At 71.3% G+C, this 55469-nt stretch carries 53 protein-coding genes and 7 tRNA genes (2 of these 60 cut by a window edge); 39 read left to right on the top strand and 21 right to left on the bottom strand.

The annotated features are described in order from the left end of the window. The 5 genes from IOD14_RS30445 to IOD14_RS30425 all read right to left on the bottom strand — a co-directional run. Window positions 1-456, bottom strand: partial view of an FAD:protein FMN transferase gene (locus IOD14_RS30445; protein ID WP_249126104.1) — the 5' portion only. Its footprint begins 345 nt before the window's first position; the window shows 456 of its 801 coding nt (coding positions 1-456); the start codon lies at window positions 454-456; its stop codon lies off the left edge, out of view. Continuing rightward, on the bottom strand, window positions 449-1240 hold the full coding sequence (locus tag IOD14_RS30440; protein ID WP_212672061.1) for an FMN-binding protein: 792 nt from the start codon (window positions 1238-1240) through the stop codon (window positions 449-451). The genes IOD14_RS30445 and IOD14_RS30440 overlap by 8 nt, the downstream gene beginning before the upstream one ends. 29 nt (window positions 1241-1269) lie before the next feature. Then, entirely contained in the window at window positions 1270-2652 is a 1383-nt protein-coding gene (locus IOD14_RS30435) for a ferredoxin reductase family protein (protein ID WP_174269071.1), read from the bottom strand. Between the two features lie 77 nt (window positions 2653-2729). Next, the gene (locus IOD14_RS30430; protein WP_212672060.1) at window positions 2730-3194 is read right to left on the bottom strand and encodes an FMN-binding protein; all 465 of its coding nucleotides are present in this window, start codon (window positions 3192-3194) and stop codon (window positions 2730-2732) included. Between the two features lie 19 nt (window positions 3195-3213). Beyond that, a complete protein-coding gene (locus IOD14_RS30425) occupies window positions 3214-4566 on the bottom strand; it encodes a ferredoxin reductase family protein (RefSeq protein ID WP_212672059.1) in 1353 nt (450 codons plus the stop codon). Window positions 4567-4715: 149 nt separating this feature from the next. Between IOD14_RS30425 and IOD14_RS30420 the strand changes: the two genes are divergently transcribed. Continuing rightward, window positions 4716-5456 carry a response regulator transcription factor gene (locus tag IOD14_RS30420; protein WP_123988009.1) on the top strand — a complete coding sequence of 247 codons (741 nt, stop codon included), beginning with the start codon at window positions 4716-4718 and terminating at the stop codon, window positions 5454-5456. Beyond that, window positions 5453-6895 (top strand): HAMP domain-containing sensor histidine kinase, encoded by a 1443-nt coding sequence (locus IOD14_RS30415; protein ID WP_123988008.1) that lies wholly within the window; start codon window positions 5453-5455, stop codon window positions 6893-6895. The genes IOD14_RS30420 and IOD14_RS30415 overlap by 4 nt, the downstream gene beginning before the upstream one ends. Window position 6896: 1 nt before the next feature. Here the strand turns inward: IOD14_RS30415 and IOD14_RS30410 are convergent, their stop codons facing one another. Beyond that, complete coding sequence (locus IOD14_RS30410) at window positions 6897-7484, bottom strand: pyridoxamine 5'-phosphate oxidase family protein (protein WP_123988007.1); 588 nt, start codon at window positions 7482-7484, stop codon at window positions 6897-6899. A 121-nt stretch (window positions 7485-7605) separates the two neighbouring features. Next, a complete protein-coding gene (locus IOD14_RS30405) occupies window positions 7606-8544 on the bottom strand; it encodes a hypothetical protein (RefSeq protein ID WP_123988006.1) in 939 nt (312 codons plus the stop codon). Window positions 8545-8743: 199 nt separating this feature from the next. Between IOD14_RS30405 and argH the strand changes: the two genes are divergently transcribed. From argH to IOD14_RS30385, 4 genes are all read left to right on the top strand, one after another. Further along, window positions 8744-10168 (top strand): argininosuccinate lyase, encoded by a 1425-nt coding sequence (argH, locus tag IOD14_RS30400; RefSeq protein ID WP_212672058.1) that lies wholly within the window; start codon window positions 8744-8746, stop codon window positions 10166-10168. 103 nt (window positions 10169-10271) lie between these two features. Continuing rightward, complete coding sequence (locus tag IOD14_RS30395) at window positions 10272-11243, top strand: aldo/keto reductase (protein ID WP_123988004.1); 972 nt, start codon at window positions 10272-10274, stop codon at window positions 11241-11243. An 83-nt stretch (window positions 11244-11326) separates the two neighbouring features. Continuing rightward, on the top strand, window positions 11327-11875 hold the full coding sequence (locus IOD14_RS30390) for a TetR/AcrR family transcriptional regulator (protein WP_212672057.1): 549 nt from the start codon (window positions 11327-11329) through the stop codon (window positions 11873-11875). Continuing rightward, window positions 11872-13395, top strand: coding sequence for an MFS transporter (locus IOD14_RS30385; RefSeq protein WP_212672056.1), 1524 nt, complete (start codon window positions 11872-11874; stop codon window positions 13393-13395). The genes IOD14_RS30390 and IOD14_RS30385 overlap by 4 nt, the downstream gene beginning before the upstream one ends. A gap of 55 nt (window positions 13396-13450) precedes the next feature. On the opposite strand, the gene IOD14_RS30380 is transcribed toward IOD14_RS30385, so the two are convergent. Beyond that, window positions 13451-14122 carry a lysophospholipid acyltransferase family protein gene (locus IOD14_RS30380; RefSeq protein ID WP_031056138.1) on the bottom strand — a complete coding sequence of 224 codons (672 nt, stop codon included), beginning with the start codon at window positions 14120-14122 and terminating at the stop codon, window positions 13451-13453. A gap of 371 nt (window positions 14123-14493) precedes the next feature. Between IOD14_RS30380 and IOD14_RS30375 the strand changes: the two genes are divergently transcribed. The 3 genes from IOD14_RS30375 to IOD14_RS30365 all read left to right on the top strand — a co-directional run bounded on the left by IOD14_RS30375 (window position 14494) and on the right by IOD14_RS30365 (window position 16785). After that, window positions 14494-15660 carry a glycerophosphodiester phosphodiesterase gene (locus IOD14_RS30375; protein WP_212672055.1) on the top strand — a complete coding sequence of 389 codons (1167 nt, stop codon included), beginning with the start codon at window positions 14494-14496 and terminating at the stop codon, window positions 15658-15660. Between the two features lie 75 nt (window positions 15661-15735). Next, the gene (locus IOD14_RS30370) at window positions 15736-16242 is read left to right on the top strand and encodes a sigma-70 family RNA polymerase sigma factor (RefSeq protein WP_212672054.1); all 507 of its coding nucleotides are present in this window, start codon (window positions 15736-15738) and stop codon (window positions 16240-16242) included. Window positions 16243-16287: 45 nt separating this feature from the next. After that, the gene (locus IOD14_RS30365) at window positions 16288-16785 is read left to right on the top strand and encodes a GNAT family N-acetyltransferase (protein ID WP_123987999.1); all 498 of its coding nucleotides are present in this window, start codon (window positions 16288-16290) and stop codon (window positions 16783-16785) included. A 63-nt stretch (window positions 16786-16848) separates the two neighbouring features. Here IOD14_RS30365 and IOD14_RS30360 read toward each other — a convergent pair whose 3' ends face one another. Together IOD14_RS30360 and IOD14_RS30355 are read right to left on the bottom strand one after the other, a co-directional pair. After that, entirely contained in the window at window positions 16849-17277 is a 429-nt protein-coding gene (locus IOD14_RS30360; protein WP_123987998.1) for a hypothetical protein, read from the bottom strand. Next, window positions 17258-17617: a hypothetical protein gene (locus IOD14_RS30355; RefSeq protein ID WP_123987997.1), complete on the bottom strand. Its 360-nt coding sequence runs from the start codon at window positions 17615-17617 to the stop codon at window positions 17258-17260. Before IOD14_RS30355 ends, IOD14_RS30360 begins: the two co-directional genes overlap by 20 nt. A gap of 69 nt (window positions 17618-17686) precedes the next feature. Between IOD14_RS30355 and IOD14_RS30350 the strand changes: the two genes are divergently transcribed. The 9 genes from IOD14_RS30350 (at window position 17687) to IOD14_RS30310 (ending at window position 30093) form a co-directional block, all read left to right on the top strand. Continuing rightward, complete coding sequence (locus IOD14_RS30350) at window positions 17687-18337, top strand: HAD family hydrolase (RefSeq protein ID WP_123987996.1); 651 nt, start codon at window positions 17687-17689, stop codon at window positions 18335-18337. Between the two features lie 321 nt (window positions 18338-18658). Then, window positions 18659-19690 carry an ATP-binding cassette domain-containing protein gene (locus IOD14_RS30345; protein ID WP_123987995.1) on the top strand — a complete coding sequence of 344 codons (1032 nt, stop codon included), beginning with the start codon at window positions 18659-18661 and terminating at the stop codon, window positions 19688-19690. Then, the gene (locus tag IOD14_RS30340; RefSeq protein WP_123987994.1) at window positions 19687-20412 is read left to right on the top strand and encodes a methionine ABC transporter permease; all 726 of its coding nucleotides are present in this window, start codon (window positions 19687-19689) and stop codon (window positions 20410-20412) included. The genes IOD14_RS30345 and IOD14_RS30340 overlap by 4 nt, the downstream gene beginning before the upstream one ends. 67 nt (window positions 20413-20479) lie before the next feature. Continuing rightward, on the top strand, window positions 20480-21310 hold the full coding sequence (locus tag IOD14_RS30335; RefSeq protein WP_212672053.1) for a MetQ/NlpA family ABC transporter substrate-binding protein: 831 nt from the start codon (window positions 20480-20482) through the stop codon (window positions 21308-21310). A 157-nt stretch (window positions 21311-21467) separates the two neighbouring features. Beyond that, the gene (locus tag IOD14_RS30330) at window positions 21468-22106 is read left to right on the top strand and encodes a GNAT family N-acetyltransferase (RefSeq protein WP_212672052.1); all 639 of its coding nucleotides are present in this window, start codon (window positions 21468-21470) and stop codon (window positions 22104-22106) included. A 118-nt stretch (window positions 22107-22224) separates the two neighbouring features. After that, window positions 22225-23457 (top strand): precorrin-6y C5,15-methyltransferase (decarboxylating) subunit CbiE, encoded by a 1233-nt coding sequence (cbiE, locus tag IOD14_RS30325; RefSeq protein ID WP_123987992.1) that lies wholly within the window; start codon window positions 22225-22227, stop codon window positions 23455-23457. 345 nt (window positions 23458-23802) lie between these two features. Beyond that, entirely contained in the window at window positions 23803-27828 is a 4026-nt protein-coding gene (gene cobT / locus IOD14_RS30320; RefSeq protein WP_212672051.1) for a nicotinate-nucleotide--dimethylbenzimidazole phosphoribosyltransferase, read from the top strand. A gap of 140 nt (window positions 27829-27968) precedes the next feature. Next, window positions 27969-29210: a uroporphyrinogen-III C-methyltransferase gene (cobA, locus tag IOD14_RS30315; RefSeq protein WP_212672050.1), complete on the top strand. Its 1242-nt coding sequence runs from the start codon at window positions 27969-27971 to the stop codon at window positions 29208-29210. A 64-nt stretch (window positions 29211-29274) separates the two neighbouring features. After that, the gene (locus IOD14_RS30310) at window positions 29275-30093 is read left to right on the top strand and encodes an RNA methyltransferase (protein WP_123987989.1); all 819 of its coding nucleotides are present in this window, start codon (window positions 29275-29277) and stop codon (window positions 30091-30093) included. A 383-nt stretch (window positions 30094-30476) separates the two neighbouring features. Here the strand turns inward: IOD14_RS30310 and IOD14_RS30305 are convergent, their stop codons facing one another. Continuing rightward, window positions 30477-31874 (bottom strand): serine/threonine-protein kinase, encoded by a 1398-nt coding sequence (locus IOD14_RS30305; protein WP_123987988.1) that lies wholly within the window; start codon window positions 31872-31874, stop codon window positions 30477-30479. A gap of 196 nt (window positions 31875-32070) precedes the next feature. Here IOD14_RS30305 and IOD14_RS30300 point away from each other — a divergent pair, with 196 nt between their 5' ends. The 4 genes from IOD14_RS30300 (at window position 32071) to IOD14_RS30285 (ending at window position 34699) form a co-directional block, all read left to right on the top strand. Next, window positions 32071-32346, top strand: coding sequence for a hypothetical protein (locus IOD14_RS30300; RefSeq protein ID WP_123987987.1), 276 nt, complete (start codon window positions 32071-32073; stop codon window positions 32344-32346). 196 nt (window positions 32347-32542) lie between these two features. Beyond that, window positions 32543-32725 (top strand): hypothetical protein, encoded by a 183-nt coding sequence (locus IOD14_RS30295; RefSeq protein ID WP_028807692.1) that lies wholly within the window; start codon window positions 32543-32545, stop codon window positions 32723-32725. A gap of 634 nt (window positions 32726-33359) precedes the next feature. After that, the gene (locus tag IOD14_RS30290) at window positions 33360-34307 is read left to right on the top strand and encodes an aminoglycoside phosphotransferase family protein (protein ID WP_212672049.1); all 948 of its coding nucleotides are present in this window, start codon (window positions 33360-33362) and stop codon (window positions 34305-34307) included. An 80-nt stretch (window positions 34308-34387) separates the two neighbouring features. Then, complete coding sequence (locus tag IOD14_RS30285; RefSeq protein WP_123987985.1) at window positions 34388-34699, top strand: zf-TFIIB domain-containing protein; 312 nt, start codon at window positions 34388-34390, stop codon at window positions 34697-34699. A gap of 47 nt (window positions 34700-34746) precedes the next feature. Here the strand turns inward: IOD14_RS30285 and IOD14_RS30280 are convergent. The 5 genes from IOD14_RS30280 to IOD14_RS30260 form a co-directional block, all read right to left on the bottom strand. Continuing rightward, window positions 34747-34818, bottom strand: a tRNA-Val gene (locus tag IOD14_RS30280). Window positions 34819-34849: 31 nt separating this feature from the next. Beyond that, window positions 34850-34921 (bottom strand) — tRNA-Val (locus IOD14_RS30275). Window positions 34922-34955: 34 nt separating this feature from the next. Continuing rightward, window positions 34956-35027: transfer RNA gene (locus tag IOD14_RS30270), tRNA-Val, on the bottom strand. 1 nt (window position 35028) lies between these two features. Further along, window positions 35029-35102: transfer RNA gene (locus IOD14_RS30265), tRNA-Cys, on the bottom strand. A gap of 39 nt (window positions 35103-35141) precedes the next feature. Then, window positions 35142-35214, bottom strand: a tRNA-Gly gene (locus IOD14_RS30260). Window positions 35215-35392: 178 nt separating this feature from the next. On the opposite strand from IOD14_RS30260, the gene IOD14_RS30255 reads away from it, so the two are divergent. From IOD14_RS30255 to IOD14_RS30245, 3 genes are read left to right on the top strand one after another with little or no spacing between them, the layout of a single operon-like run. Beyond that, a complete protein-coding gene (locus IOD14_RS30255) occupies window positions 35393-36436 on the top strand; it encodes a chorismate-binding protein (RefSeq protein WP_123987984.1) in 1044 nt (347 codons plus the stop codon). Further along, entirely contained in the window at window positions 36433-37254 is an 822-nt protein-coding gene (locus tag IOD14_RS30250) for an aminodeoxychorismate lyase (RefSeq protein WP_123987983.1), read from the top strand. Before IOD14_RS30255 ends, IOD14_RS30250 begins: the two co-directional genes overlap by 4 nt. Before the next feature lie 50 nt (window positions 37255-37304). Continuing rightward, complete coding sequence (locus IOD14_RS30245; RefSeq protein WP_123987982.1) at window positions 37305-38132, top strand: GNAT family N-acetyltransferase; 828 nt, start codon at window positions 37305-37307, stop codon at window positions 38130-38132. A 7-nt stretch (window positions 38133-38139) separates the two neighbouring features. Here IOD14_RS30245 and IOD14_RS30240 read toward each other — a convergent pair whose 3' ends face one another. Beyond that, the gene (locus IOD14_RS30240) at window positions 38140-38661 is read right to left on the bottom strand and encodes a DsbA family protein (RefSeq protein ID WP_174269070.1); all 522 of its coding nucleotides are present in this window, start codon (window positions 38659-38661) and stop codon (window positions 38140-38142) included. 224 nt (window positions 38662-38885) lie between these two features. Here IOD14_RS30240 and IOD14_RS30235 point away from each other — a divergent pair, with 224 nt between their 5' ends. Further along, window positions 38886-39344, top strand: a complete 459-nt coding sequence (locus IOD14_RS30235; protein ID WP_123987981.1) for a hypothetical protein — start codon at window positions 38886-38888, stop codon at window positions 39342-39344. Between the two features lie 156 nt (window positions 39345-39500). Beyond that, complete coding sequence (locus IOD14_RS30230; protein ID WP_020117509.1) at window positions 39501-39653, top strand: hypothetical protein; 153 nt, start codon at window positions 39501-39503, stop codon at window positions 39651-39653. A gap of 188 nt (window positions 39654-39841) precedes the next feature. Here the strand turns inward: IOD14_RS30230 and IOD14_RS30225 are convergent, their stop codons facing one another. Beyond that, window positions 39842-40405 carry a CGNR zinc finger domain-containing protein gene (locus IOD14_RS30225; protein WP_123987980.1) on the bottom strand — a complete coding sequence of 188 codons (564 nt, stop codon included), beginning with the start codon at window positions 40403-40405 and terminating at the stop codon, window positions 39842-39844. Between the two features lie 209 nt (window positions 40406-40614). Continuing rightward, complete coding sequence (locus tag IOD14_RS30220) at window positions 40615-41028, bottom strand: SsgA family sporulation/cell division regulator (protein ID WP_004002642.1); 414 nt, start codon at window positions 41026-41028, stop codon at window positions 40615-40617. A 191-nt stretch (window positions 41029-41219) separates the two neighbouring features. On the opposite strand from IOD14_RS30220, the gene IOD14_RS30215 reads away from it, so the two are divergent. The 7 genes from IOD14_RS30215 (at window position 41220) to IOD14_RS30185 (ending at window position 48776) form a co-directional block, all read left to right on the top strand. Then, a complete protein-coding gene (locus IOD14_RS30215; protein ID WP_123987979.1) occupies window positions 41220-41681 on the top strand; it encodes a TIGR02611 family protein in 462 nt (153 codons plus the stop codon). 76 nt (window positions 41682-41757) lie between these two features. Continuing rightward, window positions 41758-41829: transfer RNA gene (locus IOD14_RS30210), tRNA-Val, on the top strand. A 383-nt stretch (window positions 41830-42212) separates the two neighbouring features. After that, complete coding sequence (locus tag IOD14_RS30205) at window positions 42213-43502, top strand: extracellular solute-binding protein (protein WP_212672048.1); 1290 nt, start codon at window positions 42213-42215, stop codon at window positions 43500-43502. 14 nt (window positions 43503-43516) lie between these two features. After that, window positions 43517-44473, top strand: coding sequence for a sugar ABC transporter permease (locus IOD14_RS30200; protein ID WP_123987977.1), 957 nt, complete (start codon window positions 43517-43519; stop codon window positions 44471-44473). Further along, window positions 44470-45342 (top strand): carbohydrate ABC transporter permease, encoded by an 873-nt coding sequence (locus IOD14_RS30195; RefSeq protein WP_123987976.1) that lies wholly within the window; start codon window positions 44470-44472, stop codon window positions 45340-45342. Before IOD14_RS30200 ends, IOD14_RS30195 begins: the two co-directional genes overlap by 4 nt. A gap of 10 nt (window positions 45343-45352) precedes the next feature. Next, window positions 45353-45946 carry a hypothetical protein gene (locus IOD14_RS30190; RefSeq protein WP_174269069.1) on the top strand — a complete coding sequence of 198 codons (594 nt, stop codon included), beginning with the start codon at window positions 45353-45355 and terminating at the stop codon, window positions 45944-45946. A gap of 91 nt (window positions 45947-46037) precedes the next feature. Next, entirely contained in the window at window positions 46038-48776 is a 2739-nt protein-coding gene (locus IOD14_RS30185) for a Tat pathway signal sequence domain protein (RefSeq protein ID WP_212672047.1), read from the top strand. Window positions 48777-48846: 70 nt separating this feature from the next. On the opposite strand, the gene IOD14_RS30180 is transcribed toward IOD14_RS30185, so the two are convergent. Beyond that, window positions 48847-51252: a hypothetical protein gene (locus IOD14_RS30180; protein WP_249126103.1), complete on the bottom strand. Its 2406-nt coding sequence runs from the start codon at window positions 51250-51252 to the stop codon at window positions 48847-48849. Window positions 51253-51336: 84 nt separating this feature from the next. Between IOD14_RS30180 and IOD14_RS30175 the strand changes: the two genes are divergently transcribed. Together IOD14_RS30175 and IOD14_RS30170 are read left to right on the top strand one after the other, a co-directional pair. Next, a complete protein-coding gene (locus tag IOD14_RS30175) occupies window positions 51337-51783 on the top strand; it encodes an SRPBCC family protein (RefSeq protein WP_123987973.1) in 447 nt (148 codons plus the stop codon). Between the two features lie 39 nt (window positions 51784-51822). Then, a tRNA-Val gene (locus IOD14_RS30170) sits at window positions 51823-51894 on the top strand. A gap of 48 nt (window positions 51895-51942) precedes the next feature. Here the strand turns inward: IOD14_RS30170 and IOD14_RS30165 are convergent. Next, window positions 51943-52668: an exonuclease domain-containing protein gene (locus tag IOD14_RS30165; protein WP_212672045.1), complete on the bottom strand. Its 726-nt coding sequence runs from the start codon at window positions 52666-52668 to the stop codon at window positions 51943-51945. A 191-nt stretch (window positions 52669-52859) separates the two neighbouring features. Between IOD14_RS30165 and IOD14_RS30160 the strand changes: the two genes are divergently transcribed. The 3 genes from IOD14_RS30160 to thrS all read left to right on the top strand — a co-directional run. Beyond that, on the top strand, window positions 52860-53426 hold the full coding sequence (locus tag IOD14_RS30160; RefSeq protein WP_123759543.1) for a DUF4365 domain-containing protein: 567 nt from the start codon (window positions 52860-52862) through the stop codon (window positions 53424-53426). After that, window positions 53423-54649, top strand: coding sequence for a hypothetical protein (locus IOD14_RS30155; protein ID WP_123987971.1), 1227 nt, complete (start codon window positions 53423-53425; stop codon window positions 54647-54649). Before IOD14_RS30160 ends, IOD14_RS30155 begins: the two co-directional genes overlap by 4 nt. 90 nt (window positions 54650-54739) lie before the next feature. Beyond that, on the top strand, window positions 54740-55469 hold the 5' portion of the coding sequence (gene thrS, locus IOD14_RS30150; RefSeq protein WP_212672044.1) for a threonine--tRNA ligase. 1247 nt of this gene lie beyond the right edge of the window; the window shows 730 of its 1977 coding nt (coding positions 1-730); it begins with the start codon at window positions 54740-54742; its stop codon lies beyond the right edge, outside the window.

Below are 55469 nucleotides of genomic sequence, written 5' to 3'. Positions count from 1 at the left end.
GCGGTCGGGGCCCGGAACGCCCAACAGCTGCACGTCTCCGCCGCCGTTGACGCTGACGCCGGTCGCGCCCGACTCGGCGACGCGACGGGCCGCGCGTTCCACCGCCCAGCCCTTGACGATGCCCGTGGGGTCGAGACGGCCCTCGTACCGCGTGCTGAACCAGCCGTCGCTCAACCGCTCGGCCTCGGCGCCCAGTTCGAGCACCTCGGCGACCTCGGGATCGCACTCGTCGAGCGTCAGTTCCCCGCGGGCCAGCCGGGAGACCTGGCTGTCGTCGCGGTAGGTGCTGAACACCTCGTTCACGCGGTGCAGTCCCGCCACCGCCTCCCGCAGTGCCGTCTGCACGGCAACGGGTTCCCCGCCGCGGACGTCGAAGGAGAAGACCGTCCCCATGACCTCCTCCGCATGACGTACCGCGGCGGGAGCTTGTGCCGACTCGGCCACCGTGTCAGCCACCGGCCTGGTCCAGCGCGGACTGGAGCGACTTCTTGTAGCCCTCGCTGGTGTAGGTGGCCCCGGACACGGAGTCGATGTCCGCGCTGCCGGCCGCCACGGCCTCCTGGTTGAGCTTCGGGATGGACAGCGCCGTCTTCTGGTCGCTGGTCCCGCCCTTCGGCGCCTGCACGGCCTCGGCGTTGGTGATCTTGCCGCCGGCGACCGTGATCCGGACCTGGACCGGCCCGTACTGGGTCTGCGACACGGCACCGGTCACCGTCTTGGCGGCGGCACCGCCACCCGCGTTGCCGCCCGCCGGCTTCGACGGCTGGGCCGACGGCTGCGGCGCGGCCGCGTTCGCCTTGTCGATCGCCGACTGCAGCGACTTCTTGTAGCCCTCGCTGGTGTAGGTCGCCCCGGACACGGTGTCGATCTGCGGGCTCTGCTTGGCGACCACGGCCTCGTTGAGCTTCGGGACGGAGAGGGCGGTCTTCTGGTCGCTCTCGCCGCCCTTGGGCGCCTGGACCGCCTCCGCCTTGGTGATCTTGTTGCCGCTGACCGTGATCCGGACCTGAACCGGCCCGTACTGCGTCTGGACCGCGTCCCCGGTGACCGTGGCGCCGGCGGCCGCCCCGGTGCCGCCCTGGGCCGACTCCTGCGCCGCGGCCGTCTGCTGCGGGAGCGTGCCGCCCGCCTGGGCGGACGCCGGGTCCGTGGACGGCTTCAGCGACAGCATCAGCACGACACCGGAGACGGTGGCGGCGGTCGCGAGCACGACTCGACGGACGGGGTGAGACTTCCTCATCGCTTCAACAGCTCCTGGATTCCCGTCGCTCACATCTCGAACGACTCGTGATGGATGCGGCGGGCGGGCACACCCGCGCCGCGCAGTGCTTCGTACACGGTCTGCGCGAAGCCGTTCGGCCCGCACATGAACACGTCGTGCTTGTCGATGTCGGGGAGCTTGCGCTGGAGGGACTCGGCGGAGATGTCCGGGCGCTCCCCGTCCGGACTGTTGACCGCGTACATCAGGCGGGCGCCGCGCTCGTCCGCGATGGCGGCGAGCTCGTCCCACAGGGCCAGGTCCTGGGTGGTGTTGGCCCGGTACAGCAGGGTGATGTCACCGGCCGCGCCCGGCAGCGTCTCGAACAGGGCCCGCATCGGCGTGATGCCGACGCCGCCGGCCACCAGCAGCACCTTGCCGCGGCTGCGGCGCTGGGCGGTCAGGGCGCCGTAGGGCCCCTCGGCCCACACCTTGGTGCCGGGCTCCAGCTCGCGCAGCCGCTCGCTGTGGTCGCCGATCGCCTTCACCGTGATCCGCAGCATGCCCGGTCGGGGCGCCGCGGACAGCGAGTACGGGTGGGAGCTGAACCGCATGCCCGGCGCGAGGAACCGCCAGCGGAAGAACTGGCCCGCCTCCGCGCCCATCCGGTGCAGCTTCCGGCCGCCGATCAGCACCGACACCACACCCGGGGTCTCCTCGACGACCGCTTCGACGTACATGCGGTGCCGCAGGTTCAGCCGGATCGGGGTGAGGATCCGGTACCAGAGCACCAGCGCGGTGACCGAGCCGTACAGCCCGTACCAGACGGTCTTGGCGACCGGCTCGACCGCGAAGTCGTTGCCGGTGGTCAGCTGGTGCCAGAAGGTCAGGAAGACCGCCGCGTACGTCAGCAGGTGCACGTGGTACCAGGTGTCGTACGGAATCCTCTTCCGTACCCCGCCGATCGAGATCAGCCCGATGAAGAACAGCAGGCCGGTGCCGATGGCCGCCTTGCCCATGTCCGGGAGCTGGTTGATGGAGTCCATCGTCTGCTGGACGATGTCGCCGAGGCCCTTGCCGGCCTGGAGGGCGTAGCCCCACATGATCAGGAAGACGTGGGCGACCGTCAGACAGAGCGTGTACCGGCCGCTCATCGCGTGCCAGCGGGCGACCCGGTCGGAGCCCACCCGGCGCTCCAGCGCGGGCACCCGGGCCATCTGGAGCACCACGAGCGCCATCAGATAGCCGGCCAGCAGACCGGTGATCCGGCCCGCGTTGAGGATCTTGCTGTTGTCGTCGGCCACGGACGGCGTGTTGTGCCACCACAGCCACAGCACTCCGGCCGCGCCCGCCCATACGGCGATCAGCAGGACGGTCGCCGGGGAACGGCGCGGGCGGATGCGGCGCATCGTCTGGCGGCGGGCGGCGCGGCCGCCTGCGAGCGTGGTGGTCACGTTTCCTCCGGGGACGGGGGCAAGGGGGGTGGGCGTGGTCCCTTGGTCCTTGGATACGTGCCGTGACGCCGGTGTGTTCAGCCGACGGCAGAGTCCAGTGCGGACTGGAGTGACTGGCGGTAACCATCGCTCGTGTACGTGGCCCCCGAGACGGTGTCGATGTTCGCGCTCTGCGCCTGGAGGGCCTCGGAACGCAGCCGCGGAAGGGCGTAGCTGTTGATCTCCTGGTCCCGCGGGTTGTCCGTCGGGTAGGCGACCGCCGTGACCTCGGTGAGCTTGCCGTCCTTGATCGTGATGCGGACCTGGACCGGACCCCAGCGGGTCTGGATCGTGTCGCCGGTGACGGTCTTCGTGCCGGTGGTGGCCGATCCGGTGCCGCTCGACGCGCTCGCGCCGGCGCTGGCGGAGGGCGCGGGCAGCGACAGGGCGGCCTGCGGTGACGCGTGCGGCTTCAGCGACAGCAGCATCACCATGCCGGAGACGGTGGCGGCGCTCGCCAGCACGATCCGGCGCAGCGGGCGGTTCTTGTTCAACGCGTGCACTTCTACGGCCTCACAGGTCTCAGAGTTCGAACGACTCGTGGTGGATCCGGCTGTCCGGGACCCCGGCGGCCCGCAGTTCCTCGTACAGGTCCCGGGCGAAGCCGTGCGGGCCGCAGATGTAGACGTCGTGACCCGCGAGGTCCGGGACGGCCGACCGCAGGGAGGGGGCGGTCAGATTCGGACGGCGGCCGTCCGGTCCGTTGAGCGCGTACAGCACCTTCGCGCCGCGCCAGCGGGCCAGGGCCTCCAACTCGCCCCCGAGGGCGAGGTCCTCGGCGGTGCGGGCCCGGTAGAGCAGGGTGACGTCGCCCGGGAGGGTCTCGAACAGTGCCCGCAACGGCGTGATGCCGACGCCCGCGGCGACGAGCAGCGACTTCGGCGAGGTCTGCCGGTCGCCGGTCAGCGAGCCGTACGGCCCCTCCGCCCACACGCGCGTGCCGGGCCGCAACAGCGCCACGGCCGTGCTGTGGTCGCCGAGTGCCTTGACGGTGATCCGCATCCGGTTGCGGCGGGGCGGCGCCGACAGGGAGTACGGCGTCGCGGTCCAGCGCAGTCCCTCGGCGAGGAACCGCCAGCGGAAGAACTGCCCCGGCCGCGCGCCCAGTCGGTCCAGCTCCCGCCCGTGCACGACGATCGACCACACCCCCGGTGCCTCCTGGTGCACCGACTCCACGCGCAGCCGGTGCCGCAGGTTCAGCCGTACCGGGGCGAGGATCCGGAACCACAGCACCAGGGCGGCGACGCCGAGATAGAGCGCGTACCAGGCCGCCGTGGCCACCGCGTTGCCGTTGAAGTCGTTGCCGAGGGCCAGTTGGTGGCCGAAGGCGAGGAACACGGCCGCGTAGGTCAGGAGGTGGACGTAGTACCAGAACTCGTGGCTGGTGCGGCGGCGCACCGCCCGCGCCGAGGTGATGCCGACGGCGAGGAGGATCACCGTACCGGCGGTCGCCTTGAGCATCTCCGGGTAGTCGAGGACCACCGTGAGCGTCTCGTGCCACAGCGAGGCACTGTCCTGGGCCGCGTACCCGGCGAGGATCAGCCCGATGTGGGCGAGCAGCAGACAGACGGTGTAGCGGCCGGCCATCGCGTGCCAGCGCGACACCCGGTCCGAGCCGATGCGCCGCTCCAGCAGCGGCACCCGCGCCATCAGACCCACCAGTACCGCGCAGGCGTATCCGCACAGCAGTCCGGCGATCCGCCCGGCCCCGGTCAGCCATCCGGCCGTACCGACCACGGAAGCGGTGTCCGACCACCACAGGGCGATCACGGCCGCCGCGCCCGCCCACAGCAGGGCCAGCACGACACCCGCCGGTGATCGTCGCGCGGGCGGCGCCACGGCCGGTGCGGCCCGCCGCTCGTACACGGTGGTCATAGGGGTGTCCTTTCGCCTGTCCTGGACACCACTGTGCGAGGGGAACCTCTGAGGAGCCTCTGAACGGGCACCCGCTGAGCTGACTCAGAGGAAACTCAGAGCATCTCGCGGTGTCCGCCGCCCCCGCCGGGGGAGATCCTGGGAGGGCCATGAACACGACCCGCTCCGGCCGCCCCGCCCTCACCCGCCCCGACGGCACCCCGCTGCGCGTCCTCGTCGTCGACGACGACCCGGATCTCGCCGAGGTCCTCTCCGGCGCCCTGCGCTACGAGGGCTGGCAGGTCCGCACGGCAGGCGACGGTGCCTCGGCGCTGACCGCCGCCCGGGAACTGCTGCCCGACGCCGTCGTCCTGGACGTGATGCTCCCGGACACCGACGGCTTCGCCGTCCTGCGCGCCCTGCACGGTGTGAAGTCGGACGTCTGCGTGCTCTTCCTGACCGCCCGGGACGCCGTCGAGGACCGCATCAAGGGCATCACCGCGGGCGGCGACGACTACGTCACCAAGCCCTTCAGCCTGGAGGAGGTCGTCGCCCGGCTGCGCGGACTGCTGCGCCGCGCGGGCATGGCCCGCCAGCTCGACGAGGGCCCCCGGCTGACCGTCGGCGACCTGGTCATGGACGAGGAGGCCCGCGAGGTCACCCGGGCAGGCGAGCTGATCGAGCTGTCCCCGACCGAGTTCGAGCTGCTGCGCTTCCTCATGCGCAACCCGCGCCGCGTGCTCAGCAAGGCGCAGATCCTCGACCGGGTGTGGTCCTACGACTTCGGCGGCCGCGCCCATGTCGTCGAGCTGTACATCTCCTACCTGCGCAAGAAGGTGGACGCGGGCCGCGAACCGATGATCCACACCGTGCGCGGGGCGGGGTACGTGATCAAACCGGTGACACCGTGAGGAGCCTGCTGCCGCACACGCTGCGGGCCCGGCTCACCCTCGGCCTGGTGGTGCTGCTTGCGGTGAGCTGCGCCGCCGTCGGAGTGGCCGCCGTGCTGGAGCTGAACGGCTTCCTCACCAACCGCCTCGACCAGCAGCTCGCCGACGCCGGGAACAGGTTCGCGGTCAGCCTGGAACACCGGGGGGAGACCGCGAAGGACGATCACGACGGCGACGAGCACGCCGACACCCGCCGCCAGGCCACGGGCACCTTCGGCGCCCGACTGGTGGACGGCACGGTCACCAACGCGGCGGTGGTCCGCTCCGCCGGCACCCTGAACGTCGACCTGACCACGGGTGACCGCGAACGGCTCCGGGCGGTCCCGGTCGACGGCCGGGGGCACGACATCGGCCTCTCCGCCCTGGACGAGTACCGGGTGATCGCCACCCGGGGTCTCGACGGCGACGTCCTGGTCACCGGTCTGCCCCTGGAGCCCGTCGAAGCCGCGGTCCACCGCCTCGAACTGGTCTCGGCGATCGTCTTCGGCGCCGCCCTCACCGCCGCCGGGGTCGCGGGCGCCCTGTGGGTGCGCTGGTCCCTGCGCCCGCTCAGCCGGGTCGCCGCGACCGCCACCCGGGTCAGCGAACTGCCCCTGGCGAGCGGGGAGGTGGCCCTGCCGCCCCGCGCCCCCGAGTCCGATCCGCGCAGCGAGATGGGGCAGGTCGCCGGCGCCTTCAACCGCATGCTCGGCCACGTCGAGGACGCCCTCACCAAACGCCACGCCAGCGAGGAACGGCTGCGCAGCTTCGCCGCCGACGCCAGCCACGAACTGCGCACCCCCGTCGCCTCGGTACGCGGCCACGCCGAACTCGCCCTGCTGCACCCCGGACCGCTGCCGCCGGAGATCACCCGGGCCCTGGAACGCATCGCCGCCGAGTCGACCCGTATGGGCGCCATGGTCGACGACCTTCTCCTGCTGGCCCGCCTGGACGCCGGCCGACCCTTGGAGTCGGCCCCCGTCGACCTGACCCGTCTGGTCCTCGACGCCCTCACGGACGCGCGGGCCACGGGTTCCGGTCACCGCTGGGAGCTGGACCTCCCGGAGGACCCGGTCATCGTGACGGGCGACGAGCACCGCCTCCAGCAGGTCCTGGCCAACCTGCTGTCCAACGCCCGGCTGCACACCCCGGACGGCACCAAGGTGACGGTGACACTGGAGGCCGAGGCCGGCACAGCGCTGTTGAGGGTCCACGACGACGGCCCCGGCATCCCCGAGGACATCCGGCACGGCGTGTTCGAACGCTTCACCCGCGCCGACCGCAGCACCAAGGCGGCGACCGGCGGCGCGGGCCTCGGGCTGTCGATCGTGGCCGCCGTGGTGGAGGCCCACGGGGGAAGCGTGACGGTGGAGAGCGCGCCGGGCTCGACGACCTTCACCGTCCGGATCGGCGACGGCTGAGTCAGACCGCGGAGGGCGGCAGCGGCAACGGCAGTCCCGGCAGGCCGTCCAGGCTCGTCGCGATGTGCTCCTTCTTGCCGAAGTACTCGCTGAGCGACACGTCGTCCTCGCGTGAGAACCGTTTGGCGTGCAGCTCGCGCTCGCTCTCGTACGCCATGTACGGCACCGCGTAACCGCAGGAGTCCCGGACCAGTTCTGCCTTCACGACGATGACGGCCCGCAGTCCGTGTGCGGCCGGGTCGATGTCCGGGAAGTGGGTGAGCAGCTCCTGGAAGCGCGGATCGTCCCGGAAGACGGGCTCACCGCGGCCGTGCACCCGGACGATGTTCGGCGGACCCTGGAACGCGCACCACATGAGGGTGATCCGGCCGTTCTCCCGCAGATGGGCGATCGTCTCGGCGTTGGAGCCGGCGAAGTCGAGGTAGGCCACGGTGAGTTCGTCGAGAATCACGAAGGAGCCACGCAGGCCCTTGGGGGAGAGGTTGACCGTGCCGTCGCCGGAGAGGGGAGCGGTCGCGGTGAAGAACAGGGGCTGCGCCTCGATGAACGAGCGGAGCCGACCGTCTATGCGCTCATAGGTCTTTCCCATGTCCAAGCATTATGGGTGCGAACCTTTCGCCTGTCTAACGAATTTGGGCGTCGTCTCGTACGACGACGTCCGTGGCCGCCCCGGCCGGCGCTCACACGGGGCGGCCACAGCGCCTGTCATCTCACTGGGTGAGCGAGCAGGCGGCCAGGGAGTCGAGACCCTGCGGCTTCTCCGCGGTGCGGCCGATGGAGATCGCGATGCGGTCGATGGTCGACTTCCGCTTGTCGGCCAGCGGGCCGAGGATGGCGTTCTGGACGAAGTTCGGTCCGCCCTGGCCGACGGTGTCGACGAGTCGCTTGTTGGCCTCGTCGATCTGGGTCTGCAGGAGGGTCAGGTTGCGGTCGACCTCGGCCTGCGCGGTCGCCGGGATCGCGGGCAGCTGCGAGGCCACGTCCGGGCAGGAGATGGCGCCCGCGGCGGCGGCACCGCCGGTGTCCTCGGCGGCTCCGCCCGTCTCCTCGCCGCCGGCCGCGTCACCCGCGCCCGCCTCCGCGCCGGCCCCTGCCTCCGCGCCGGCCCCTGCCTCTGCACCGGCGCCGGCCTCCGCGCCCGCCCCGGTCTCCTCACCGGCGCCCGCCTCCTGACCGGCACCCGTGTCGGCCGCGCCGCCGGCGTTGAGGGTGCAGGGCGCCAGCGCGTCCAGCCCCTGCGGCTTGTCCGCGGTACGGCCGATGGCGGTGGCGATGCGGTTGACCGTGGCGATCCGCTTGTCCTCCAGCGGGCCGAGGATGGCGTTCTGGACGAAGTTGGGCCCGCCCTGGCCGACGGTGTCGACGAGTCGCTTGTTGGCCTCGTCGATCTGGGTCTGCAGGAGGGTCAGGTTGCGGTCGACCTCGGCCTGCGCGGTCGCCGGGATCGCGGGCAGCTGCGAGGCCACGTCCGGGCAGGTGATGCTGCCGGGGCCGGCCAGCGTCCGGGCGCCGGTGGTGCTGTTCTTGTTGGAGGAGGTCTCCCCGGCGAGGGCGGTGCCGGCGACGATCGCCCCGGTCAGTGCGACGGCGGCGGCGCCGCCGATGATCGCCACGCGGCGCTTGTTGTACTTCGGAAGAGCCCTGGACATGCGGATGCCTCACTCGGGGTCGGGAAGTGGTCTTCGTTTACAAACGCGGCGCCTGCGTTCGGCGTGGAATACGGGCAAGCGGTTTCCGGTGTTCAAAGGGACCGCAAATTCTCTGCCGCCCCGAGCTCGAATTGACGAATCATGCAGGGCTCTGCATAATCATGCATAACCTGGAGTGCAGCGGTGAGGAGCAACGCAAGTGAGCAGCAACAGCGGTGACGTCCGGCTCTGGGGCGGTCGTTTCGCCGACGGTCCCGCCGAGGCCCTGGCCAAGCTGTCCGCGTCCGTCCACTTCGACTGGCGGCTCGCGCCGTACGACATCGCCGGCTCGCGTGCCCACGCGCGCGTGCTGCACAAGGCGGGCCTGCTGAGCGAGGACGAGCTCCAGCGCATGCTCGCCGGACTCGACCAGCTCGAGGCCGACGTGGCCGACGGCTCCTTCGTGGGCACGATCGCCGACGAGGACTGTCACACCGCCCTGGAGCGGGGCCTGCTGGAGCGGGTCGGCCCCGACCTCGGCGGCAAGCTGCGCGCCGGCCGTTCCCGCAACGACCAGATCGCGACCCTCTTCCGCATGTACCTGCGGGACCACGCCCGGATCATCGGCGGTCTGATCGCCGAGCTCCAGGACGCCCTGGTCGGCCTCGCGGAGGCGCACTCCGACGTGGCGATGCCCGGCCGCACCCACCTCCAGCACGCCCAGCCGGTCCTCTTCGCCCACCACGTCCTGGCCCACGTCCAGTCCCTGTCCCGGGACGCGGAGCGGCTGCGCCAGTGGGACGAGCGCACGGCGGTCTCGCCGTACGGCTCGGGAGCGCTCGCGGGCTCCTCCCTCGGCCTGGACCCGGAGGCGGTGGCCGAGGACCTCGGCTTCGAGCACGGATCGGTCGGCAACTCCATCGACGGCACGGCCTCCCGTGACTTCGTCGCGGAGTTCGCCTTCATCACCGCGATGATCGGCGTCAACCTCTCCCGGATCGCCGAGGAGATCATCATCTGGAACACGAAGGAGTTCTCCTTCGTGACCCTGCACGACGCCTTCTCCACGGGCTCGTCGATCATGCCCCAGAAGAAGAACCCGGACATCGCGGAGCTGGCCCGGGGCAAGTCCGGCCGCATGATCGGCAACCTGACGGGTCTCATGGCCACCCTCAAGGCCCTGCCCCTCGCCTACAACCGCGACCTCCAGGAGGACAAGGAGCCGGTCTTCGACTCCTGCGACCAGCTGGAGGTCCTGCTCCCCGCCTTCACCGGCATGATGGCCACCCTCACGGTCAACCGCGAGCGCATGGAGGAACTGGCCCCGGCCGGCTTCTCCCTCGCCACCGACATCGCCGAGTGGCTGGTCAAGCAGGGCGTGCCCTTCCGGGTGGCCCACGAGGTCGCCGGCGAGTGCGTCAAGGCGGCCGAGGCCGAGGGCAAGGAGCTGAACGACCTGACGGACGAGCAGTTCGCCAAGATCAGCGCCCACCTGACCCCGGAGGTCCGGTCGGTCCTCAACGTCCCCGGCGCCCTGGCGTCGAGGAACGGCCGCGGCGGTACGGCGCCCAGCGCGGTGGCGGTGCAGCTGGCAGAGGTGAAGACCGACGTCGCCGCTCAGCACCGGTGGGCCAAGCGCCTTTAGGGGCGCGAGGAACTGCGCGACCGGCCACAAAGCCGCCGCACCCGCCGAAGCGCCGCACAACCCACTTCATGAGGCGAAGGGCATCCCGAGCTACGTTGTCGGCATGCCCTTCGCCCGACTCGCCACAGCCACCACCCCCACCTGCCACATCGGCCTCGGCCTCGCCGCAGTGGGCCGCCCCGGCTACATCAACCTGGGCCGAGACGAGGACCTGGGAGACGACCGGAGCGTCGAGACGCTCCGCGCCCGCACCCACGAACTCCTCGACGCCGCCTACGCCCAAGGCGTCCGCTACTTCGACGTGGCCCGCTCCTACGGCCGCTCGGAGGAGTTCCTCGCGGACTGGCTCAACAGGAACCCCGGCCGGGACGACCTGGTCGTCGGCAGCAAGTGGGGCTACACCTACACCGCCGACTGGACCACCGACGCCGAGAAGCACGAGGTCAAGGACCACAGCGTCCGGACCTACGAGCGCCAGCGCGCCGAGACCGCCGAACTCCTCGGTGACCACCTGGACCTGTACCAGATCCATTCGGTGACCCCGGACAGCCCGGCCCTCACCGACAAGGAACTCCACGCGAGGCTCGCGGAGGCCGCCGCCGAGGGCACCACCATCGGCTTCTCGACCAGCGGCCCCGCCCAGGCGGACGCGATCCGCGCCGCACTGGAGGTGACGGTCGGCGGCGAACCCCTCTTCCGTACCGTCCAGTCGACGTACAACGCCCTGGAGACCTCGGCCGCCCCCGCCCTCGCCGAGGCGCACGACGCGGGTCTCACGGTGATCGTCAAGGAGGGCATGGCCAACGGAAGGCTCGCCGCACCGCACGCCCCCGACGCCCTGAAGGCCGTGGCGGAGGAGACGGCCCTCGGCTGCGACTCGGTGGCCCTCGCGCTCGTCCTCAGGCAGCCCTGGGCCGGAGTGGTCCTGTCCGGAGCCGCCACGACCAACCAGCTCGCCTCCAACCTCCACGCCGCCGTGGTCGACCTCGACGACGCACAGCTGTCCCGGCTCGCGGAGCTGGCGGAGGACCCGCAGACCTACTGGCAGCGGCGCGGCCGGCTGCCCTGGCACTGAGAAGAGCCCGGCCCGGCCATCCAGCATGAGACGCCCGTACCTCGTGTGAGACATCAACGTCTCACACGAGGTACTCTTGTCTCATGGCTGTCGATCGTGACCATGTGCTGCGCACCGCCGCGGCCCTGCTGACCCGCAAATCCACCGCGACCATGGACGAGGTCGCCAAGGGCGCCGGGATCAGCCGGGCCACGCTGCACCGCCACTTCGCGGGACGCGACGCGCTCGTGCGGGCACTGGAGGAGCACGGCATCGCCGAGTGCGAGGCGGCGCTGGACGCGGCCCGCCTCGACGAGGGGTCCGCGAGCGACGCCGTGCACAGGCTCGTACGCGAGATCGAGCCGGTCGCCGGCCTGCTCGCCTTCCTCTACGGCGAGAACGAGCTCTGGGAGGACGGCGAAAGCGATCCCTGGTCCCGACTCGACCAGCGGATCGCCACGCTGTTCGCGCGCGGACAAGGAAGCGGCGAGTTCCGCATCGACCTCACCCCGGCCTGGCTCACCGAAGCGCTCTACGGACTGGTCGCCTCGTGCGCCTGGGCCACGCAGGCGGGCCGGGTCGCCCCCAAGGACTTCACCCACATGGTCACCGAGCTGCTCCTCGGTGGCGCACTACGGAGAGAGGAATCATGACCAGCACCCTGCAGCCGGCGACCACGACCGAGGCGGTGAAGCGTCCCGGCCGGTGGCTCGCGCTGTCCGTCCTGGTGCTCGCCGTGCTGCTGGTGGCCGTCGACGCGACCGTCCTCGGCCTCGCGACCCCGTACATCAGCGAGGACCTCAGGCCGACCGGTACCCAGCTCCTCTGGATCGGTGACGTCTACTCGTTCGTCATCGCGGGCCTGCTGGTGTCGATGGGAAGCCTCGGCGACCGCATCGGCCGCAAGCGGATCCTGCTCATCGGCGCGACGGCGTTCGGCGCGATATCCGTCCTCAACGCCTACGCGACGACACCGGAGTTGATGATCCTGGCGCGGGCGCTGCTCGGCGTCGCCGGCGCGACTCTCATGCCGGCCACCCTGGCCCTGATCCGCAACCTCTTCCACGACCCGCGCGAACGCAGCCTCGCCATCGGCGTCTGGGGCGCGACCGCATCCGCCGGCACGGCGGTCGGCCCGATCGTCGGAGGCTTCCTCCTCGAACACTTCTGGTGGGGCTCGGTCTTCCTGATCAACCTGCCGGTGATGGCGGTCCTGGTCCTCGTCGGGATCAAGCTGCTCCCCGAGTCCCGCAACCCGAACCCCGGCCCCTGGGACATGGTCAGCGTCACGCTGTCCCTGGTCGGCATGATCGGCGTGGTCTACGCAGTCAAGGAGGCCGCGACCCACGGCCTCACGTGGGAGACGCTGACCGCGGGCGTCCTCGGCGGAGCCGCCTTGTACGGCTTCGTCCGACGCCAACTCACCCTCCCCACCCCTCTCCTGGACATGCGCCTGTTCCGCCACCGCGGCTTCAGCGGCGCCGTCCTGGCCGACCTGCTGACCATCCTCGGCCTCTCCGGCCTGGTCTTCTTCCTCTCCCAGTACCTGCAACTGGTCCAGGGCAGGCGCCCGCTGGAGGCGGGCCTGGCGGAACTCCCGGCAGCGGTGGGGGCCGTGGCGGCGGGCCTGGTGGCCGGTACGGTCGCCCGCAGGTACTCGGTACGCGCGGTGGTCTCCGGGGGCCTGGCCGCCATCGGCCTGGCCCTGGCGTCCCTGACCCTGCTCGACCAGTCCACGGGCTACCCCGTGCTGGGAGCGGCCCTCCTGTTCGTGGGCGTGGGCGCGGGCTTCTCGTTCACGGTGACGGCGGACGTGATCCTGTCGAGCGTCCCGAAGGAACAGGCGGGCGCGGCCTCGGCGGTCTCGGAAACCGCGTACGAACTGGGCGCGGCCCTCGGCATCGCCGTACTGGGCTCGATCGTGACCGGCGTGTACCGCGGCTTCGCGGCTCCGGCGGGCACCCCGGAGGGGGCGCACGAGTCGCTGGGCGGCGCGGTGGAGGCGGCGTCCGGGCTGCCGTCGAACACGGCTCAGGACCTGCTGGCGTCAGCCCGGGAAGCGTTCGTGGACGGTCTCGCCATCGCCGCGGGCGCAGGAGCCGTAGTCCTGCTCGCGACCGCGGCGGCGGCCTGGTTCATGCTGAAGGGCCAACGGCTCGACAAGGGCCGTTAGGGGTGCGGGGAACCGCGCAGGAAACCCCGCGCACCCGCACGGGACGACGAACCGGCTAGGCGGCCTTCGCCTTCGTGGCGTACATGTCCACGTACTCCTGCCCCGACAGGCGCATGACCTCGGTCATCACCGAGTCCGTCACGGCCCGCAGCACATACCGGTCGCGGTCCATCCCGTCGTACCGGGAGAACTCCATCGCCTCACCGAACCGCACGGTGACCCGGCCGGGCCGGGGCATCCCCGCCCCGCCCGGCTGCAACTTGTCCGTGCCGATCATCGCGAAGGGCACGACGGGTGCCCCCGTCATCAGGGTCAGCCGGGCGATACCCGTACGGCCCCGGTACAGCCGCCCGTCGGGCGACCGCGTCCCCTCGGGGTAGATCCCGAAGACCTTCCCCTCCTCGAGGACCCGCCGCCCGGTCATCAGCGCGGCCACACCCCCGCGGCCGCCGTCGCGGTCCACCGGGATCATGCCGACACCGGTGAAGAACCAGGCCATGAGGCGGCCCTTGAGGGACTTGCCGGTGACGTACTCGTCCTTGCCGATGAAGAACACCTGCCGGTCGCACACGAGCGGAAGGATCATCGAGTCGATGAAGGTGAGGTGGTTGCCGGCCAGGATGACGGGACCGTCACCCGGGATGTGCTCCGCGCCCTCCACCTGTGGGCGGAACATCAGGCGCATGATCGGTCCGAGCACTGCCTTGATGAGCGCGAAGCGGGACAACGGGCCCTCCGGTGTCAAGAGAACGGCCAGGGAAACTGTATGAGTCTGTGCAGGTGAGGACATTACTCGCGGCTCAGGGGATCGTGCACATCGGGCGCTCGGGGTTCACCGAGGTCTTACGCACTGTTGACACTCGTTTACCTGCGCGTGGACCCCGTCTTCTGCCGGAAACCCGGGCGGAACGATGTGACGGACGTCGCCTCGACCGACGCGTACCCCTGCTCGCCGCCCTGAAGCCGACGAACCATCAGACATCTGTTCCCATGCGACATCCCACGTCACCCGTGTGTTCCGCCGAGGGTCTCCCGTCCGTCATGGACACGGACCTACGATCGGCGCGCATCGAAGAGGCGACGGCAGGAGGGGTCCACATGGGATCGCAGGACGAGCACACGGACGGCACCGCACGGCGGGCACTTCTCGGGGCCGCGGTGTTCGGCGCAGGGGGAGCGGTCCTGGGCCTGTCCGGCACGGCGAGAGCCGCGACCGCGGGAACCGCGGGACACGGCGGCGGACTGAAGAGCCTGCCCGTGCCGACGGTCATCGGCCACCGGGGCGCCAGCGGCTACCGCCCCGAGCACACCTTCGGCTCCTACCAGCTCGCCCTCGACCTGGGCGCCGACGTCGTCGAGGCCGGCGACCTCGTCCCCACCCGGGACGGCCACCTCGTCTGCCGCCACGAACCGGAGATCGGCGGCACGACCGACGTCGCCGACCACAAGGAGTTCGCCGACCGGAAGAGGACGAAGGTCCTCGACGGCGTCTCCCTCACCGGCTGGTTCACCGAGGACTTCACGCTCGCCGAGCTCAAGACGCTCCGCGCGATCGAGCGCATCCCGGCCAACCGCCCGCACAACACGCTCTACAACGGCCGCTGGGAGATCCCCACCTTCGAGGAAGTCCTGAAGTGGCAGGACGAGCAGACCCGTAAGCGCGGCAAGCAGGTCTGGATCTACCCCGAGACCAAGCACCCCACCTACTTCCGCAGGCTCGGCCTCGGCCTCGAGGAGCGGGTCGCCAAGCTCCTGCACAAACACGGCAAGGACCGCCGGAACTCCCCGGTCATCCTGCAGTCCTTCGAGCCGACCAGCATCCAGCGCCTGAACAAGCTGATCGACAACCCGCTCGTCGTCCTCCTGTCGGCCGCGAACACCCGGCCCTGGGACTTCGTCGAGGCCGGTGACCCGCGCACCGTGGCCGACCTGATCACGCCCAAGGGCCTCAGGGAGATCGCCGGCTACGCCCAGGGCATCGGCCCGACCCTCGACCTGGTCATCACGAAGAAGGCGGACGGCAGCCTCGACAAGGAGACCACCCTGGTCGCCGACGCGCACAAGGTCGGGCTGATCCTGCACCCCTACACCATGCGCAACGAGAACCCCTTCCTGCCGACGGAGTACCGCAAGGGAACCGACGCGGACGCCTACGGAGACGCCTTCGGCGCCTTCAAGCGGTACTTCGCCACCGGCATCGACGGCGTCTTCACCGACAACGCCGACACCGGCGTCCTGGCCCGCCAGGACTTCGTCAACGGCTGAGCCCCCGCCCCCCGATGGGGGTGACTTGCGGCCGCCCGGGCAACCCATGGCCCGGGCGGCCGTGTCGTACCGCATATGACCCACGACCTGGTCGCCACCCTGCGCCCGCTGCTCACCGCCGAGGCCTCTGCCGAGGCACATGCCACCGGTACGGAACCCGCCGATCTTGAACAGGCGGTCTGGCTCCGCCTCCTGGAGCACCTGGAGACCCAGGGCCCGCCCCTCGACCCGCCCGGCTGGCTGCGCCGCGCCGTCCGCTCCGAGTCCCGCCGCAGCCGCCGTACGACCCGTCGCGAAAGGCCGTACGACACCGAACCCGCGGCCGACCACGAGCGCACCCCCGAACAGCTCACGCTCGCCGCGGCCCGCCACCGGGCCCTGCACGACGCGGTGCGCCGTCTGCCCGGCCGCTGCCCCTCGCTCATGGCGGCCCTCCTCTCCCCGAGGGACCTCACCTACCGGGAGATCGCGGGGGAGTTGGGTATCTCACAGGGCAGTCTCGGTCCGGAACGTTCCAGATGCCTGGGATGTCTTCGGCGATTGCTCTCGCCGGAGGTTGCGGCGCACCGGGTGCGGGGATAGGAGTGGGGGACAACAGGCGATCAGGTGAGCGGGAGGCGTGCGCACATGGGCATGAGCGTGACCATCTCTGCGGCGGCCGAGCAGGACGCGGAGCAGATCTTCAGGCTGCAGTACCTGTGCTTCCAGAGTGAAGCGGCGCTGTACGGCAACTACCGCATCGATCCGCTCGTCCAGACCCTGGACTCGGTCCGCGCGGAGGTGGTCTCGGACTGCGTCTTCGTGGCCCGCCTGGGAGAAGAGGTGGTCGGCTCGGTCCGCGGCCGCGTCACCGAGGACGGCTCGGCCGCCATCGGCAAACTCTGCGTCCACCCCCGCCTCCAGGGCCACGGCATCGGCGCGAGGCTCCTCCGGGCGGCGGAAGCGGCTCTGGCGGACGAGCGCGGAGCGACGAGCTTCCGCCTCCACACCGGCCACCGCAGCGAGGGCAACCTCCGCCTCTACCGCAAGGTCGGCTACCAGACGGTGGGCACGTCGGAGGGCGCGGACGGAGTCCCGATGATCGTCCTGGAGAAGCCCGCAGGAACATATGCGGCCACCGCATGAGTCTTTAGGGGCGCGGGGAACTGCGCGACCAGCCGCAACGGACCGGATGCCGCCAGACGAACCTCAGGCGGCATCCCCGTCCGGCGCACCCTTCCGCAGCCAATAGATCGCCGACAGCGGAAGCAGCACGGGGATGAAGAGGTATCCGATCCCGAAGTCCGACCACACGGTCGCATCGGGAAACGCGGACGGCTCGACCAACGTCCACGTCCCCACCGTCAGCACGCCCAGCAGCTCAACCACACAGCACACCAGCGCCGCCTTACGGGCCGTCTCTCCACCCCGCACCAGCGAGTAGGTGATGAACCCGTAGACGACACCCGCCACCGCGGACAGCGAATATGCCAGCGGCGCCCGGTCGAACTCGGTGGAGATCTGCACCGCCGACCGCGACACCGCCCCGACCACCATCACCCCGTACAGCCACACGAGCAGCGTCCCCGGCCCACTGGTCAGCCGTCGCCGACGCACGTCAGCCTCCCCAGATGTCATAGAGCCGCACCTCCAGAACGGCCAGCACCACACCGCCGGCGGCGACCGTCACCGATCCCCACCGCGTCCGCTCCGCGAGCGACATGAACCCCGCCGCCGGTACGCACGCGAACGCGCCCAGCAGATAGGCGACGAAGATCGTCGTCCCCTGCTCCGGCTTCTCGCCCCGCGCCAACTGCACGATCCCGACGACCAGCTGGACCAAAGCCAGCGCCGACACCACGGCCATCCCGATGAAGTGCCAGTCCTTGGTCGGCTGGTCACGGTACGCGGCCCAGCCGCACCAGGCGGCCAGCAGCAGCGCGGCGACGCCGGTCACCAGCGTCAGGACATCAAACATGCGGCGAGCCTATTACGGTCCAAAAGGCCTGATGCGGCCGCCCCCGCCGGGCACCGTAGGGTCGAAGGCATGAAGATCCACGCCGAAGCCCTCCTGTTCGACAACGACGGAACCCTCGTCTCCTCCCTCGAATCCGTCGACCGCTGCTGGACGCGCTGGGCCGAGGAGTTCGGCATCACCCGTGAGGCCTTCGACCGGGTCGAACTGCACGGCCGCCCGGCCGTCGAGATAGCCGCCGACCTGCTCCCCGCCGACGTCGTACCGCGGGCCCTCGCGCGGATCGAGCAGCTGGAGGTGGAGGACGTCCCCAACGGCGGGGTGCATCTGCTGCCCGGGACCAGGGCCTTCCTCGACTCCCTGCCCGCCGACCGCTGGGCCGTCGTCACCTCCGCCACCCGCCGTCTCGCCGAGGCCCGGCTGGAAGCGGTCGGCATCCGCCCCAAGACCCTGGTCGCCGCCGACGACGTCACGCGCGGCAAGCCCGACCCGGAGCCCTATCTGCTCGCCGCCCGTGAACTCGGCGTCGACCCGGCCCGCTGTGTCGTGTTCGAGGACGCCCCCGCGGGCCTGCGCGCCGGCCGCGCCGCCGGGATGACGACCGTGGCCTTGACCACAACCCACCGGGCACACGAACTCGACGCCGACCTGGTGGTCGAGAACCTGTCGGCCCTGTCGGCACTGGTCACCACCGGGAACGTGGAGATCTCCGTCCGCTCCTGAACCCCTGTCCACCGCTGTCCGCGATGTGGACAGCGGGTTCTTGGTCGCTCCCATACGTCTGCTTTACTGATCGCATGACCACGACGAGCTGCCGCACCCTTGCGACCGAGGCGACCATGACGCCCGGTGCTCGTTGTATGTGTCGAATGTGCGCCTGTTAGAGGGCCCTCGCATCACCCCTTGAGCCTCGCGCCCCGAAGCGAGCCACCCCGGCACGTCCGTTCGCGCTGAACGCCGTACGAGACCCATGTGCCCGCGCACGACTTCTCTCCCGTACCAGGGCACACCCACGCCCGCGTACTCGACAGTGACGGAAACCCAGTGATCACGACAACAGGCCTGACCAAGGTCTACCGCTCGCGCGGCCGTGAGGTCACCGCCCTGGACGGCGTCGATCTGCACGTCCGCGAAGGCGAGGTGTACGGCGTCATCGGCCAGTCCGGCGCCGGCAAGTCCTCGCTCATCCGCTGCGTCAACCTGCTGGAGCGCCCCACCGCCGGCACGGTGACCGTCGCCGGACAGGACCTCACCGCCCTCGCGGGCCGCGGTCCGCGCGCAGGCAAGGAGCTGCGGCAGGCGCGCAGCCGTATCGGCATGGTCTTCCAGCACTTCAACCTGTTGTCCACCCGGACCGTCCAGGACAACGTCGAGCTGCCGCTGGAGATCCTCGGCAGGTCCGGCAAGGAGCGCTCCCGCAAGGCACTCGAACTGCTGGACCTCGTCGGGCTCGCCGACAAGGCGGGCGCCTACCCGGCCCAGCTCTCCGGCGGGCAGAAGCAGCGCGTCGGCATCGCCCGCGCCCTGGCCGGCGACCCCAAGGTGCTCCTGTCCGACGAGGCCACCAGCGCCCTCGACCCCGAGACCACCCGCTCGATCCTCCAGCTGCTGCGCGACCTGAACCGGCAACTGGGGCTCACCGTCCTGCTCATCACCCATGAGATGGACGTCGTGAAGTCGGTCTGCGACTCGGCGGCCCTGATGGAGAACGGCCGCATCGTCGAGTCCGGCACGGTCAGCGAACTGCTCGCCACCCCCGGCTCCGAACTGGCCTCCGCGCTCTTCCCCGTCGGCGGCGAGGCCACCGGCGAGGACCGGACCGTCCTCGACGTCACCTTCCAGGGCGAGGCGGCGACCCAGCCGGTCATCTCCCAGCTGTCGCGCACGTACAACATCGACATATCGATCCTCGGTGCCGCCATCGACACCGTCGGCGGCCTCCAGGTCGGCCGGATGCGCATCGAACTGCCCGGCCGCTACGAGGACAACGTCGTGCCGGTCGGCTTCCTGCGTGAACAGGGCCTTCAGATCGACGTCGTCGGTGAGCCCCAGCTGGTGAAGGAAGGTGCCAAGTGACCTGGTCCGAGATGCAGCCCCTGCTGGAGCAGGCGTGTTGGGACACCCTGTACATGGTCGGCTGGTCCACCGTCATCGCCGTCGTGGGCGGACTTCCGCTCGGTGTGCTCCTCGTCCTCACCGACCGCGGCGGCCTCCTTCAGAACGTCGTCGCGAACAAGGTCATCGGGCAGGTCGTGAACGTCGCCCGCTCGATGCCCTTCATCATCCTGATGGTCGCGCTGATGGGCTTCACCCGCTCGATCACCGGCACGACCATCGGCCGCGAGGCCGCCATCGTGCCGCTCGCCATCGGCGCCATCCCCTTCTTCGCGCGTCTGGTCGAGACGGCTGTCCGCGAGGTGGACGGCGGGCTCGTGGAGGCCGTGCAGTCGATGGGCGGCAACACCTGGACGATCGTCCGCAAGGTCCTCGTGCCGGAGGCGCTGCCCTCGCTGATCGCCAGCACCACGACCACGATCGTCGCTCTCATCGGCTACTCCGCGATGGCCGGCACGGTCGGCGCCGGCGGCCTCGGAGACATCGCCATCCGCTACGGCTACCAGCGCTTCGAGACCCAGCTCATGTGGATCACCGTCGCGATCCTCGCCGTCGTCATCTCGCTCATCCAGTTCGCCGGCGACTACGCGGCCCGCTCGCTGCACAGCCGCGGCGGACGCTCCGGTCCGGCACCGAAGCTGCGGCTGCTGAAGGCATCCACGGCGGACACCAAGACCGTCTGAGACACCCCCGATTTCCCCGTGCACCCGTACGCGGGGTTCGCTGCACCCAAAAGGAAAGGCACTTTTCGTGCGTAACACCGCAAAGCTCTCCACTGCCCTCCTCGCCACCGGGGCCCTCGCCCTCGGGCTCAGCGCCTGCGGCTCGTCCGGCTCGGACTCCGCCGCCGACACCAGCGGAGCGCTGGTCGTCGCCGCGAGTCCCACCCCGCACGCCGAGATCCTGAACTACGTCAAGGAGAACCTGGCGAAGAAGGCGGGCCTCGACCTGGAGGTCAAGGAGTTCACGGACTACGTGACCCCGAACACGGCCACGGAGGACGGCTCGGTCGGCGCCAACTACTTCCAGAACCAGCCGTACCTCGACGACTTCAACAAGAAGCGCGGCACCCACATCGTGCCCGTCGTCACGGTCCACCTGGAGCCGCTCGGCCTCTACTCCCACAAGGTCAAGAGCGCCGACGCCCTCAAGAGCGGCGCGACGATCGCCGTCCCGAACGACAGCGTGAACGAGGCGCGCGCCCTCAAGCTGCTCGCCGCGAACGGTCTGATCACCCTCAAGGACGGCGTGGGCAACGAGGCCACCCCCTCCGACATCACCAAGAACCCGAAGAACCTCAAGTTCAAGGAGCTGGAGGCGGCCCAGACCCCGCGCTCACTCGACGACGTCGACGCGGCCGTCGTCAACGGCAACTACGCCATCGAGGCCGACCTCAAGCCCGCCAAGGACGCCCTCGTCCTGGAGTCCGCGAAGAACAACCCCTACGGCAACTTCCTCGCGGTCAAGGAGGGCAACCAGGACGACCCGCGCGTGAAGAAGCTCGCCAAGCTGCTGACCTCCCCCGAGGTCAAGAAGTTCATCCAGGACAAGTACGCGGGCTCGGTCATCGCGTCCTTCTGAGCGGCGCAAGGCTACCGGCGCGTATACGACGTATCGCCACGCACGGGGTCCACTCCGTCACCAGGTGTGGGCCCCGTGATGCGGTTCGGTGCTTTCATGCTGCATGCTGGGCAGTTCAGCAGGCCCTGCAGGTTTTCCGACGGTTACGGAGTGGCGCATGAGTGGCACCTTCCCCAACATCTCCATCAGCACGGAGCGGTTGGTGCTGCGCCCCCTCGACGAGGACGACGTGCCCGCGCTGGCCGAGATGATGAACGACGAGCAGGTCGGGGCCTGGACCGATGTGCCCCAGCCCTACAGCGAGGACCAGGCGCGCGGCTGGATCACACGGTACGCGCCGACCGAGCGGGAGGCGGGCCGCGGACTCGACCTCGCCGTCACCGAGTTCCTCACCCAGCGCCTGGTCGGCATCGTCCAGCTCGCCAAGACCAACTGGCACGTCCGGTCCACCGAGTTGTCGTACATCATCGCCCCCTGGGCCCGCGGTGAGGGCTACGCCTCCGAGGCCGCCCTCGCCACCGCCCAGTGGCTGTTCACGGACCAGAAGTTCGAGCGGATCGAGCTGCGCACGGCGGCCGACAACACCGCCTCCCAGCAGGTCGCCCAGAAGATCGGCTGTATCAGCGAGGGCGTCCTGCGCGGCGCCTGCATAGCGCACGTCCGCGCCGACGACGGCACCTGGAGCGACGTCCGCACCGACTTCATCGTGTGGAGCCTGCTGCCCGAGGACCTCGACGGAGCGGGCGACCAACTGGCCGACACGGACGGCTTCACGACGTACTCAGACTGGAACTGACCCGATTCGAACCAAGGCCGGCGAAAGTGCTTCCGGTGAGCACCGGGTACCCTCACGGAGCCGCCCGCAGGCTGCCCACCGACGACGGCCCGCGCACACCCCTGGAGACTGAGAGACGATGGCCGACCGGGTCACGGTGATCGGCTGGGACGGCTCGCCGCTGACCGCCGCGGCACGCTCCGCCCTCGGCGCCGCCACGCTGGTCGCGGGCGCCGCCCACCACCTGGCACTCCCCGAGGTGCCCCCCAACGCCGAACGCATCCGCCTCGGCAGCGTCGCCCTCGCCGCCCGCCGCATCACCGGCCACCGTGGCAGCGCGGTCGTGCTCGCCGACGGCGACCCCGGGTTCTTCGGAGTCGTACGGACCCTGCGCGCGCCCGAGTTCGGCCTGGAGGTCGAGGTCGTCCCCGGTGTCTCCTCGGTCGCCGCCGCCTTCGCGCGGGCCGGCATGGCCTGGGACGACGCCCAGGTGGTCGTCGCGCACCGGCGCACCCTGCGACGCGCAGTGAACGTGTGCCGGGCCCACCCCAAGGTCGCCGTCCTCACCTCGCCCGGTGCCGGGCCCGCCGAACTCGGCCTGCTGATGGAGGGCGTCCACCGCACCTTCGTCATCTGCGAGGAACTGGGCACCGACCGCGAACAGGTCACCGTCGTCACCTCCGACAAGGCCGCCGACCACACCTGGCGCGACCCGAACATCGTCATCGTCATCGGCGGCACGGCTCCCGTGACGCCGGACGGCGGCTGGATCGCCGGCCGTGACCCGGCCGCCGCGCCGCGCGGCTGGACCCTGCCCGCCGAGTCCTACGGCGGTCTCATGGGCGAAGGCGAACTGGAACCGCTGCGCGCGGCCCAACTCGTCCGCCTGGGACCGCGCGTCGGCGACCTGGTGTGGGACATCGGATGCGGCAGCGGCGCCTTCGCCACCGAGGCCGCCCGGGCGGGGGCCGCCGTCATCGCCGTCGACCGCGACCTCAGGGCCTGCGAACGCACCGAGGCCAACGCCCGCGCCTTCGGACTCCAGGTCCAGATCGTCCCCGGCACCGCTCCGCACGTACTGGAGAACCTGCCCGAACCGGACGTCGTCCGGGTCGGCGGCGGGGGAGTGGCCGTGGTCTCCGCGGTCGCCGACCGCCGCCCGCAGCGCATCGTCGCCCACGCGGCCACCCGCGACGAGGCCGAACTCGTCGGCCGGGACCTCACCGAACACGGCTACCGCGTCGAATGCGCCCTGCTCCAGTCCGTCGAACTCGACACCAGGGCCTGGACGGAGACGGAACGGAGCGTCGCGTTCCTGCTCAGCGGGGTTCTCCCGGACCGCACGGCCCGACCCGGTGCGCCCTCCCCGTGATCCTGTTGTCGTACTGCGCGCGGTAGGCTGGCCGACTGTTGTACCGCGCCCGGTGGCCCGGCATTCGTTCGTCAATGTCCGGAAAGCGCGCCCGTTTTGGGGTGGGTGTGGTACGGCAGAACCGGAGGACGCGCAACGTGGCGCAGTCCACAGCGGGCTGTCGCGGATCAACCTGTCGCGACGGGGGAACGGCCGGGACAATGCCAGTTAATGGCTTTGTCGTCTTTCTCGGCGGGCCGTTCGTGCCGCTGGGCACGCACGCTCGTTCTTCACTGCGGGGGCGGTCGGTGCGCCGTCCCCGGTGAGCTGGTCGTAGAAGCACTAACCGATGGGCGAGGGGTACGCATGACCGACACCGGCCAGGTCCCGGGCGACGGGCTGCCGGAGAACGCAGGCATGGTGGAACAGCCGGGCGTCCCCGCTGCGTACACCTACCTCTCCGAGTCCACCGCCGAGGACGAAGACCTGTTGCTGCTGCCGGGCGCCCAGAGCCCCTGGGGCAACGAGGTCGCCCCACCCGCGCCGGAGCCGGTCGTGGAGACCGTCCACGAGCCGGGCCCGCACGAGATGTCCGGGCGCGACAGCGGAGCGCACGATCTGAGCGCGGTCCGTACGCCCCAGGCTCCGACGGTGCCGATCCCGCCCATCACCCCCCGCAGGCCGCTGCACCTCGGCCCGCCGATCCCCGACGCCTCCGCGAGCCCGGTCCGCTCGCTCGCCGACCGCGGTCCCGCGGGCGCGCCGGTACGGCAGCCTGCCGCGGCCGCGCCCGGACCCGAGTACTTCGACACCCCGCAGCCGTTGGGCGCCGTCCCCTGGGGAGCGCCGGTCCAGGCCGCCGTCCAGACGCCGGTGGGGACGGTGGCCCCCGCTGCCGAAACGGTTGTTCCGGCGCCGGAACCGGTGGGCGCGGCGCAGGCAGCCGTGGCCCGCCTCGCTTCCGAGGCGGAGACCGACGGGTACGAGGCTCCCGTGACCCCGGAGCCGGAAGCCGCACCGGGCCCGGAGGCCGTGCACGAGCCGGACCCGTCGCAGGTCCCGGTCGCCGCAGGGGGCCAGGTCCTGGCCGACGGTTCCGGAGTCGACGGCTCCGGGGCCGACGGCGTTCAGCCCGTGGAGGCCGAGCCGGCCGCTGTCGTCGGCGCCGACCTGGGCGGGGGGCAGGTGCCGGGCGACGGCTCCCTCCCCGACGAGGTTCAGCTCGCCCCGGCCGCCGGTGCGGAGGTGCCCGCGGACCAGGTCCTGCCGGACGCACCGGTGCCCGACGAGGTCCCGGTCGCCGATGCCGCCGACATCGCCGACGCCGCTGTTGTCGCGGAGGCGACAGAGGCCGGGCCGACTGCGGCCGACGCTGCTGAGGCCGCGCCGGTGACCGAGGACGCGCAGGTGGGCGAGGTGGCCGAGCAGGTGGCCGCGCCCGGGCCCGTGCCCGACGTGGAGGGCCTCGCTGCGGTGTCCGACGCCGGCGCGGAGGTCGCCGAAGCCGAGTCGGCCACGGAGGAACAGGGCGGGCAGGACGGGCACGACGGCCAGGACGGGCTCGAGGCGGCAACCGCCGTCGCCCCGCAAGCCGTTGCAGCGCCGGAAGAGGTCGAGCCGGAAGAGGTCGTGCCGGAGGCGGTGACTGCCGAGGACGCCCCTGTTGCCCCGGGCACGCCCGCGCCCCAGGACGCGGAAGCCGTCGCGGTGCAGGGAGCGGACCCGTCCCAGGAGGCGGACCCGTCCCAGGAAGCCGCCGTCGCTCCGGAGCCGGCAGCCGATCAGGAAACCGTGCCTGCTCCGGACGCAGCTCAGGAAGCCGTCGACGCCCCGGAGACCGCAGCCCCGGAGACCGCAGCCCCGGAAGCACCGCTCCCCGTCGGAGAAGCCGTCGCCGCAGCCGCCCCGGACGCCTCCGAGGCCGTAACTCCGCAGGCTCCTGCGCAGGCCGGTGAGGCTCCGCAGCCGGCGGACGCCGTCACCGCACCGGTGACCGAGGACCTCCCAGCGCCCGCGGAGGGCGACTTCGCGGCAGAGGCCTCCGAGCCACTGCCCGCCGAGCAGGTGGCGCCGGTCGCCGATCAGGCCCAGGAGCCCGCCCTCGCCGCTCAGCTCACCGAGGATCCGCAGGCCCCCCACTTCGTACCGGCCCCCGACCTCGCACCGCCCGCCCCGCAGGGCCCCGCCCAGGGAGTGCAGGAGCCCGTGGCACAGGTGGAGTTCCCGCCCGCCCCGGACCAGGCGCCGCAGGGTCCGCAGACACCCGCACCCCAGCCGCTCGCGGCCCACCTCCCCGACGGACAAGCCCAGTTCGCGGTGCCCGGCGCCGACGGGGCCCCCGTCGTGCTGCCCGCCGGAGTCCCCCTGGAACCCCACCCGGGACAGCCCCTGGGTGAGTTCGTGCCGGTCGAAGGATCGGTGCCGACGACCCCGCACCTCGCGCCGACCCCGCCCCACCCGCTGTCGGTCCCCGTGGACGACGCGGGGCAACCCGTGGTCCCGGCCCCGCGCGAGGCCGACGGCGACCCCGGATTCGCCCAGCAGGCGGACGACCTGGACACCCGGGCGGCCGATCAGGAAGACCGGGAAACCCAGGCAACCCAGGCACCCCAGGAAGAAGTGAGCACGGCCCCCGTGGAAGAAGCACGACAGTCCACGGGCCCCGCCGCGCCCGCGTACGACGACGCCGAGCGCGAGGCCGTCCTCAAGGTCATGCGGGAGCGCCGCGACATCCGCAACGGCTTCCGCAGCGACCCGATCCCGCACGAGGTGCTGCTCCGCGTCCTGGAGGCCGCCCACACGGCCCCCTCCGTCGGCCACTCGCAGCCGTGGGACTTCGTCGTCATCCGCTCCGCCGAGACGCGTGCCGCGATGCAGGACCTCGCCCAGCGCCAGCGCGAGGCGTACGCCAAGTCGCTGCCCAAGGGCCGGGCCAAGCAGTTCAAGGAACTGAAGATCGAGGCCATCCTCGAGACCCCGGTGAACATCGTCGTCACCGCCGACCCCACCCGCGGCGGCCGCCACACCCTCGGCCGGCACACCCAGCCGCAGATGGCCCCGTACTCCGCCGCGCTCGCCGTGGAGAACCTCTGGCTCGCGGCCCGCGCCGAGGGCCTCGGCGTCGGCTGGGTCAGCTTCTTCGACGAGCGCGAGATGGTCCGCGCCCTCGGCCTGCCCGACCACCTGGAGGTCATCGCCTACCTGTGCGTCGGGTACGTCGACGAGTTCCCGGAAGAGCCCGAACTGATGCAGGCCGGCTGGTCCAAGCGCCGTCCGCTGTCCTGGGTCGTGCACGAGGAGACGTACGGCCGCCGCGCCTTGCCCGGCGAGGAGCCGCACGACCTGCTCGGCGAGACCGTCTCCCAGATCCGCCCGCTGGACGCCAAGGCGCTCGGCGAGGCATGGGAGCGGCAGAAGCGGATGACCAAGCCGGCCGGCGCCCTGGGCATGCTGGAGATCATCTCCGCCCAGCTGTCCGGGCTCTCCCGCCAGTGCCCGCCGCCGATCCCGGAGCCCGCGGCCGTCGCGATCTTCGCCGGTGACCACGGCGTGCACGCCCAGGGCGTCACCCCCTGGCCGCAGGAAGTGACCGCCCAGATGGTGGCCAACTTCCTCGGCGGCGGCGCGGTCTGCAACGCCTTCGCCGGCCAGGTGGGCGCCGAGGTGTGCGTGGTCGACGTCGGCGTGGCCTCCGAACTCCCGGCCACCCCCGGCCTGTTGCCCCGCAAGGTGCGCGCGGGCACCTCCGACATGACCACCGGCCCCGCGATGACCCGCGAGGAGGCCAAGCAGGCCATCGAGGTGGGCATCGAGACCGCGCGCGACCTGGTCGCGGCCGGCAACAAGGCGCTGCTCACGGGCGAGATGGGCATCGCGAACACCACCGCGTCCGCCGCCCTGATCTCGGTCTTCACGGACACCGACCCCGCCGAGGTCACCGGCCGCGGCACCGGCATCAACGACGAGACCCTGGCCCGCAAGACCGAGGTCGTCCGCCGCGCCATCGAACTCCACCAGCCTGACCCCGCCGACCCGATCGGCGTCCTCGCGGCGATCGGCGGCTTCGAACACGCGGCGATGGTCGGCCTGCTGCTCGGCGGTGCGTCCCTGCGCACCCCGGTCATCCTCGACGGCGTCAGCGCGGGCGCCGCAGCCCTCGTCGCCCGCGCGATCGCCCCGGAGGTCCTCGCGGCCTGCATCGCGGGTCACCGCAGCGCGGAGCCGGGCCATGTCGCCGCCCTGAACAAGCTCGGCCTGCGTCCCCTGGTCGACCTCGACCTCCGCCTGGGCGAGGGCACGGGCGCGCTGCTGGCCCTGCCGCTGGTCCAGAGCACGGCACGGGCCATGCACGAGGTCGCCACGTTCGACTCGGCGGGCGTCACCGAGAAGTGACCCCGCGACCGGGGTGGGGTACGCGCTCCTGCGTGCACTCCACCCCGGCCGTACGCTGAACCCATCTCTAAAATCTGCACGTCAGGGCTGCTCCAGCGCCGTAGCACCCATCGCCTTGCCAGGACGAGGAGCCGCACCTCATGGCCGAACACCCCGCCTACCCCGTAGGCCTCCGCCTCACCGGCCGCAGGGTCGTCGTGCTCGGCGGCGGCCAGGTCGCCCAGCGTCGCCTCCCCGCCCTCATCGCGGCGGGCGCGGACGTGCTCCTGGTGTCCCCGGAGGCCACCCCCTCGGTGGAGGCGATGGCGGACGCGGGTGAGATCGCCTGGCAGAAGCGGCCCTACGCCACCGGTGACCTCGCCGACGCCTGGTACGCCCTGATCGCCACCAGCGACCCCGAGGCGAACACCGCGGCCTCCGCCGAGGCCGAGCGCCACCGCGTCTGGTGCGTCCGCTCCGACGACGCCGACGCGGCCACCGCCTGGACCCCGGCGACGGGCCACAGCGAGGGCGTCACGGTCGCCGTGCTCACGACGAACGCGAAGGGCCGCGACCCCCGCCACACGGCGGCCATCCGGGACGCGGTCGTGGAGGGCCTGCGCGACGGCACCCTCGTGGCCCCCCACTACCGCAGCCGTACCCCCGGTGTGGCCCTCGTCGGCGGCGGCCCCGGCGACCCCGACCTGATCACGGTCCGCGGCCGCCGTCTCCTCGCCGAGGCCGACGTCGTCATCGCCGACCGCCTCGGCCCCCGCGACCTCCTCGCCGAACTCCCGCCGCACGTCGAGGTCATCGACGCGGCGAAGATCCCCTACGGCCGCTTCATGGCCCAGGAGGCCATCAACAACGCGCTGATCGAGCACGCCAAGCAGGGCAAGTCGGTCGTACGGCTGAAGGGCGGGGACCCCTACGTCTTCGGCCGTGGCATGGAGGAGCTGCACGCCCTCGCCGAGGCCGGCATCCCGTGCACGGTCGTGCCCGGCATCTCCAGCTCGATCTCGGTCCCGGGTGCGGCCGGCATCCCCGTCACCCACCGCGGGGTCGCTCACGAGTTCACCGTGGTCAGTGGCCATGTCGCCCCCGACGACGAGCGTTCCCTGGTGGACTGGTCCGCGCTCGCCCGGCTCACCGGCACCCTCGTGATCCTCATGGGCGTCGACAAGATCGGCAAGATCGCCGAGACCCTGGTCGCCCACGGCAAGTCGCCCGACACCCCGGTCGCCCTGGTCCAGGAGGGCACGACGGCGGCCCAGCGCCGGGTCGACGCCACCTTGGCCACGGTCGCCGACGTGGTCGTCGCCGAGGAAGTGAAGCCGCCGGCCGTCATCGTCATCGGTGAGGTCGTCGCCGTAGGACCGCGGGTGTCCGAGCCCTCGGCGTAACCCGGGGTAACGCAACCCGTTCCCAGCCGTTGGCACCGCTCCCAGGACAAGGCAGTATCACCCTGTGGCCGATCTCATCACCGTCGAGGATCCCGACGACCCGCGCCTGCACGACTACACGGGCCTGACCGACGTCGAACTGCGGCGCAAACGCGAGCCGGCCGAGGGGCTGTTCATCGCCGAGGGCGAGAAGGTCATCCGCCGGGCGAAGGACGCGGGCTACGAAATGCGCTCCATGCTGCTGTCCGCCAAGTGGGTCGACGTCATGCGCGACGTCATCGACGAACTCCCCGCTCCGGTGTACGCCGTCAGCCCGGAACTCGCCGAACAGGTCACCGGCTACCACGTGCACCGCGGCGCGCTCGCCTCCATGCAGCGCAAACCGCTGCCCACGGCGGCCGAGTTGCTCCAGACCGCCCGCCGTGTGGTGGTCATGGAGTCCGTCAACGACCACACCAACATCGGCGCGATCTTCCGCTCGGCGGCGGCCCTCGGCATGGACGCGGTGCTGCTCTCGCCCGACTGCGCCGACCCCCTGTACCGCCGCAGCGTCAAGGTCTCCATGGGCGCGGTCTTCTCCGTCCCCTACGCCCGTCTCGACACCTGGCCCAAGGGGCTGGAGTCGGTCCGCGAGGCCGGTTTCACCCTCCTCGCCCTCACCCCGGACGCCAAGGCCAAAACCCTCGACGAGGCCGCCCCGCACAAGATGGACCGGGTCGCGCTGATGCTCGGCGCCGAGGGCGACGGCCTGACCACGCAGGCCCTGGTCGCCGCCGATGAATGGGTCCGCATCCCGATGGCCCACGGCGTCGACTCCCTCAACGTGGGCGCGGCGGCCGCGGTCGCCTTCTACGCGGTGGCGACGGGGCGCCCGCAGGGCTGAGCGGCGATGGCGGCGGGGCGGCCAAGGCCGGTCTGAGCGGCCGGTGGCGGTCGGGCCAAGGGCGGCCTGTGCAGCGGTGGTGGCGGCTGCCGCCCTGTGCGGTGGTGGCGGCGGGGCGAACGGCGGCTTGAGCGGCGGGGCGGCGGGCGCCTGCCGGCCTGTGCTGCGGTGGTGGCGGCTGCCGCTCTGTGCGGTGGTGGCGGCGGGGCGAACGGCGGCTTGAGCGGCGGGGTTGCGGGCGCCTGCCGGCCTGTGCGGCGTTGGCGGCGGTTCCAAGCCGGCCTGTGCTGTGGTGGTGGCGGGGCAAACGTCGGCTTGAGCGGGGCGAGCGCGGTTCCGGTCGGTGGGTGCCTCCCGCCGTCTGGGCATCGCCTACGGCGTACTCAGTCCGTAGGGCCCGGGGCCGACCGCTGCGGCGGTGCCTGGTCCGGCGAGGCGTGCACCTGTCCCTGCCGCTGTTCGCGGACCACGCCGCTGTCGCCGCCGAGCCCGCGCGACGGACCCTGACAGCCCTGGGCAGCGGCGATGCCGAGCGCCACGAGCAGGGTCACGACGACGAACACGAACAGCCGCTGGCGCAGGAGACGGGGATTCGCCGGGCGCAGCCCCGTCTTGGTGTTCCTGGCGGCCGGGCGTCCGGTACCGCTGCGCGGTGCGGGCCGGCTGCCGCTGCCGGAGCGGGACGTGTTCCGCGAGGAGGCCGGGGTGGGCCGGGAACCGGGGCGGGAGGACGGCACGCCGTTGCCGCGCGGGGTACTTCCGCCTCGCGCGGGGCCCTGGCCCCGGACCTGCCCCGTACCACGGGCCGGGGGAGCACCCTGGGAGCCGCTCGTCCCCGGCTGTCCTTGGGGGCGCCGCTGAACGGACCGCTCCGGATAGGTGTCGGCGATGCGTCCGGTGGGCCGGTCCGCTTCGCCGCCGCGCGGGTTGGGCGGACGCAGATCCGGCAGGCCCTGTGTCTCGCGGGCCGCGATCTCCTTGAGCCGCAGCGACAGTTGGAGGGTGCTCGGCCGCTCCTCGGGGTCCTTCGCCAGACAGGCGCGGATGAGGGGGGCGACCGCGTCCGGCACGCCGTGCAGCTGGGCCTCCTCGTGCACCACGCGGTACAGCATCACCTCGGAACTGCCGTGCCCGAAGGGCGAGTCGCCCATCGAGGCGTACGCCAGGGTCGCGCCCAGCGAGAACACGTCCGTGGCCGGAGTCACCGCGGCGCCGCGCACCTGCTCGGGCGCGAGGAAACCGGGGGAGCCGACCGCCGTGCCGACATGGGTGAGGGTGGAGGCCCCGGTCGCCCACGCGATGCCGAAGTCGATGATCCGCGGGCCCTTGGGGGACAGGAGGATGTTCGACGGCTTGAGGTCGCGGTGCACCACCCCCGCCTCGTGCACGGCGACGAGTCCCTCGGACAGGGCGGCCCCGATGGAGGCGACCTCGGCGGCGCCGAGGTGACCCTCGTCGGCGACCTTGTCGTGGAGGGAGGGGCCGGGCACGTACTGGGTGGCGAACCACGGACGGTCCGCTTCCAGATCGGCCGCGACCAGTCGGGCGGTGCAGCCGCCGCGGATCCGCCGGGCCGCCGAGACCTCGCGCGCGAACCGCGACCTGAACTCCTGGTCCTCGGCCAGGTCCGGCCGGATGACCTTCAGCGCGACCCGCTGCCCCTTGCGGTCGGAGCCCAGGTAGACAACGCCCATCCCGCCCGCGCCGAGCCGTCTGTGAAGCCTGAACGAGCCGACGACGCGCGGGTCCTCGCGCCTCAGGCGCATCATCGCCATGTTCATCCCCGCTGCCCGGTCCGTGTGACGAGCGACAGCTTACGTATTGGCGGGCCGCCGCGCGCAGAGGCCGCGCCCTCTCGTCCCGATGGATTGTCAGTGCCGGGTGGGAGAATTGAGGGGTGGTCAGGGAGCCGGAGGACGGGCGGACTTCGGTTCGGATGTGATCCCAACCACCCGCCCCAGAAGGGGGATTGAACGCGTGAAGGGTGATCGCGTGGAGATAGTCGTGGACGCAGGGGACACGACACGCACATATGAGGTGGTGGCGAGCAGGGCGGGCCGCCGGGTGGAGACGGCGGTGCGACGAGGGGTCGTGGAAGTGAGCGAAGTCACGCGGAGCGGATCGGTGGTGCGGACGGCCCGGTTCATGGCGACCCGGGTGCTCGCGCTGGTGGAGCAGCCGGTGCCGCGTGAGGACAGCTCGGAGAAAGCGGGGCAGACCGGGCGACCCCTCCGGGAAGACCCGGAGACCTAGGTCCGCGTCTCCACCCCTGGGAGTACTCGGCTGGTCATGGCTCATCCTCGGGGAGGCCCGGCAATCGGTACGAGGGCATGACGTGCGGCGAGCCCGTGACGCCTAGATTTGAGGTCAAGCGGCGGGTGCAGCACTCGTCCCCCGAGGTCAGACACCCGCCGCTGCCAACGACAACAGAACGGTCAGGAGAGGGACCATGGCTCTTACGGCTCCGCGGGCACTGTCCCGCACACGTCAGCCCCGCCGTACGGGCCGCCGTCACCCGCTGGTGGCGACGCTGATGGCCCTTCCTCTGGCGGTCCTGCTCCTCGTCGTCTTCGACGGCTGGGAGACAGTGGCCACACAGGCGTCGTCCGTGGGAGTGATGCTGGGGCGCTGAGCGGCGACCCCAGGCCCGGAAGAGCGGTCCGGGCGGGGACATCCACCCATGAAACCCCGTGGGGACGGGGGTGCGGCGGACGGCAAAATGCCGGCGCAGCTGGGGAGCTGCGCCGGCATTGCTTTGCCCTCCGGGGGTTCAGCGGGGGGCGGCCATGCGGGTGCGGCTGGGTGGGGGCGGGCGTTTTGCGCAGTTCCTCGCGCCCCTGGATGCCTGCGGCGGCCTGCTCGGGCCGGTGGGGGCGGATGTAGCGCGTTCCGTGTGTTGGGGGTCGGGGCCGGGGTGGGGGGTATCCGTCCTCGGTCCGGCGGTCGCTGTTGCTTTTAGAAGGGCCCAGTAACGGACGCCGGCCGCTGCGGGCGGACACCCCCCACCCCGTCCCCTGCGCGCCGTACGCGGCTTGCGGCCCGTCGTGGGCGCTCGGTCCGGCCACCGGCCCGTGGTGCCGGGCGAACGGCCCGTCCTGGCGCAGGGTCACTGCAACTCCCCAGGGGCGCGGGGAACTGCGCGACCAGCCGCAACGCACCCGCACCCGCCCAACAACCGAACCCGGCACCCCCATAGGCGCCCGGCTTCAGCCCGGCGCAGCCGCTGGCAGACTGGGTCGGCAGACCCCCGTCGCTCAGGGAGCCCCGTGACATCGCAGTCTCTCCTCGCCGAGCTCACCCTCAGGGTGAGAAGCGAGGCTCACTCTCGTGGCTCGGTGACGTGTCCCTGTGGAGCCAGCACCCTCGCCGACCGCCCCGACGCCACCGTGGTCCGGCATGCCGGCGTCGTCGCGAAGGCGCACGCCCCCGGCACCGCCCCCGAAGACCTGGCCCCCCGTCTCGCCGCGGCCGCCCACCTCCCCGGCATCCTCCTCGACCCGCGGAGCCAGAACCCCGTTGATGTGCACGGCAGACTCGTCACGTTCTGGCCGTACGGCGAGCCCGTGGACCCGGAGAACCCCGACGCCGCCCCCTGGGAGGCGGCGGCCACGCTCCTCGCCCGCCTGCACCGCACCCCCGCCCCACCTGGGTTGCCCGCCATGAGGGGCCCGGTCAAGGCCGCTCTCGCCGTCGGCCGTCTCCTCGAGGTCGCCCGGCGGCGGCAGCGGCCGGACGTCGGCGCCGTTCTCCGGGCCTGGTTCACCCTCCCGCCCTGGTCCCGCGCCGAGACGCCCATGCCGGACACCACGACCCTCTGCCACGGCGACCTCCATCTCGGGCAGCTCGTCCGCCATCCCGTCCCCGACGGGCCCTGGCGGCTCATCGACGTCGACGACCTCGGCGTGGGGGAACCGGCCTGGGACCTGGCCCGCCCCGCCGCCTGGTACGCCTGTGGGCTGCTGTCGCCCGAGGACTGGTCCCGTTTCCTCGGTGCCTACCGGGAGGCCGGTGGGCCCGCGGTGCCTGTCGAGGGCGACCCCTGGCCGGCCCTTGACGTCCCGGCCCGCGCCCTGACCGTGCAGACCGCTGCCCGCGCGATCGCCAAGGCGATCGAGGCGGACCGTGCGCTGGACGACGTGGAGCAGGCGGTCGTCGACGCCTGTGAACGAATGGGGGCCGCCCCGCCGGAGTTGGCGGACGGTTTCGCGAAGTAGGGTGCAACCGACCAGAGCCGGACAGAGTCTGTCCTGGCGTAACACCAAGCAGGACCGACGGGCGAGGAGTTGAGCCGACGATGCAGTGTCCGAAGTGTCATGCACCGATGCACACGTACAACCGCAACGGTGTCCAGATCGAGCAGTGCAGCGGCTGCCGCGGGATCTTTCTCGACTACGGCGAGCTGGAGGCGCTGACCCGTCTGGAGGGCCAGTGGGCCGGCGGCCCCGCCGTTCCGCCGCCGCCGGCCGCTCCGCAGTACCCGGCCCAGCCCGGCGCACCGGCCTGGGGTGCTCCGCAGCACGGCGGTGGTCACTACGGCGGCCACGGTGGTCATCACGGCGGCCACCACCGCAACCGCGGCTTCGGCCACATGCTGTTCTCCAGCTGACCGGGGACGAAGAAGCCCCCGGCCGCAGGGCCGGGGGCTTCGGTGCGTGCGCGATACTGGGATTGAACCAGTGACCTCTTCCGTGTCAGGGAAGCGCTCTCCCGCTGAGCTAATCGCGCGGGAAACACGATCAAGATCGTGCGTACTGCGTGCGCGATACTGGGATTGAACCAGTGACCTCTTCCGTGTCAGGGAAGCGCTCTCCCGCTGAGCTAATCGCGCGGGTCAGACCCTCGATGGTGTGTCGAAGATCCAGTGGACGATACTGGGATTGAACCAGTGACCTCTTCCGTGTCAGGGAAGCGCTCTCCCGCTGAGCTAATCGTCCTTGGAGGTGGAGACGGGATTTGAACCCGTGTAGACGGCTTTGCAGGCCGTTGCCTCGCCTCTCGGCCACTCCACCAGGAGTGCAGGGGCTCGGGAAGATCCCCTGTTTCCATCGAGCGGACGACGAGGCTCGAACTCGCGACCTCAACCTTGGCAAGGTTGCGCTCTACCAACTGAGCTACGTCCGCTTGTCGTTTCGTTCCGCTCTCGCGGCCCGGCGACGAGTTGAACTCTAGCGGATTCCGGGGCCAGTACAAAAACGCGTTTGCGCAGCGTGCTGCGGTGCGCATGTCTACGTACGTGGTCAGGGCGGCCGCAAGGACATGGCCAGGTCACCCGCGTGACACCCGCCATAGACTCGGCAGCGTGCTCGATCTCGCTCCTCTCGCCCGTTTCGGCGAGCGCCTCGCCACCGGACTCCTCGATGTCACCAGCGACCCCGCGGCTCTGGACTCGGCCGGCTTCTGGGCCGTCGCCGCGGACTTCGAGGGCGGGCTGACCTGCGCCCGCTTCGCCGACGTACGCCAGGAGCCGGTGCCCACGCCGGTGCCGGGGGCGTGGCGGGGGCCCGCGGTCGGTGACTGGACGTCGTCGCTGGATCGCGCCGCGTACACGGAGGGCGTACGGCGGATTCGCGCGCACATCGCGACCGGCGAGGTCTACCAGGCGAACCTCTGCCGTGTCCTGAGCGCGCCCCTGGCACCCGGCGCCGATGTGGACGCGCTGACCGCGCTGCTGGCCCGCGGCAACCCGGCGCCGTACGCAGGAACGATTCGGCTGCCGGGGCACGGAGTCGAGATCGCCACCGCGTCGCCCGAGCTGTTCCTGCGCAGGGAGGGAAACGTGGTGGAGTCGGGGCCGATCAAGGGGACCGGGCGGACCGAGGCCGACCTGCTCGCCAAGGACTACGCCGAGAACGTGATGATCGTGGACCTGGTGCGCAACGACCTCGGGCGGGTGTGCGCCACCGGCAGCGTCACCGTTCCCGATCTGTGCGCCGTGGAGAAGCATCCGGGGCTGGTCCATCTCGTGTCGACGGTGCGGGGCGAGCTGCGGGAGGGGGCCGGCTGGCCCGAGCTGCTCGGCGCGGCCTTCCCGCCGGGTTCGGTCACCGGTGCGCCCAAGTCCAGCGCCCTGCGGATCATCGACGCACTGGAGACCGCGCCCCGAGGGCCGTACTGCGGAGGCGTCGGCTGGGTCGACGCCGACCGGGGTACCGGGGAGCTGGCCGTCGGCATCCGCACCTTCTGGATCGACCGGGCCGAGGGAGTGCTGCGTTTCGGCACCGGCGCGGGCATCACCTGGGGCTCCGACCCCGAGGGGGAGTGGCGGGAGACCGAACTGAAGGCGTCCCGGCTGCTCGCGGTAGCGTCGGGGACGTACGAGGTGAGTGGAGGGACCCTTACGTGAAGATCTGGCTCGACGGCGGGCTGCAGGACATCGAGACCGCCCGCGTCTCCGTCTTCGACCACGGGCTGACCGTGGGCGACGGCATCTTCGAGACCGTGAAGGCGGTGGACGGCCGTCCCTTCGCCCTCACCCGGCATCTCGACCGGCTGACCCTGTCGGCGCGGGGCCTCGGGTTGCCCGACCCGGACCACGACGAGGTCCGCCGCGCCTGCGCCGCCGTACTCGAAGCGAATCCGATGCCGCTCGGGCGATTGCGCATCACTTACACCGGTGGCCACGGTCCCCTCGGATCCGACCGGGGCGAGCACGGCCCGACCCTGGTGGTCGCCCTCGGCGAGTCCACCCCGCGGCCCGACTCCACGGCCGTGATCACGGTGCCGTGGACGCGGAACGAGCGCGGCGCGCTCACCGGGCTCAAGACCACCTCGTACGCCGAGAACGTCGTCGCCCTCGCACGCGCGCGTGCGGACGGCGCCTCCGAGGCGCTGTTCGCCAACACGGTCGGACAGCTGTGCGAGGGCACCGGGTCGAACGTCTTCGTCGTCCTCGACGGCGAGATCCACACTCCGCCGCTCGCCTCCGGCTGTCTCGCGGGCATCACGCGCGCGTTGACCGTCGAATGGACCGGGGCCAGGGAGACCGACCTGCCGCTGGACGTCCTGCAGCGGGCCGACGAGATCTTCCTCACCTCGACCCTGCGGGACGTCCAGGCCGTCCACCGCGTCGACGCGCGCGAACTGCCGGGCGCGCCGGGCCCGGTGACCGCCAAGGCCATGCGGATCTTCGAGGAGCGGGCCGGGGACGACCTCGATCCGTAAAGCCCCGGGATATTGAGCTGCTCCGGCGCGCGGGAGCGGGTAGAACTCCGGTGATGACCACCACCCTGCGGCCGACCGAGCCGCTCCAGCGCGGCGCCGACGGGGCCCTGTCCCGCCACTACTCGGTGTGCGTGAACAGCCGTCCCGTCGGAGCGATACACCTCGCGACCCACCCCTCCTTCGGGACGGCCGTCGCCCAGATCCGGGACCTGCGGATCGACGAGCCGGACCGCAGGCGCGGCCGGGGCACCGTCGCCGCGCTCGCCGCCGAGGAGGTGGCGCGGGGCTGGGGCTGCGGGCAGCTGGAGGTCAGGGTCCCGGCCGACGCCGGGCCCGCGCTGCGGCTCGCCACCATGCTCGGCTACGTCCATCGCAACCGCGGCATGGAGAAGCAGCTCGGTGCCACCGCGCCCGAACTGCCCGCGGGCAGCCGCGCCAGGCCCATGACCCAGGCCGAGTTCGAGCCGTGGGCGCGGCGCGGCATCGTGGAGTACACCCGGGACTGGACCGAGCGCGGGGTGCCCGAGACCGAGGCGAGGGCGAGGTCGGAGCGGGACAACCGGCAGCTGGTGGAGCGCGGACTGGTGACCGAGGAGGCGCGGTACAGCGTCCTGGAACACGAGGGTGTGCGGGTCGGGGTCCTGTGGGTGGAGTTCGTCGACGACAAGGCCTTCGTCTACGACGTCGAGTCCGAGGAGGCCTTTCGGGGCCGTGGGCACGGCCGTTCCCTGATGCTGCTGGCCGAGGCCCAGGCGATCGCCTCCGGCAGACGGGTCCTGGGCCTCAACGTCTTCGCGGGCAACACTCCGGCCGAGCGGCTGTACGAGTCGCTCGGGTACACGACCGTGGGTTACTCGATGTACAAGAGCCTGCTCTGAGGCCGGCTCACTCCTGCCCGGCGAGCAGCCGGTCCGCGATCCGCTCGATCCGCTCGCGCAGCCCGTCCTGGCTCTTGCCGCCGTCGAGGCGCTCGCCGTCGATGACGTAGGTCGGCGTCCCCGTCACGCCGATCGCCTTGCCCTCGGCCTGGTCCGCATCCACGATCAGGATGTGCCGGCCGTCGATCAGCGCCGTGTCGAACTCCTCGGCGTCGAGACCCAGTTCACGGGCGACCTCGACCAGGAAGGGCTCTCCCCGGCGGTCCAGCTCCGGTACCCGCTCGAGCACGGCCTCGACGAACTCCCAGCCCCTGCCCTGTTCAAGGGCCTCCTCGGCGGCCTGAGCGGCGGCGAAGGAGTGCTTGTGCTTCTCCAGCGGGAAGTGCCGCAGCCGCAGCTCCAGACGGTCGCCGTAACGGGCCCGCAGGGCCCGGACATCGTCCAGCGCGCCACGGCAGTCCGGGCACTGCAGCTCGCACCAGACGTCGAGCACGGGCGCGGCGGGAAGGACGGGGGAGGGGTCGCTCATGGGCCCAGTCTCCCAGCTCGGGACCGTCGGGCCGAACCGCCCCCGGCCTCCGCGACGGCATCCGCCCCGCTCCTGCGGTACGAGCCCGACCGGCACCTGCGGAGGAGGCGACCCGGAGATGTCCCTGATGTCCTTCAGGGGCATGGCCCGGCGGGGGTCGAAAGGTGCAGGATGGATAGGGACGAAGCGGCACGTTGCCGATCGAGCCCTGCCTGGAGGACCGGATGATTGCCGAGACCGTCTGTTCCGCCGTCGCCGCGGCCGGCCTGGGCATCGCGGCGGTCACCGCGTACCGGAAGCGCTTCCTCGCGGCCACCCGTATCGCCGCCTACTCCCTCGTCCCGCTGGGCCTCGTGATGACCGGCGTCGTCGACTGGCTCGCGGACACCGCCTTCAGCCCGACGGCCTGGGCGGGCTTCGGCGTGCTCGGCCTGTCCTGGGTGCTGTTCTCCACCACGCGCGCGGTGGAGCGTCGCCGTGGCGGCTCCCGCAAGGAGCGCAAGGCGGCCCGTGGCGCCCAGCGGGAGGCGGTGGCCCCCGCGGCCTCGGCGCCCTCGCTCGGCCCGGCCGGGCGCACCCCGGCGGCCCGGCCCGCGGCCAAGTCCGGGGGGAACGGGTCCGCCGGGTCCGCCGGGGACGACTTCAGCGACATCGAGGCCATACTCAAGAAGCACGGCATATGACGGTCGCGCGGTGAACTGAAACGTTCGCAGTGGGGTCAGCGGCCGACCCCAATCGATCACGACTCGAAACGGACATCACGGAATCCAGCGAACTCCCGCTCATTCCGGGCGTGTTGATCGCGCCGGGGGTGTCGGCTGCGTCATCATCGCCGCGAGATGCTGGACACGAAACAGAGCGATACCGCGCCGCCGCAGGACGAGCCGCGTGGATGCCTCTTCGCCCTTTCCCAGCCACCGCTGATGATCTTCCTTGCGGTGATCGGGTCTCTCCTGCTCATGGCTGCGCTGCACGACCTGCTGCTGCTCTGAGCCGTACCCGTGGTCCCCGGCGCCACCCGTCGGGGACCACGTCGCCACCCGTCGAGTCCACGTCGGCATCAGTCGACTCCCGTCGACACCGTCGGGACCACGTCGACACCGAGCCCGAGCCTGGACCCCCGTCCCCGCCCCAGCCTGGGCCCCAGCCCGCGGCAGCGGTCGCGGCCCCGCCCCGGACCTCAGCCCGCGGCCTCCTTGCGCCGCGCCCGGTAGGCCGCCACGTGCAGCCGGTTTCCGCAGGTCCGGCTGTCGCAGTAGCGGCGCGAGCGGTTGCGGGACAGGTCCACGAAGGCCCGCCGGCAGTCGGGCGCCTCGCAGCGCCGCAGCCGTTCCTGCTCCCCGGCCACCACGAAGAACGCCAGCGCCATCCCGCAGTCGGCCGCCAGGTGGTCGGCGACGGAGGCGCCCGGCGCGAAGTAGTGCACATGCCAGTCGTAGCCGTCGTGGTTCGTGAGCTGGGGAGTGGTGCCCGCGGCGGCGACCAGGTCGTTGATCAGGTTCGCGGCGGCCCGGGCGTCCGGGGCCGCGAAGACCGAGGCGAACCGCCCCCGGATCTTGCGCACGGCCGACAGATCGAACTCCGAGAGCACTCCGACGTCGCTGATCTCGTGGTTCTGTACGAAATCCGCGAGCGCCGCGACATCCGGCAGCCCGTCCGGTGCCGCCTCGTCTTCCTCCGGTGCGGTGTTCACCAGATCGACCACGGTGTCGAGGGCGCACCGGGTGTCGTGGGTGATCAGCACGATTCGCTCCCTGGCCTGGGGGTCGGGCGAACGCCCGCCGATGCTGGCCGATGGTAACGGCTCGCCGGGACTCGGTGCCCGGACGCACGACAGGTGCCGTGGCTGCGGAGCGCTCCGCAGCCACGGCACCTGTCGTTCCCTATGCGGTTGTACCAGCCCGAGCCGTCTCCCCGAGTGGACGGCGCCGGGCGGCTCTGTGCGGCCTCGCCCTAGCTTTCCGCCAGGATGTGCGAGAGCTCCTGATCCAGATCGAAGTGGCGGTGCTCCGTGCCCGGGGGCACGGCGGCGTCAGTCCGCTTCAGGAACGACTCCAGGGCCCGCGCCGGGGCCTCGAGCAGTGCTTCTCCCTCCGGGGAGCTCAGGGCGATGCAGACGACGCCCTGACCGTGGCTGCGCGACGGCCAGACTCGGACGTCGCCGGTTCCGGTGGGCCGGTGGAGGCCCTCTGCGAGGAGGTCGCGGGCGAACACCCACTCGACGGTCTCCTCGGCTCCGGTGTGGAAGGTGGCGTGCACGGCGTAGGGGTCGGCCGTGTCGTACCGCAGGCCTGCGGGGACAGGCAGGGAGGACTCGCTCGACACAACGAGGCGCAGGTGCAGCTCGCAGCTGACCGTGGTGTTCATAAGCGCCAGGGCCTTTCGCTCAGTGTGCGCTCGGGGATTCGCACGTCGGCGAAATCGACATGCCACCTACGGTGCCGTTGTAAACCCCTCTGAGTGTTTTGCGTGCCTTTACGTAACTCTTCCGGCCGAGAACCCCTTGGGGAGGTACGACCATTCCGGTGACTGGTTTCTCTCCGGTAGGGTTGGGCTGTATGAATACGGGGAGTGACGAGCCGCGCGAGGTCGCCGTGGCACCTGACGGGCAGACCGACGAGCAGTCGGAAGGGGCGCGGGACGAGCAGGGGCTCGGTTCCAGGGCGCCGGAATTCATCAAGTCGCGGCGGCTGCTGCATCTGAGCTGGCAGGTCCTGGTCTTCGTCATCGGCCTGGCGGTCGTGGTGGCCGGCATCATCATGCTGCCGCTGCCCGGACCCGGATGGGTCGTGATCTTCGGCGGTATGGCGATCTGGGCGACCGAGTTCGTCTGGGCCCAGCTCGTGCTCCGCTGGACCAAGCGCAAGGTGACCGAGGCGGCCCAGCGAGCCCTCGATCCCAAGGTGCGCCGTCGCAACATCATCCTGACCTCGATCGGCCTGGTGATCATCGGCGCGATCCTCGGGGTCTACCTCTGGAAGTTCGGTCTCGAGATGCCCTGGAACATCAAGGACCAGTGAGCCGCGCGGGGGTGCCCGGGCTGTCACCGCTGGTCACAGGCACCCCCTGACATGGGGTAATCTTCTTCCTGCGCCCGGGCGATTAGCTCAGTGGGAGAGCGCTTCGTTCACACCGAAGAGGTCACTGGTTCGAACCCAGTATCGCCCACCCGGACCGACGGCCCGTCTGCGAGATCGCGGACGGGCCGTCGGCATGTGTGCGGCCGGACGCGAAGGCCGGGCCGGACTGCTCCGCTCCGTGTGACGGTCCGCAGCGAAAGTCCCTCGCCGCCCGTCTCTTTCCGGCCGCGCGCCGATCTCGTACGACGGCGTGCGGCGCGTTCGACCGGTCGACCTCGCGCCTCTCACCTGGGGCGTCGTCAGTTCCCGGATCCCGCGGGGTGGTTGGAGGCGCTCCGGTCTCTCACCACACTCTCAAGAAATTCCTGTCCGAATCATTGACGCACCTCCGGCCCCTCCGTAACTTGTGCCAGCAAGCGCTTACTTGAAACGATTCATGCAGGCGACGACGCTGCGGGGAGGGGCCCGACTGTGGGAACCAACAGGAATGTCGAGAGGCGAACGATCCTGAAGGCGGCCGGGGCTACAGCGGCGACGCTGGGGCTGGCCGCGACGACCGGGTGCGGTGGTGACAGCGGAAGTTCCGGAGATGGAACGGTGACACTCCGTTACGCCTGGTGGGGCGGCGAGCCGCGCACCATCGCCATCAAGAAGACCATCGCGCTCTTCGAGAAGAAGTACCCGAAGATCAAGATCAAGCCTGAATTCACCGACTACGAGGCGTTCTGGGAGAAGTTCCAGACCCAGGCCTCCGGCGGGAATCCGCCGGACGTTTTCCAGAATGCGGTCGGTTTCCTGCGCAAGTACGACAAGCGCGGTGTTCTGCTGGATCTCAAGGAGCAGGCGGACGCCGGGAATCTGAGCCTGGACAACTTCCGCAACGGCGTTCTGGCGAACGGTCAGGTCGACGGCAAGCAGATCGGCATACCCGTCGGGGCCAACACCATGGCGCTCGTCATCGACCTCAAGGCCTTCAAGAAGGCAGGCGTCGAGGCGAAGTTCGGCTGGACCTGGGACGAGTACTTCGACGCGCTCCAGACGGTCCAGGACAAGCTGAAGATCGCCGGCGACACCGGCTACTTCGGCATCATGTACCTCTACGACCTGTACCTGCGCCAGAACGGCAAGGCCTTCTTCACCGACTCCGACCTCGGCTTCACCGAGGACGACCTGACGCAGTGGTGGACGGACGGCTACAAGCGCGTCAAGTCCGGGCTGGTCGCCGACCCGAAGAAGATCGAGCAGGTCAAGCCCAAGTCCGGTCTCTCGGCGGGCCTCGCCGCGTCCGAGTTCACCTGGGACAACTTCTCCATCCGCTACGAGGGCGAGGGCGAGTCGGACTACGGGCTCGCGCCGATCCCCACCACGGACGGCAAGCAGACCGGCCAGTACCTCGGTTCGCTGATGCTCAGCGCCTTCGCCGGCACCAAGCACCCCAAGGAAGCCGCCCAGTTCATCTCCTTCATGGTCCACGACCCCGAGGTCGGCAAGATCATGGGCTATGACCGCGGCATCCTCGCCACGACCGAGCAGTACGACGCCTTCAAGCCCACCGACCCCAACAACAAGGGTGTCGCGGCGTACGAGGACGAGGTCGCCAAGGCCGGTGTGCTCGGGAAGATCACCCCGCACCCGTCCGGCGCCGATGTCATCGAGGCGGCCTTCCTGCGCCTCGGCGGCGAGGTCGCCCAGGGCAAGTCCAAGCCGGCCGACGCCGCCAAGTCGCTGTTCAGCGAGGCCAAGGCCGCGTTCGCGGGCTGAGGGGACGTACCACCATGACGCTCGTCAAGGAAGCGCCCGTGCGCCCGGCGAAGAAGCGGCCCGCCGCTCCTGCCGCCGGGCGGCGCGGGCGGCGCCGCGAGAACCTCGCCGGCTACCTCTTCATGTCGCCGTGGATCGCGGGATTCCTGCTGCTCACGGCGGGGCCGATGATCGCGTCGCTGTACTACGCGTTCACCCGGTACAACCTGTTCACCCCGCCCGAGTGGGTGGGCTTCGACAACTTCACGACAATGTTCCAGGATCCGCGCTGGCAGAAGTCGGTGGAGGTCACGCTCAAGTACGTCGTCGTGGCCACCCCGCTGAAGCTGCTGCTCGCGCTCGGCGTCGCGCTGCTGCTCGCGCAGCAGCGGCGCGGACAGGGCCTGTACCGGGCCGCGTTCTACATGCCCTCGCTCATCGGTGCCAGCGTCTCCGTGGGCTTCGTGTGGCGGGCGCTGTTCTCGGACGACGCCGTCGTGGACCGTACGCAGAAGATCTTCGGCGTGGACGTGGGCGGCTGGATCGGCAACCCGGACTACGTCCTCTACTCCCTGGTGGCCCTGAGCATCTGGCAGTTCGGTGCGCCGATGGTCATCTTCCTGGCCGGTCTCAAGCAGGTCCCGCGGGAGTTGTACGAGGCGGCCGAGGTGGACGGCGCCGGCCCGCTGCGCCGGTTCTGGAACATCACGCTGCCGATGATCTCCCCGGTGCTGTTCTTCAACGTGCTGCTGGAGTCCATCCACGCGTTCCAGGTGTTCGGCTCCGCCTACGTCGTCTCCGACACCCGGTGCGGGCCCGCCGACGCCACCCTCGTCTACACCTGTTACCTGTACCAGAAGGGCTTCAAGGAGGCCCAGATGGGCTTCGCCTCCGCGATGGCCTGGTCGCTGGTGGTCGCGGTGGCGCTGGTCACGGCGGTCCTGTTCTGGTCGCAGAAGAAGTGGGTGCACTACGAGGAGGCCGCCAAGTGACCACTGTCAGCACCCCTGTGGCGCGCACCGCCGGCGAGCGGCGGCGCACCGGATCGATCGCCTGGCACGTGGGCGCGCTCGCCGTCCTAGCGGTCGTCCTCTACCCCGTGATCTGGGTCCTCGGCGCCTCCTTCAAGCCGAGCAAGGACATCATCGCCAGCATCGACCTGCTGCCCGCCAAGCCGGTCTGGGCGAACTTCTCCGGACTCGCCGACGGGATCTCCGGCATCTCCATCGGCAGCTTCTTCACCAACTCGCTGATGTACGCGGGCCTCGCCGTGGCCGGGGTCGTGATCTCCAGCTCGCTGACCGCGTACGCCTTCGCCAAGATCCGGTTCGCCGGGCGGAACCTGCTCTTCACCCTCATGATCGGCACCCTGCTGCTGCCGTACCACGTGCTGCTCATCCCGCAGTACGTGATGTTCCGCAAGCTGGAGCTCGTCGACACCCTGGTGCCGCTCGTGGCGGGCAAGTTCCTGGCGACGGAGGCCTTCTTCGTCTTCCTGATGGTGCAGTTCATGCGCGGGCTGCCGCGCGAGCTGGACGAGGCCGCCAAGCTCGACGGCTGCGGGCACCTGCGGACCTACTGGTCGATCGTCCTGCCCCTGTGCCGCCCCGCCCTCATCACCAGCGCGATCTTCACCTTCATCAACGCGTGGAACGACTTCATGGGGCCGTTGATCTACCTCAACACCCCCTCCAAGTACACCGTCTCGCTCGGCCTGATGATGTTCCGCGACCAGGAGGGCATCTCCAACTACGGCAGCATGATCGCGATGTCGCTGGTGGCCCTGGTGCCGGTCATCGCCTTCTTCATGGCCTTCCAGCGCTATCTCATCGACGGCATGGCGACGTCCGGACTGAAGTGAGGCGGTCAGCATGGCGCAAGCGCGTGTGAAGGCCCGCAGGGCGTCCGTGTTCGGCGGCGAACGGTTCGCCCTCTTCGCCGAGACCCTGCTCACCGGCGTGTGGATCGCCGTGGCCTGCCTGGGCGTCGTCACCTACCCCGCTGCCTTCGCCGCCGGCGCACGGCACCTGCGGCGGCGCACGAGCCACGAGGGCGGCGGATGGCGGGAGTTCGTCGCGGACTTCCGTACGGCCGTGCGCCGCGGGTGGCTCGTCGGGGTCGCCGGCTGGGTCGCGGCGGCCGCGGTGTGGGTGGACGTCCAGGCCGCGCGGGCCGGGATCCCCGGTGGCCCGCTGGTCGGAGCCGTCGGGCTGTTCGCGCTGCTCGGCCTCGCGGTGGCCGGGCTGCGCGCGGCGGCGGTCTGGGCTCCGGGCGCCTCGTGGCGCGCGCTGCTCGCGGACGCCGTACGCCGGACGCTGCGGGACCCCGCCGGGTCCTTCCTGATCGTCGCCGGTCTGGCCGTCGTGGTCCTGTCCGCGGGGTTCGTCGCGCCGCTGGCGGTCCCGGTCCTCGGGGCCGTTGCGGCGGCGGCCGTCGCCGTGGAGGAACGCCACCGGCGCCGCTGACGGGCGGTGCCCTCGTCGCAAGGTCGGCGCCCCCGGCGCCGCACCTCTCTCTGTCATGCCCCTGACCAGCTGTCCATGGAAAGGAACGGCCATGTCCCCCATCCCCCGCAGGTCCCTCCTCAAAGCCGCCGCCGTCGCCGGTGCCGCCGCACAGTTCAGCTGGGCGCTAGGGGCCAAGGACGCGCAGGCCGCGCCGAGAGCCGCCGAGGCCGACGACTCTCCCGTGACCCTGGACTGGCTGGAGGACGGCGGTCTCGGCGCCGCGCCCGGCTCCACCGTCGGTGTCCCCTGGCCCAAGGGCGTCTACCAGCAGGACCAGAAGTTCGCGGTCACGGACGCGGACGGCAAGGCCGTGCCGGTCCAGTCCTGGCCGATCGCCTACTGGCCCGACGGCTCGCTCAAGTGGACCGCGCACGCGGTCAGTTCGGGCAACGGCAAGCTGTCGCTGAGCGCCGGCGAGGCCGCCGTGCCCGACAAGAAGGTCACCGTCGACAAGAGCGGCGGCACGATAACCGTCTCCACCGGCGTCATCACCGCGAGGATCGCCAAGTCCGGCGCGACCCTCATCAAGTCGGTCACCCGCGGCTCGACGGAGATCGCCAAGAACGGCCGACTGGTCCTCATCCGCCAGCCCGAGATCGAGGACGAGGACCAGGGGACGGTCAAGACGGAGCGCTTCGAGGGGGCCGTCTCCGAGGTCACCGTCGAGCAGTCCGGCCCGGTCCGCGCGGTCGTCAGGATCGACGGCAAGCACCGCAAGGGCAGCCGGAGCTGGCTGCCCTTCTCCGTCCGTCTCTACTTCTACGCGGGCGCCGACTCCTTCCGCATGGTGCACACCATCACCTACGACGGCACGCAGGAGCCCGGCAAGGCGAGCGGAGACTTCATCCGCGGGCTGGGAGTGCGGTTCACGGTCCCGATGCGCGACCAGTCGTACGACCGCCACATCCGCATCGGCGGCGAGGGCACCGGTCTGCTGCGCGAGGCCGTCAAGGGCATCACCGGACTGCGCCGCGACCCGGGCATCGCCGTGCAGGAGGCCCAGTACGCGGGCAGGAAACTGCCCGACCCCGCCACCTGGGACCAGCGGGTCACCACCCGGCTCCAGTACATCCCCGAGTGGGGCGACTACACGCTCTCCCAGCTCTCCGCCGACGGCTTCACCCTGCGCAAGCGCACCAAGAAGGGGCACGGCTGGATCGGCGCCGGCGGCGGCAGGCGGGCCTCCGGATTCGGGTACGTCGGTGGCGTCAGCGGCGGACTCTCCTTCGGGCTGCGGGACTTCTGGGAGCGCCACCCCTCCCAGCTCGACATCCGTGACGCCCAGACCGACGAGGCCGAGGTCACCCTCTGGCTCTGGTCGCCCGAGGCGCAGCCCATGGACCTGCGCTTCTACCACGACGGCATGGGCCAGGACACCTTCGCCGAACAGCTCGAAGGCCTCAACATCACCTACGAGGACTACGAGCCGGAGTTCGGCACGCCCTACGGCATCGCCCGTACCTCGGAGCTGATGTTCTGGGCCAACGAGTCGACCCCGACCCCGGAGACACTGGCCCAACAGGTCGAGACCGTAAGGGTGCTGCCGCAACTCGCGGCCCCGCCCAAGCAGCTCGTCAAGGCGAAGGTGTTCGGGCCGGGGCTCTACTCCGAGCCGGACCGCTCGACCCCGGCCAAGGCGAAGATCGAGGACCACCTCGACTTCCTCTTCACCTACTACAAGGACCAGGTGGAGCAACGCCGTTGGTACGGCTTCTGGGACTACGGCGACATCATGCACACCTATGACACCGTCCGGCACCAGTGGCGGTACGACATCGGCGGCTACGCCTGGGACAACTCCGAGCTCTCGCCGGACCTGTGGCTCTGGTTCGCCTACCTGCGCAGCGGCCGCGCGGACATCTTCCGGTTCGCCGAGGCGATGACCCGGCACACCGGCGAGGTCGACGTCTACCACCTGGGCAAGTGGGCCGGACTCGGCACCCGGCACGGTGTGCAGCACTATGCCGACAGCGCGAAGCAGCAGCGCATCGCCAACACGACGTACCGCCGCTACTACTACTTCCTCACCGCGGACGAGCGGGTCGGTGACCTCATGCACGCCAATGTCGACTCCGACGAGACGTTCCTGGTCCTGGATCCCCTGCGCAAGGTGCGCACCGACCCGTACACACCCGACCGGCACGCCCTGTCCATCGGCTTCGGCACGGACTGGAGCGGGCTGGTCTCGGCCTGGCTGACCGAGTGGGAACGCAAGGGGCCCAAGTGGGAGAAGGCCAAGGCGCGCGTGCTGTCGACGATGGAGGGCATCGCCGCCCAGCCCAACGGGTTCGTGCAGGGCAGTGGGCTGTACGACCTCGACACCGGTAAGTTCGCGGTGGCCTCGGCGCCGGTCGTCGGGGTCTCGCACCTGTCCGCCGTGTTCGGCCTCAACGAACTGTGCGCCGAGCTCATCGACCTCGTCGACATGCCGAAGTTCAACGAGGCGTACTTCGACTACTGCCGCTACTTCAACGCGACCAAGACCGAGCAGGCGGCCCGCTACGGGTCCAACTTCGGGACGCTGCTGCTCTTCCAGGGCCACTCGCGGCTCGACGCGTACGCGGCCGTGAAGACCGGGGACGCGAAGCTGGCCACGCGCGCGTGGGAGAAGTTCTACAACTCCGACGGCTACAAGGAGTCGGCGCCCTGGAAGACGGAGGCTTTGAGCGGGCCGGTCGCGCTGGTGGCGGGCAGTGAGGCGGCCTGGGTGTCGACCAATGACACCGCGCTGTACGGTCTTGCCGCCATCGAGAACCTGGCGCTGCTCGGGGACAAGATGCCGTCGTAGGCCTCGAGGCGGTGGGGAACCGCGCGTCCGGTGCGGCCGGCCGCGCGGTTCCCCGCGCCCCTTGGTGGGTTCAGCGCATGTTGCCCAGGAAGTCCCGCATCCTTCGGGCGTCCCTCAGGCGTCGCTCGTACGTCGCTCCCAGCGCGAGCAGGAGGAGGCCGGCCAGGGCCGGGGGCACCCAGCGGGGGAGGGCGTCGGTCACCTGGACGAGGTACGGGGCCAGTTCGTGCAGGGCGTCCAGGAGGAGGACCGCGCCGCCCAGCAGGAGCGGGGCCTGCAGGTGGTGGCGGGCGCCCGCCAGGGTGACCAGCAGGGCCGCGAGGCCGAGGAGCAGGGGGCGCGTCCAGTGGGAGTCGCCCCAGGCGGCGAGGAGGCTCGGCACGAGGGTGGCGGCCAGGCCGGGGGCGTACGCCGTCCAGGACGAGGTCCGCGGGTCGCGGCGGTGGCGCAGGGCGCCGACCAGCAGCGCCGGGATCGTGACCGGGAGGGTGTAGGCCTCCGGGGCGCTCACGTCCCAGGCCGCCAGACGGACCCAGGCCGCCAGCACGAACAGGGCGGCTGACGCGTAGCCGACCGCACGGCGGTCCGCACGGATCGCCGTGCCCGCGGTGATCACCGCACACAACGCCAGGACCGTGGCGAGCAGCGGCAGGTCGGTCCCCGCCAGCGCGATGGCGAGGACTCCCGCCGCCGCCCCGGCCGCCTCGACCGGCACGGTGGCCGACGAGTCGCCGAGCCGCCAGGCGAGGAGAGCGGCGACCGCGGGGACCACCAGGACCAGCAGGGCCGTGTGCGCCGGTGACCAGCCCGCGGCCGCACCGGTCGCGCAGGCCAGGGCGGCGCCGTGGACGAGGGCGGCCGGCGCCGTGAAGGGGGCGAGCCGCCAGGAGGCCGCCGCGAACAGTGCGACCAGTCCGCCGAGCACGACGAGAGTCGCCGTCTGGGAGGCGAGGGCCAGGAGGGTGAGGCTCGCGGAGGTGACGAGTGCGAGGAGGAGGGCCGTGAGGCGCCGCCGCAGGAACATCGCCGCCGTCAGAGCCGCGGCGGTGACGGCACTCTCGATCACCAGGCCTGCCGAGTAGGGGAGTTCGAGCACCGCCGGGAGGATCAGGGCGGAGGCCCAGGCCAGGCCCAGTGCCCCTTCCAGGGCGCGCGGACGCCAGGTCGTGTCCCGCACCGCCAGGGCCAGCACCGCCGCGACGGCCACCAGGACCAGCGGTGCCGTCTCCGCGTGCGGCGGCCAGGTCACATCGACGGTCACCGCGGTACGCGCGTCCGACGGGGCACCGGCCCACGCCCGCGACGCCCAGGCGAGGGGGCCCAGCACGACGACACCGACGACGGGCAGCGCCCACAGCAGGGCAATCGCCTGTACGGCCCCGGAGGCCCAGGCCAGACCCTGCCGTACCGCGGCCGGCAGCCGGTCCAGGCGGAGCGCCGCCAACAGGGCGATCCCGAAGGCCAGATGGGCCGGGACCGTCCACGACTCGGGGAGCACCGGCCGTGCCACGCCACCGAGGGCGGCCACCGCGAGCAGCCCGGAGGTGACGGCGAGACCGACGGACCGACCGCCGGCAGGCGTGGACCGGTCGGGTCCGTCGACCTGCCATGCGGCGGTCAGCGCGATCGCGCTCGCGAGGAGGAGGAGCGCCGCCGCACGGGCGGCGGCGCTCGGGCCGGAGGCTGTCCAGGTCAGCCAGCCGGCCGCCAGCACGCCCCAGGCGCCCACTCCGTACGCGCCGATCGCGGCGACCACGCGTACGGACCCGGGCGTCGTCCGGAGCGCCACGAACGTGTCGCACCCGGCCGTCACCAGGAGCGCGGCCGTGAGCCCGTACGAGCCCGCGTCGGCCGCGATCGCCCAGAAGAACAGCGGGAGTTGGGCCGCCACCAGGGCGGCCGGGCGGGGCAGGCGCAGCTCCGACAGGCGCGGCAGCAGGCCGTACGCCGTCCAGAGCCCCGCCAGCAGCGCCGAGGCCACCGCCGTGTACGGCGCCCCGGCGCTCTCCGGGAACACGGACCCGTGCAGCGCGACCGCGTCCAGGACCGTCAGAGCCAGCCCCAGGCCCGCCACCGACTCGGCCGTCGAGCGCAGCCCGCGCCTCAGCAGCGGGAGCGGCGCCGCGAGCGCCGCCGCGGTGACCGCGCCGAGCACCAGGGACCGGCCGGTGATCCCCAGGTGACCCCAGCTGACCAGCGTGAACACCATCGCCGCGACGGTGAGCAGGACACCGCCGAGCACCAGGAGCACGTTCTGCACGCTCGGTGCGCTCGCCTCGGGGCGCGGGGGTCCGGCGGGTCCGGTCTGCTGCGGTGCCTGCCAGGTCTGCCACGTCCGGCGCTGCGGCCGGTGCGGCTGGAGCGCGGCGATCAGCCAGGCCCTGCGGGCCAGCAACTGGGCCCGGCGGGCGTCCAGTTGCCACAGCTCGGCGTCGAGGAGCCGCAGCTCCTCGGCTGGGGGCGGGGTGTGCGTCATGCCCTGAAGTGTGGGCTGGGTCACGCGGCGCGACATGAGTACGGGTACTCAGAACGTACTCGGATCCGATGCCAGACTCTCCCCATGGACTGGACCCGATACCGCTTCCGCAGCCTGTGGTCCCTGCCCGCGAAGCCCGCCGTCGTCTACGACGCGCTGGAACGTGCCGAGGACTATCCCCGCTGGTGGCCCCAGGTGCGTGAGGTGCGACGGCTCGACGACACCAGCGGCGTGATCACGATCCGCGCCGTGCTGCCGTACGACCTCGTCTTCGTCGCGCGCGAGGTGCGGCGCGACCCGGCGGCCGGGGTGCTGGAGATCGCCATGTCCGGTGATCTCGACGGCTGGGCGCGCTGGACGATCACCGCGGACGGCGACGGCAGCCTCGCCCACTACGACCAGGTCACCGAGGTGAACAAACCGCTGCTCCGGCGCTTCGCCGTGCCCGGGCGTCCCGTCTTCCTGGCCAACCACCGGCTGATGATGCGCGCCGGACGGCGGGGGCTTGTCGCCCACCTGGAAGCGGTTTGAAGGAAAGCCGCGGGGACCTGTATTGTTCAGTGCGTTCCCGGGCGATTAGCTCAGTGGGAGAGCGCTTCGTTCACACCGAAGAGGTCACTGGTTCGAACCCAGTATCGCCCACCGGGAAGGCCGGTCCGTCTCAGACGGACCGGCTTTTTTCCTGCCCTTCTACGCCGCCGCCGGCAGGTCGGGCCGCAGCGGCCACGACGGGTCCACCGACTCCGGTGAGCCGCTGCGGGCGAACCACGCCTGCAGGCCCCGGGCCTGGGCCGCGTGCCACACCGTCTGGAGGTTGTGCAGTTCCAGTGGCTCCAGCCGCTCGAGCCGGGTGGCGAAACGGCGCCCGACCGCCCGTACGACATCCAGCGCGGCCTGCGCGTCGGCCGCCGCGTCGTGCGCGCCGTCCAGTTCGACGCCGTAGTGCGCGCACAGATCGGTGAGGGTGCGGCGGCCCTTGCGGTAGCGGTCCAGGTGCTTGTCGAGGACCCGCGGATCCAGCACCAGCAGCGGCGCCGGATCCAGCCAGCGGTCCAGGGAGGAGGCGCGGTGGCGGCGCAACTCACGGTCCAGGATCGTCAGATCGAACGGCGCGTTCATCACCACCAGCGGACGGTTCGCCGCCGCCTGCTCCGCCAGCGCCTCGGCTATCTCGAACATCACCGGCGCCGGCCAGCGGCCGTTGACCTGGAGATGCTCGTCCGTCAGCCCGTGCACCGCCGTCGCCTCTTCGGGCACCGGCACACCCGGATTGACCAGCCAACGGCTCACCCGTGGCCGGGTGCCCGCCGCGTCCTGGACGACGACGGCGGCCGACACGATCCGGTCATTCTCGACGTCCACGCCCGTGGTCTCGGTGTCGAAAGCGGCCAGGGGCCCTTCGTACCAGCACGTCATACCAACACAACCCCTCGTTCACCCACGGCAGCTGACGTTCCGTCTTCTGCCCGTTTGGTGATACCCGGGCTGTTTGCGCCGTACGCCGGAAGGACACAACAGGAGTACGGGTCTTTGCAGTTCAGCGGCCCGGTGTGCGATTCATGTGGCCCCTGTGCGGGCATGTCACTTGGCTTGGAAGGCTGTTGGTCATGGCGATAGCGCAGCCCGAGCGGGGCGGGCTGCTGCCCGAACGCACGGGCCCCCTTCGCGGCACGCTCGCCACCACCGCCTGCATGGAGACACTGCAGGTGGGCTATCTGCACGCCGTCGCGGCGGCGGCCGGCTGCTCCTTGTCGCAGCCCTTTCCGGACAACGGCATCGACTGGCACGTCAGTCACGGCTCGCCCGGACACACCGTCGACGACGAGGTCACCATCAAGGTGCAGCTCAAGTGCACCTACCAGGTCGCGCCCAACCCGCCGGGACGCTTCTTCTCCTTCACGCTCGACAACGACCACCTGCGCAAACTCGCCCGCACCCCGGTGTCGGTGCACAAGATCCTGGTGGTGATGCTGGTGCCGAGAGCCCAGGACGACTGGCTGCGCGCCAGCCACGACCGCCTGGACCTCAGGCACTGCTGCTACTGGGTCAACCTGGCCGGCCACCCCATCACCGGCCGGACCCGGACCACCGTGCGGATCCCCACCAACCGCATCTTCGACGACCGGGCGCTGTGCGAGATCATGACGCGGGTCGGGACGGGAGGCAGACCATGACCCACCGCCCGCTGGAGGAGCCACTGCGCGCGGTGCGCCCCCACCCGGAGGCCCACTGGGACCGTTCGCCGAGCCCCGACGAGGTCGACCCCGCCGTCCTCGGCGCCCTGCTGCACCGGCACGGCTGGCAGCGGCGCGGCGGCGCCCCCGGGCGTTACGGCCGCTGGACGCCACCGGGACCGGGCGGCGGCGGAACCAGCCTGCTCGTGCCCGAGAGCCGCGCGTTCCCCGACAGCGAGGACCTCCTCGGCGAGGCCCTCGTCGCCCTGTCCCGCAGCGGTACGCCCTCCGCACGCGAGGTGCTCGTCGGCCTCGCCGTGCCCAGCGACGAGATCCGCTGGTGGCGGGACGTCCCGACCGGCCCCGCCGACGCCACGTCCTGGACGGTCGAGGAGCAGCTGCGCGCCGCCGCCCGCCAGACGCTCCTCGCCGGAGCACTGGCCACACGCGCGCGTGCCGGCTATTACGGCGCCCGCTACCGTCGTACGGCCGCCGCGTCCCTGGACAGCGTCCTGGTCGGCTCCGCCGCGGGCGGCCGCCGGCTCACCGCCTTCGTGCCCGTCGGCACCGGCCGCCCGCTCGCCGTCCGCCTCCACCAGGCCCTCTTCGCCGCCCGCGAGGCCATCGACTACCAGCGGGCCACCGGGGGCATGGACGCCTTCGACGGAGCCGTCGAGGCGGGCGTCAGCCGCGAGCTCACCGAGGCGCTCATCGCCCTGGTACGCGGTACGGAGGGCGCGCGCATCGCCGTCGAGTGGGCGCCCGCGGTCGGCGTCCCCGACGGATGCGCGGCGTCCTCGGAGGCCGTCGAGTTCTCGCCCGGCGACCTGCCCGTGCTGCGCGAGGCCGGCGCCCGCTTCCTGCGTGAGGAGCCCTCCGTCACGGTGCGGATCACCGGCACCGTGGTGCGCATGCACAGGTCGCAGCCGCGCGGCGACGGGTCGGTACGGCTGCGGGTGATCGCCGGGGCCGAGATCCCGCACCTGAGGCTGACCCTGGACGAGGAGGCGTACCGGATCGCCGGGCACGCGCACCTCGTCGGGCTGCCGGTGCGCGTGCACGGCCGGCTGGAGAGCCGCGGCGGCTTCCGCAGGCTCACCGGAGCCACCGGCGTGGTGCCCGTGCAGGTCGACGAGGCCGAGCGGGACCGGCTGATGAAGTCCCTCCAGGAGAATCTCGACTTCTTCGAGGAGGCCTGCGGAGACCCCTGCGAAGGGGAGTGATTTCGCGGAGGTGGGTGCCGGGTCGGTACGATCCCCTATTGCGCGCGCTCCCGGTATGGCGCCGCATCCACCTTCAGTCAGGAGAGACCGGTGTCAGACGTCCGTGTGATCATCCAACGCGATTCCGAGCGGGAAGAGCGCGTGGTGACGACGGGCACTACGGCCGCCGAGCTCTTCGCCGGCGAGCGCTCGATCATCGCCGCGCGCGTGGGGGGCGAGCTCAAGGACCTCGCGTACGTCCTGTCCGAGGGCGACGCGGTCGAGGGCGTCGAGATCTCCTCCGAGGACGGCCTCAACATCCTGCGCCACTCCACCGCGCACGTGATGGCCCAGGCCGTGCAGGAGATCTTCCCCGAGGCCAAGCTGGGCATCGGCCCGCCGGTCAAGGACGGCTTCTACTACGACTTCGACGTCGAGAAGCCGTTCACGCCCGAGGATCTCAAGGCCATCGAGAAGAAGATGCAGGAGATCCAGAAGCGCGGGCAGCGCTTCAGCCGCCGTGTGGTGACCGACGAGGCGGCCCGTGAGGAGCTCTCGGACGAGCCGTACAAGCTGGAGCTGATCGGCCTCAAGGGCTCCGCGTCCTCCGACGACGGCGCGGACGTCGAGGTCGGCTCCGGTGAGCTGACGATCTACGACAACCTGGACGCCAAGACCGGCGACCTGTGCTGGAAGGACCTGTGCCGCGGTCCCCACCTGCCGTCGACCCGGAACATCCCGGCGTTCAAGCTGATGCGCAACGCGGCCGCCTACTGGCGCGGCAGCGAGAAGAACCCGATGCTCCAGCGCATCTACGGCACCGCGTGGCCGACCAAGGACG

It is taken from the genome of Streptomyces sp. A2-16 (genome assembly GCF_018128905.1).
Taxonomy (GTDB): Bacteria; Actinomycetota; Actinomycetes; order Streptomycetales; family Streptomycetaceae; genus Streptomyces.
This window is presented reverse-complemented; position numbering and strand designations above follow the sequence as displayed.

What these genes read in the sequence shown, in the direction of transcription:
- IOD14_RS30155 (WP_123987971.1), top strand. Translation starts at nt 53,423, where the DNA reads ATGACCCACCGCCCGCTGGAGGAGCCACTGCGCGCGGTGCGCCCCCAC.
- IOD14_RS30390 (WP_212672057.1), top strand. Translation starts at nt 11,327, where the DNA reads ATGGCTGTCGATCGTGACCATGTGCTGCGCACCGCCGCGGCCCTGCTG.
- IOD14_RS30200 (WP_123987977.1), top strand. Translation starts at nt 43,517, where the DNA reads ATGACGCTCGTCAAGGAAGCGCCCGTGCGCCCGGCGAAGAAGCGGCCC.
- IOD14_RS30240 (WP_174269070.1), bottom strand. Translation starts at nt 38,661, where the DNA reads ATGAGCGACCCCTCCCCCGTCCTTCCCGCCGCGCCCGTGCTCGACGTC.
- IOD14_RS30185 (WP_212672047.1), top strand. Translation starts at nt 46,038, where the DNA reads ATGTCCCCCATCCCCCGCAGGTCCCTCCTCAAAGCCGCCGCCGTCGCC.
- cbiE (WP_123987992.1), top strand. Translation starts at nt 22,225, where the DNA reads ATGGCCGACCGGGTCACGGTGATCGGCTGGGACGGCTCGCCGCTGACC.
- IOD14_RS30420 (WP_123988009.1), top strand. Translation starts at nt 4,716, where the DNA reads ATGAACACGACCCGCTCCGGCCGCCCCGCCCTCACCCGCCCCGACGGC.
- IOD14_RS30220 (WP_004002642.1), bottom strand. Translation starts at nt 41,028, where the DNA reads ATGAACACCACGGTCAGCTGCGAGCTGCACCTGCGCCTCGTTGTGTCG.
- IOD14_RS30330 (WP_212672052.1), top strand. Translation starts at nt 21,468, where the DNA reads ATGAGTGGCACCTTCCCCAACATCTCCATCAGCACGGAGCGGTTGGTG.
- IOD14_RS30175 (WP_123987973.1), top strand. Translation starts at nt 51,337, where the DNA reads ATGGACTGGACCCGATACCGCTTCCGCAGCCTGTGGTCCCTGCCCGCG.
- IOD14_RS30165 (WP_212672045.1), bottom strand. Translation starts at nt 52,668, where the DNA reads ATGACGTGCTGGTACGAAGGGCCCCTGGCCGCTTTCGACACCGAGACC.
- IOD14_RS30230 (WP_020117509.1), top strand. Translation starts at nt 39,501, where the DNA reads ATGCTGGACACGAAACAGAGCGATACCGCGCCGCCGCAGGACGAGCCG.
- IOD14_RS30355 (WP_123987997.1), bottom strand. Translation starts at nt 17,617, where the DNA reads ATGTTTGATGTCCTGACGCTGGTGACCGGCGTCGCCGCGCTGCTGCTG.
- IOD14_RS30295 (WP_028807692.1), top strand. Translation starts at nt 32,543, where the DNA reads ATGGCTCTTACGGCTCCGCGGGCACTGTCCCGCACACGTCAGCCCCGC.
- cobA (WP_212672050.1), top strand. Translation starts at nt 27,969, where the DNA reads ATGGCCGAACACCCCGCCTACCCCGTAGGCCTCCGCCTCACCGGCCGC.
- IOD14_RS30405 (WP_123988006.1), bottom strand. Translation starts at nt 8,544, where the DNA reads ATGTCCAGGGCTCTTCCGAAGTACAACAAGCGCCGCGTGGCGATCATC.
- IOD14_RS30360 (WP_123987998.1), bottom strand. Translation starts at nt 17,277, where the DNA reads ATGACATCTGGGGAGGCTGACGTGCGTCGGCGACGGCTGACCAGTGGG.
- IOD14_RS30190 (WP_174269069.1), top strand. Translation starts at nt 45,353, where the DNA reads ATGGCGCAAGCGCGTGTGAAGGCCCGCAGGGCGTCCGTGTTCGGCGGC.
- cobT (WP_212672051.1), top strand. Translation starts at nt 23,803, where the DNA reads ATGACCGACACCGGCCAGGTCCCGGGCGACGGGCTGCCGGAGAACGCA.
- IOD14_RS30385 (WP_212672056.1), top strand. Translation starts at nt 11,872, where the DNA reads ATGACCAGCACCCTGCAGCCGGCGACCACGACCGAGGCGGTGAAGCGT.
- IOD14_RS30365 (WP_123987999.1), top strand. Translation starts at nt 16,288, where the DNA reads ATGGGCATGAGCGTGACCATCTCTGCGGCGGCCGAGCAGGACGCGGAG.
- IOD14_RS30375 (WP_212672055.1), top strand. Translation starts at nt 14,494, where the DNA reads ATGGGATCGCAGGACGAGCACACGGACGGCACCGCACGGCGGGCACTT.
- IOD14_RS30425 (WP_212672059.1), bottom strand. Translation starts at nt 4,566, where the DNA reads ATGACCACCGTGTACGAGCGGCGGGCCGCACCGGCCGTGGCGCCGCCC.
- IOD14_RS30235 (WP_123987981.1), top strand. Translation starts at nt 38,886, where the DNA reads ATGATTGCCGAGACCGTCTGTTCCGCCGTCGCCGCGGCCGGCCTGGGC.
- IOD14_RS30440 (WP_212672061.1), bottom strand. Translation starts at nt 1,240, where the DNA reads ATGAGGAAGTCTCACCCCGTCCGTCGAGTCGTGCTCGCGACCGCCGCC.
- IOD14_RS30350 (WP_123987996.1), top strand. Translation starts at nt 17,687, where the DNA reads ATGAAGATCCACGCCGAAGCCCTCCTGTTCGACAACGACGGAACCCTC.
- IOD14_RS30370 (WP_212672054.1), top strand. Translation starts at nt 15,736, where the DNA reads ATGACCCACGACCTGGTCGCCACCCTGCGCCCGCTGCTCACCGCCGAG.
- IOD14_RS30410 (WP_123988007.1), bottom strand. Translation starts at nt 7,484, where the DNA reads ATGGGAAAGACCTATGAGCGCATAGACGGTCGGCTCCGCTCGTTCATC.
- IOD14_RS30285 (WP_123987985.1), top strand. Translation starts at nt 34,388, where the DNA reads ATGCAGTGTCCGAAGTGTCATGCACCGATGCACACGTACAACCGCAAC.
- IOD14_RS30180 (WP_249126103.1), bottom strand. Translation starts at nt 51,252, where the DNA reads ATGACGCACACCCCGCCCCCAGCCGAGGAGCTGCGGCTCCTCGACGCC.
- IOD14_RS30215 (WP_123987979.1), top strand. Translation starts at nt 41,220, where the DNA reads ATGAATACGGGGAGTGACGAGCCGCGCGAGGTCGCCGTGGCACCTGAC.
- IOD14_RS30305 (WP_123987988.1), bottom strand. Translation starts at nt 31,874, where the DNA reads ATGAACATGGCGATGATGCGCCTGAGGCGCGAGGACCCGCGCGTCGTC.
- IOD14_RS30160 (WP_123759543.1), top strand. Translation starts at nt 52,860, where the DNA reads ATGGCGATAGCGCAGCCCGAGCGGGGCGGGCTGCTGCCCGAACGCACG.
- IOD14_RS30395 (WP_123988004.1), top strand. Translation starts at nt 10,272, where the DNA reads ATGCCCTTCGCCCGACTCGCCACAGCCACCACCCCCACCTGCCACATC.